Here is a 56376-nt window from a genome sequence, read left to right on the forward strand (position 1 = left end):
AAGGCCGGAGACAGGGTTGTCAATCTGGCGTTGACTTTTGGCACGCTGTTGAGTTCTCAAGGAACGGACGCTTCCTTTGTACTCACCCTCTCGGGTTTTCCTCCGGGCGCTTCCCTTCGGTCCTGCTGTGTTTCTGTGTTTCTGTCTTGCGTTTCCGACTCTATCAGATCTTTTCGATCCGATTTCCTCGGAGTTTCACTCCGCTTTCCAGAATTCCGCTTTTCGCGGTTTCCTTTCCGGCGAGATGGAACACTACCAGTCTTTTCTCGACCCTCTGACCACTCATCGGCCGGTGCTCTGCGGACATGCAGAAGCGGATCGAAGATAAGGTTGAGTTGGTAGATGCTGCCGGGAAGAAGGACGCTCGTAGGCGTCGGTCATCCCCAGGCAGGAGTACGACAGTACATGGGTGCCAGGGTGCGGCGCAAATCGTTTGCCCGGTGCCCCTACGTCCGCCAACCGGTACCTCTCGTGCGGAACCGGGACTTTTTATGACTTACGCTTCTGAACAGTACGCCGTCCAGGACAGATTGTGACGGCGACCATGAATCTCCGCCCCCTGGGAGGCTTGCCATGACCAGTGTGACGTCCCCTCTTGAAGGACGCGCCATCGGGCTCTCCGCTGTTCCTGACCCGGTGTTCTCCGGTGCGATGGTCGGCCCCGGCACCGCCATCGACCCCGTCCGCGAGCCCTCCGAGGCCGTCGCTCCCGTCAGCGGCATCGTCGTGTCCCTGCACCCGCACGCCTTCGTGGTCGTGGACGAGGAGGGCCACGGTGTACTGACGCACCTGGGCATCGACACCGTCCAGCTCAACGGTGAGGGCTTCGAGCTGCTCGTGAACAAGGGCGACACCGTCCAGCGCGGCCAGTCCGTGGTCCGCTGGAACCCGGCCGCGGTCGAGGCCGCGGGCAAGTCGCCGGTGTGCCCGGTCGTCGCGCTCGAGGCCAGCGCCGAATCGCTGTCGGACGTCGCCGAGAGCGGCGACCTCAAGGCCGGCGAGGCTCTCTTCAGCTGGAAGTGACGGAACACCGTCACTGACGGCCGGCAGTAAAACCATCGCGGCGGCTCGGTCCGCCGCACAATCGGAGACGGGTGAAATGGAGACAACGCTTCGGGGCGTCGGCGTGAGCCACGGTGTGGCGATCGGCGAAGTTCGGCACATGGGGACGGCGGTGCTGGAGCCGCCGGCCAAGCAGATCCCGCCGGAGGAGGCCGAACGCGAGCAGGGGCGCGCCCGTCAGGCCGTCGAAGCTGTCGCGGCCGACCTGATCGCCCGCGGCAATCTGGCCGGGGGCGAGGCGCAGGGGGTTCTCGAGGCGCAGGCCATGATCGCTCAGGACCCCGAGCTCATCGCCGATGTCGACCGTCGTATCACCGTCGGCAGCACCGCCGAGCGAGGGATCTACGACGCGTTCTCGCACTACCGCGAACTCCTCGCCGGTGCGGGCGAGTACATGGCGGGTCGGGTCGCGGACCTCGACGACGTGCGCAACCGCATCGTCGCCCGCCTGCTGGGCGTTCCGATGCCCGGTGTGCCGGACAGCGACAAGCCGTACGTGCTCATCGCCCGTGACCTGGCGCCCGCCGACACCGCGCTCCTCGACCCCGCGCTCGTCCTCGGTTTTGTGACCGAGGAAGGCGGGCCGACCAGTCACAGCGCGATCCTGGCCCGCGCTCTCGGCGTGCCCGCTGTCGTGGCGCTCCCCGGTGCCGGCGAGCTGGCAGAGGGCACGGTCGTGGCCGTCGACGGCAGCACCGGCGAGATCTTCGTGGACCCGACCGCGGAGAAGCGGGCCGCCTTGGAGGCTTCGGCCGCCGAGCGCAAGGCCGCGCTGTCCGCCTCGACCGGTCCGGGTGCCACCTCGGACGGGCACAAGGTGCCGCTGCTCGCCAACATCGGCGGGCCCGCGGACGTCCCGGCCGCCGTCGAGGCGGGTGCCGAGGGTCTCGGTCTCTTCCGCACCGAGTTCCTCTTCCTCGACGACAGCAAGCAGGCTCCCTCCGAGGAGAAGCAGGTCGAGGCGTACCGCCAGGTGCTCGAGGCGTTCCCCGAGGGCCGTGTCGTCGTGCGGGTACTGGACGCCGGCGCCGACAAGCCGCTGGACTTCCTGACCCCCGCCGATGAGCCCAACCCCGCGCTGGGCGTGCGTGGCCTGCGGACGCTCCTCGACCACCCCGAGGTGCTCCGTACGCAGCTGACCGCGCTGGCCAAGGCCGTGGAAGGGCTGCCGGTCTACCTCGAGGTCATGGCCCCGATGGTGGCCGACCGGGCCGACGCCAAGGCGTTCGCCGATGCCTGTCGTGCGGCCGGCCTGCAGGCCAAGTTCGGTGCGATGGTCGAGATTCCGTCCGCCGCACTGCGGGCTCGGTCCGTGCTGCAGGAGGTCGAGTTCCTGTCGCTGGGCACCAACGACCTGGCCCAGTACACGTTCGCGGCCGACCGTCAGGTGGGTGCCGTGTCGCGTCTGCAGGACCCTTGGCAGCCCGCACTGCTCGACCTGGTCGCGCTCTCCGCCGACGCGGCGAGGGCCGAGGGCAAGAGCTGTGGCGTATGCGGTGAGGCCGCGTCCGACCCGCTGCTGGCCTGTGTGCTGACCGGTCTGGGTGTCACCTCCCTCTCCATGGGTGCCGCGTCCATCCCGTACGTCCGTGCGGCGCTCGGCAAGCACACGCTGGCCCAGTGCGAGCGTGCGGCTGCCGCCGCCCGTGCCTCGGACTCCGCCGATGAGGCGCGTGCGGCCGCGCAGGCCGTGCTCTCCGGCGAGTAGTAGTCGCTCGGCAAGACCGTCCCTGAGGGCGCTCCACCTGTGGGTGGGGCGCTCTCAGGCCTTTTCGACCAGGGCCGCGCGCCGGGTCAGTGGCGGTGCCGGGTCTCCGGGGCGGGGTCCTCCACTTCGGGTGCGGTGCAGTAGTCGACGCCCGGCTCCGGTGCTGTCAGGTCGCCCGAGGCGGCGTCGGTGCAGTAGGCGTCGAAGACCTGGGACGCGGTCAGCTGGTGGAGCCGCTCGTCCTTCAGGCGCCAGCCGTAGACGCGGTCGCTGCCGTCCGCGGTGGTGCGGACGACCAGGGCGCACGGCTTGTCGATGACGATGGCCAGCGCCAGCAGGGTCGTGAGCTCCATCGCCGCGGTCTCCTCGATGCGGACGGTGCCGACGGTGTCGGCGTCGATGTGGAGCACCGCCAGCAGCATCTGCGCTCCGGTGGGGACACTGCACACCCAGTGGTGGAGCCCTGCCCCGATGGTGTCGATCGCCCGGGCCACCAGGTACGAGGCGCGTGCGAAGGCGGCCCGGCCGATGTCCTGCCCGCATACCGCGCAGGGGCCGGTGTGGGCGAGCACGGAGGAGGCGTACTCCCAGGTCGCCTGGCGGACGGCCTCCTCGACGAGGTCCGGGACGAGGTCGGCCAGGGGCTGTCCTTCGTACGGGATCGAGGGGCCGGTCGAGGCCAGCTCCGCCGTGAACCGGGTGCGGCTGATGGGGGTGTCGGGTTCGAGGCCCGTGTCCGCGCAGAACTCGGCGTACTCCTCCGGGTCGAAGAGCGCGACGGTGGTGTGGCCCCCGGCCGCGGCAAGGGATTTGAGGAGTTCTTCCACTTGCCGCAGGTACGCCGTGTGGTCGTCGAAGGTGAAGCTGCGGTAGCGCCCCATCTCCCTGAAGTCCTGCTCGTCGGCCAACAGGCCGATGGTGCCCGCGACTTCGCGGCGCAGGATGTGCCGTGCGCCGGTCGTCCGGCCGTGCTGGGTGCCCGTCATGATTCCCCCTGAGTGCGCTCGTCGATCAATGCTCACTCAGAGTAATCGCCGGTACTGACAACGGCGTCGGGGCCGGTTCGCCCGGCCGGTCGACGCCAGGCTCTCAGCCCCGTTTGCGGGCGATCTCCTCGTAGAACCGGAGCAGTTCGAGGTTGTCGATGGAGCCGGGGTTGACCGCTTTCTCCAGCGGTGTTCCCTGGAGCAGGCGCTTCACGGGGACTTCGATGCGCTTCCCGGTGAGGGTGTGCGGGACGCCGGGGGCCTCGATGATCTCGTCGGGGACGTGGCGCGGGGAGAGTTCTTCGCGGATGGTCCGCTTGATGCGGTCGCGCAGGTCGTCGTCGAGCGTGGCGCCGGGGGCGAGGTGTACGAACAGGGGCATCCAGTAGCCGCCGTCGGGCTCCTCGATGCCGAGGACGAGGGACTCGCGGATCTCGGGGAGACGCTCCACCGCTTCGTAGATGTCGGCGGAGCCCATGCGGACGCCCTGCCGGTTGAGGGTGGAGTCGGAGCGGCCGTGGATGACGACGGAGCCGCGGGAGGTGACGGTGATCCAGTCGCCGTGACGCCAGACTCCGGGGTAGGTGTCGAAGTAACTGTCGTGGTAGCGGCTTCCGTCGGGGTCGTTCCAGAAGTGGATCGGCATGGACGGCATGGGGTTGGTGACGACCAGTTCGCCGACTTCGTCGGTGAGCGGGTTGCCCAGAGGGTCCCAGGCCTGCAGGTCCGTGCCGAGCCCGGGGGCCTGGAGCTCGCCGATGTACACGGGCAGGGTGGGCGCGGCTCCGGCGAAGCAGGAGCAGACGTCGGTGCCGCCGCTGACCGAGGCGATCCACAGATCGGGGCGGACCTCGTCGTGGAGCCAGCGGAAGCCGTCCGGCGGGAGCGGAGAGCCTGTCGTGGCCACACATTTCACTCGGGACAGGTCGTGGTCGTGGGAGGGGCGCACGCCGGCTTTGCGGCAGGCCATGACGTACGCGGCGGAGGTCCCGTAGAGGGTCGCTCCGGTGCGTTCGGCGATGGACCACTGCGCACCGGTGCCGGGATACCCGGGGCTGCCGTCGTACGTGACGATGGTGGTGCCGGTGAGAAGGCCGGAGACGAGGAAGTTCCACATCATCCAGCCGGTGGACGTGTACCAGAAGAAGCGGTCGTCGGGGCCGAGGTCGCAGTGCAGGCCGAGCTGTTTGAGGTGTTCGACGAGGATGCCGCCCTGCGACTGGACGATGGCCTTGGGCAGGCCGGTCGTGCCCGAGGAGTAGAGCACCCACAGGGGGTGGTCGAAAGGCACCTCTTCGTAGACGGGCGGTACGTCGGCGAAGGTGAGGGCCGACCATTCCAGGGCGCCTTGTGGGGCTTCGGTGCCCAGGAGAGGGATGTGCACGACGGCGCGCAAGGAGGGCAGTTCGGCGCGGAGCTGCGTCACGGTGTCGCGGCGGTCGTGCTCCTTGCCTCCGTAGCGGTAGCCGTCGACGGTGAACAGGACGACCGGCTCGACCTGCTGGAAGCGGTCGAGGACGCTGCGGGCTCCGAAGTCGGGGGCGCACGACGTCCAGACGGCGCCGACGGCCGCGGTGGCGAGGAGGGCGACGACGGCTTCGGGGATGTTGGGCAGGTAGCCGCTGACGCGGTCTCCCGGGCGCACTCCGAGCGTGCGCAGTTCCGCGGCGAGCGAGCCGACCTGCTTGCGGAGCTGAGCCCAGGTGACGGGGCGCGGCTCGTGCGTCTCGTCGACGTGCAGGATGGCGGGGGTGTCCGCGCGCGCGGGGTCGTCGGCTGTGCGGAGTGCGTGCGCCGCGTAGTTCACGGTGGCTCCGGGGAACCACTCGGCGCCGGGCATCGAGCGGCTGCCCAGTACGCGCGCGTAGGGGTGGGTGAAGCGCACGTCGAACCAGTCGGTGACGGCTTTCCAGAATGTGTCGAGTTCAGTGACCGACCAGCGGTGCAGTGCCTCGTAGCCGCCCTCCGCGGGTGCTCCGTACTGGGCGGAGGCCCAGGCCTGGAACCGGGTGACCTGCGCTGCGGCGATCTGCTGCGGGGTGGGCTGCCAGAGCGGCGACGGGTTCGCTGTGGTCATGGTGCGGCTCCTGGGAAGTACGCGGTGCGGGCGTTCTCGGCGCGCACGGGCCGGGGTGTGCGCGTGACGCGGCTGACAGGACGATGCCACGTGATCGACTGCTGCACCAGGGTGTGCCCCACACAGTCCCTCTCGTGAAGATGTGCCGCGGCCACGGGTGAACGGCAGTTGAACGCGGCACCCGTGCGGGGCGCCGAGTGGCAGGCTGAGCAGCATGGACGGTCGGGACCTGGTGCGCTCGGTGAAAGCGGTCTCTTCGGTGGGGCCGGCCCAGGGGCTGCGCGCTGCGCGGGCTTCGTGGCGGCGCCGTCGGGCGGACGCGGTGGGGCTCTCGCGCCGGGGTCCTGAGCGGGCGCGGGTGCCGGGGAGCATGGTCGGGGTGGAGCCGGGGCCCGGTGGCGGGGTGGTGCGTTTCGACCGGTCGCGTCTGCGGGTCACGGTCACGGGGAGCGGTGCTGTCTTCTGGGGGTGGGACGGGGCGGAGTCGACGCCGTCCTACGGTGTGGCCGACGGGTGCCCTGAGGCGGATCCGCGGGCTGTTCTGGAGCCGGACAAGGACGGCGGCTGGCGGGTGGTGTCCGAGCGGGCGACCGTGATGGTGTCACGGCACGGTGCGGTCGAGGTGCGCACGCCGGGCGGTGTGCTGTTACGGCGTGACCTGCCGCCGCGGTGGTGGGAGCCCGCGGGCGGCGGCGAGGCGCGGTGGGCGCAGCGGTCGGAGGTGGCGGCGGACGCGCGGTTCTTCGGGCTCGGGGGGCGGGCGTCGGGACCGCGGTTGCGCGACGGTACGTACTCCCTGTGGAACGCCGACCGAGGCGGTTCCGCCGGTTCGGCCGACGCTCCGCTGTCGATCACGATGCCGGTGCTGGTGGTGGTCGCGGACGCGGGTACGCATCTGGTGTTCCACGACAACACGTGGGGCGGCGCGGTGAGTCTGCGGGAGGGGCGCGAGGGGGCGGGGTCGGGGCATGACGGGCCCGGGATGTGTGAGGTGCGCATGGAGGGCGGCCCGTTGCGCTGCTGGGTCGTGGTGGGTGCTCCCGCGCGCGTGTTGCAGACGTGGGCGCAGTTGACGGGTGCCGCGGCCGTGCCGCCGTCGTGGGCGTTGGGTCACCACCACGGGCGCGGCAGTGATGGTGCGGAGGGGGTTCGCCGGGTTGTCTCGGGCCACCAGGAGTGCTCGTTGCCGCTGGAAGCCGTGCATGTGGACATCGACCGTCGTGCGCCGCGGCGGGCCGGTACGGACGGCGCTGGGGGCTCTCCGTCGGTGCTCCAGCTCGCCGAGGAGCTGCGCAGGGAGGGTGTCCGGCTGGTGTCCGTCGTCGATCCGGCGGTCAGGGCCGAGCGCGGCGACGCGGTGTTCGAGGGCGGGCGAGTCATCGACGCCTTCGTGCAGGATGCGGCGGGCCGAGTGGTGCGCGGGGCGGCGGGGCCGGGCGAGACGGCGTATCCGGATTTCACGGCGAAGGCTGTGCGCAAGTGGTGGGGCGGCCTGTACGAGGAGCGGTTGGCGCAGGGGTGCTCCGGTTTCTGGCACGGCGTGAGCGGACCGGCGTCCTTCGACCCGTGGGGTGGCCCCGCATTGCCTCGCTCTGCGCGGCACGCTCTGGAGGGGCGTGGGGGCGACCATCGCGAGGCGCACAACGTGTACGCCTTGTGCATGGCGCGGTCCGGTTATGAGGCGTTGCGGGAACTGCGGCCGCGGGAGCGGCCGTTCGTGCTGTCGCGTGCCGGCTGGGTGGGGATGCAGCGTTATGGCGGGACGTGGTCGGAGGACGTGGGGCCGGGGTGGGCCGGGTTGCGCGCTTCGCTGTCCTACGTGATGGGGCTCGGTCTGTGCGGGGTTCCGTACTCGGGGCCGGACGTGGGCGGGCTCGACGGGATGTCGTCCGCGGAGCTCTACGTGCGCCGGCTCCAACTGGGCGCCTATTTGCCGCTGCTGCGCACGCGTTCCGTCGCGGGGGCGGGCCGACGGGGGCCGTGGGCCTTGGGTGACGAGGTGGTGGGGCACGCGCGCGTGGTGCTGGACGAGCGTCGGCGTCTCTTCCCGTACTTCATGACCCTCGCTCACCTTGCTCGGCGTACGGGCGCCCCGTATGTGCGCCCTTTGTGGTGGGCGGCTCCGGAGGAGCGTGCTCTGCGTGACTGCGAGGACGCCTTCTTGTTGGGCGACTGTCTGTTGGTGGCTCCTGTGCTGGAGCCAGGGGTGGAGCGCAGGACCGTTCGGCTGCCTCCGGGGCGGTGGTACGACACCGTGACGGGCGCGGTGTTGGACGGTCCGGCGACGGTGTGGGTCGATGCTCCGTTGTCGCGGATCCCGGTGCTGGCCCGGGCCGGCTCGGTGGTTCCCGTACGCGGTGAGGGCGGCGGGATCGAGTTGGAGGTGTGGGCGCCGGAGGCGGGCCGTACGGGCGGTGGTGTGGTGGTGCCGGACGCGGGCGACGGGTGGGAGGAGCCCGGGGCCGAGCGGTACCGGGTGCGTTGGGACAAGGGGCGGGTCGTCGTGGAGGAGGAGGGCGGGCGCGGCGGTGGTGGGCCGCCGCGCCCGGTACGCGTGCGTGGCCTCTGAGCGTCCTTGTGCGGGCGCCCGGGGTGCACGCCGGGGTCACATGTAGCGGCCCTCGAACCATGCTTTGACGGCCAGTGTGTGGAGTGGGAAGGCGAGTTCGGCGGGGCGACGCAGGAGGTGCCAGCCGTCCGTCTCGTCCGTCGGGACGCTGACGGGCAGCTGCGCGGCCGAGCGCTCGGGCAGCCGTCCGAACAGCAGGAGGTGGCCGTCCGGGGCGCTGAGGGCGTCCACGAGACGTACGTCGCGGGCAGCCGCGTCGATGCCTGTCTCCTCCTGGAGTTCGCGGACGACCGCCTGCCGCCAGTCCTCCCCGTCGTCGATGAAGCCGCCGGGCAGCGCCGGCTCCCCGCGCGCGGGTGCGATGGCCCGGGTGATCACGACCAGGGCCGTGCCGGTGGCGTCGTACACGGGCTGCAGGGCGATCGCGACGGGCAGCGGATTGCGGTAGGCGACGGTGGCGCAGGCCGGGCAGGTGCGCGGCCAGCCGTGCACCTCGGTCCCGTAGGCGGTTCCACAGCTTGAACAGTGGGAATCCGGAACGGGTTTGACCATGGGGGTGGTTGATGCGAGCACGGCGCGGACTGTATCCGATCATCCGTGCACGGTCTTCCCCGGAGGGGTCGGGAGCTGGTAGATGCAGGGGCCATGACTCGAATCGTCTCCGCTCTACGGAAACTCGCGGCCATGTCGGCCGCCGCGCTCCTCGGCGTGGCCGTGGCTCCCGCGACCGCTCACGCGACACCCGACCCGAAGGCGCCCAAGGACTTCGTGGCGCTCAGCGACGTCGATCCGACGATCATCCAGGAGATCCGCTACTACACGGAGCACGATTTCGTGGGCGAGCGGATCGACGGCTACAAGAAGCCGATGTGCATCCTGACGAAACCCGCCGCGAAGGCCCTCCACAAGGCGCAGCTCGGGCTTCTGAAGAGGGGCTACTCCCTCAAGGTGTACGACTGTTACCGGCCGCAGCGGGCCGTCGACCACTTCGTACGATGGGCCAAGGATCTCGACGACCAGAAGATGAAGGCCGAGTTCTATCCGCAGGTCGACAAGACGCGCTTGTTCGCGGACGGTTACATCGCGGAGAAGTCAGGGCACAGCCGCGGCTCCACGGTCGACCTCACCATCGTCGAGCTGCCGGCCCGCCCCACGCGCCCGTACGTGCCTGGGGAGCGGCTCACGGCCTGTTACGGGCCCAAGAAGGACCGCTTCCCGGACAACTCCGTGGACATGGGGACCGGGTTCGACTGCTTCGACACGCTGGCGCACACGGATGATCCCCGTATCCAGGGCGTGCAGCGGAGCAATCGGGATCTGCTGCGGGGCGCCCTCTCCGCGCAGGGGTTCGTCAACTTGCCGGAGGAGTGGTGGCACTTCACGTACAAGCCCGAGCTCTTCCCCGACACCTACTTCGACTTCCCGGTCTCCAGGAGGTCGCTCACGGGCCGGTGACGGGGGCGCGATCGGGGCCACCCCCGTGGGTCCCGGTCGCGCCCTCGCCGTCTAGTCGGACGCACAGGAGGCACCCACGGTTCTCCCACGGTTCGGTGGGACCGCTGACGCCGGACGGTCACCCATGACACACTTCTGATGGTCCGTCAGATCTGCTGCCAGGGAGGGCTCGTGCCTCGTTCGCGTACACCCGTCGTGTCCGACTGGTTCGCCGGGGAAGGAGATGACTTCCGCCTGCTGGGGACGCGTTGCTCGGTGTGCGCGTCGGTGTTCTTCCCGCGCGAGGACACACTGTGCCGCAACCCCGGTTGCGCGGGCGACGAGCTGATCGAGGTGCCGCTGTCGCGGCGGGGGCGGATCTGGTCGTACACCGATGCCCGGTACCGGCCGCCGCAGCCGTACGAGTCGGACCGGAAACTTCCGTGGCGGCCCTACACGTTGATCGCTGTGGAGCTGGTGGCAGAGCGACTCGTGGTGCTCGGCCAGGGGGCTCCCGGGGTGTCCGTGACCGACCTGGACGTCGGCATGGAGGTGGAGGTGGTATCGGGCGTGCTGAGCGAGGACGGGGACGACGAGACCGGCACGGCCTGGACGACGTGGCACTGGCGGCCGACGGGGGTGGCGGCGTGACGGGGGACGTGGCGGTGCTCGGTGCGGGCATGCACCCCTGGGGCAAATGGGGGCGCAGCTTCGTCGAGTACGGGACGGCGGCGGCGCGGGAGGCGCTCGCCGACGCGGGCGTGGAGTGGCGGCACGTGGGCTCCGTGGTCGGCGCGGACACCGTGCGCGGCGGGTACCCGGGGTATGTGGCGGGGGCGACGTTCGCGAGGGCGCTCGGCTGGCAGGGTGCCCGGGTCACCAGTGTGTACGCGGCCTGTGCGTCGGGCGCCCAGGCCATCGACGCGGCGCGGGCGCAGATCCTTTCGGGGCTGGCGGACGTCGTGCTCGTGGTGGGCGCCGACGCGGCGCCCAAGGGCTTCTTCCGGCCCGCGGGCGGGGATCGCCCCGACGACCCCGACTGGCTGCGTTTCCGCGTGCTGGGGGCGACGAATCCGACGTACTTCGGCCTCTACGCACGTCGTCGGATGGCGTTGCACGGCGACACCCTGGAGGATTTCGCCCAGGTCAAAGTGAAGAACGCGGCGTCCGGGGCGCTCAACCCACGCGCGCGGTACCGCACAGCGGTGACGGCCGACGAGGTCGCCCGTTCCGCCGTCGTGGCCGACCCGCTGCGGCTGCTCGACATCTGCGCGACGTCGGACGGCGGCGCGGCGCTCGTGCTGTCCAGCATGGAGTTCGCGCGGCGGCACGGGGCGGCGGACCCGGTCCGGGTCCGGGCGGTCTCCACGGTGACGCCCACGTATCCGAACACCGTGCTCGACCTTCCCGACATCGCCACCGACTCGGCGGCGGGCGTAGAGCCGCAGGGGCCGGTCTTCCGGGCGGCGATCGCCCGCGCCGCCTACGAAGAGGCCGGGATCGGTCCTGAGGATCTGTCGCTCGCGGAGGTGTACGACCTCTCCACCGCGCTGGAGCTGCAGTGGTACGAGGACCTCGGGCTGTGCGGCGCCGGCGAGGGGGCCAAGCTGCTCCGGGACGGTGCGACCGCGCCCGGTGGCCGCATACCCGTGAACGCCAGCGGGGGGCTCGCCTCCTTCGGTGAGGCGGTTCCGGCGCAGGCGATCGCCCAGGTCTGCGAGCTGACGTGGCAACTGCGCGGCACGGCGGGCGCACGCCAGGTGGCCGGGGCCCGGGTCGGGATCACCGCCAACCAGGGGTTGTTCGGACACGGTTCCTCGGTCGTCGTGCTGCGCTGATCGCGCGCCGGCCACCGGCTGCCGCCCGGGCCGCTCCCGCGGCTCAAATGCCGTGCGGGAGAGGGCACTTGAAGCACGTCTCGCCACCGGACAACCGTTGCGGTCCGCGACCTTGACGCTCCAGTACGCCCGGTGAACACTTCCGGGTGTCAACCGGCATCGCCGCATGTCGGCCCACCGTCCACTCGGGTCCTTGCCTGCCCTGGGGGCGCTTCCTGCCGGGTGGCAGGCCGGGCCGCTCCCCCACGATCGGCGGCTGTGCGGGCACGCTCGGCGCGGATGCCGGGCGGGGCACGGGACGCCCCGCCACCGGTGGAAGCCGCCGGAACCAGCCATGGGATACGCACCCTGCACGGAGGACCGGGGCGACCGCCCCGGGCGAGGGCCTAGGAGCCGCCATGAGCAACGGAGACATCTTTATCGGTGAGGTCATCGGCACCGGCATTCTGATCCTGTTCGGCGCGGGCGTCTGCGCCGCCGTCACCCTCAAACACTCCAAGGCGAGGGCCTCCGGGTGGATCGTCATCGCGTTCGGCTGGGGCTTCGGCGTCCTCGCCGGGGCGTACACCGCCGCGCCGCTGTCGGGCGGTCACCTCAACCCCGCCGTCACCATCGGCATCGCCGTGGACACCGGTAAGTGGGACAAGGTCTGGGTCTACCTGTGCGGCCAGATGGTCGGGGCGATGCTGGGCGCCGTCCTCGCGTACCTGGTCTACCTCGCGCAGTTCAACGCCAATGTGAGCGCCGGCGCACGGAGTGCGAAGGGCACGGAGAGCGGCGCGGGCGCGAAGGGCGCATCGGGCACGGAGGCGACCGAAGCGGCCGTGGTCGTCGTGGACGAGGAGGGCCCGACGCCGACGCTGGGGATCTTCTCGACGATCCCCGAGATCCGGAACCCGGTCGCCAACCTGCTCACCGAGATCATCGCGACGATCGGTCTGGTCCTGCCCGTCCTCGCCTTCGGCCTGACCAAGGGGCTGGGCGAGTCGGGCACACAGGTGCTGGTCGTGGCCCTGGTGGTGGTGGGGATCGGTCTGTCGCTCGGCGGGCCCACGGGCTACGCGATCAACCCCGCCCGCGACCTCGGCCCGCGCATCGTGCACCAGTTCCTGCCGATCCCCAACAAGGGCACCTCCGACTGGGGTTACGCCCTCGTCCCGGTCGTCGGGCCGCTCATCGGCGGCGTACTCGCGGGGCTCATCTACAACGCAGCGTTCTGATCCGTTCCCGACACCTCCCTCCCGAACGACCGTCTTCTCACGAAGGGGTAGCCATGCCCGACAACTCCGTGAAGTACGTCGCCGCCATCGATCAGGGCACCACATCGAGCCGCTGCATCATCTTCGACCACGCAGGTGAGATCGTCGCCGTCGACCAGCGCGAGCACCGTCAGATCTTCCCGAAGCCCGGCTGGGTGGAGCACGACGCCACCGAGATCTGGTCCAAGGTCCAGGCGGTGGTCGCCGGCGCGATCGCCAAGGCGGGCTTGCGCGCCGACCAGCTCAGCGCGCTCGGCATCACCAACCAGCGCGAGACGACGGTCCTGTGGGACCGGGCGACCGGCAAACCCGTGCACAACGCGATCGTGTGGCAGGACACGCGGACCTCGGCCCTGTGCCACGAGTTGGGCGGCCCGGACGGACAGGACCGGTTCCGCGAGCAGACGGGGCTGCCGCTGGCCAGCTACTTCTCCGGGCCGAAGGCCGCCTGGCTGCTCGACAACGTGCCGGGGCTGCGGGCGCGCGCGGAGCGCGGCGAGATCGCCTTCGGCACGATCGACTCGTGGCTGATCTGGAACCTGACCGGCGGCACCGACGGCGGCGTCCACGTCACGGACGTCACCAACGCCGGGCGCACCATGCTGATGAACCTGGAGACCCTCCAGTGGGACACGTCGATCCTGTCGGTGATGAACGTGCCGGAGGCGGTCCTCCCCGAGATCCGTTCGTCCGCCGAGGTGTACGGCACGGCGGTGGGCCAGCTCTCCGGGGTGCCCGTCGCCTCCGCGCTCGGCGATCAGCAGGCGGCCGTCTTCGGGCAGGCCTGTTACGACACGGGCACGGCGAAGAACACGTACGGGACGGGCAGCTTCCTGCTGCTCAATACCGGCAACCGGCCGGTGCCCTCGAAGCACGGGCTGCTCACCACCATGGGGTACAAGATCGGCTCCGAGGCGCCCGTGTACTGCCTGGAGGGGGCCATCGCGATCACCGGTGCGCTGGTGCAGTGGTTCCGTGACCAACTCGGGATCATCAAGACCGCCGACGAGATCGAGACGCTGGCGGCGAGCGTCGACGACAACGGCGGAGCGTACATCGTGCCGGCGTTCTCCGGCCTGTTCGCGCCGTACTGGCGTTCCGACGCACGCGGGGTCGTCACGGGTCTGACCCGGTACGTCACCAAGGGGCATCTGGCCCGGGCCGTCCTGGAGGCGACGAGCTGGCAGACCCGGGAGGTCGTCGACGCCATGTACCAGGACTCCGGGGTGCGGATCACGTCCCTGAAGGTCGACGGAGGCATGACGAAGAACAACCTCCTGATGCAGCATCAGGCGGACGTGCTCGACGTGCCCGTCATCCGGCCCAGGGTCTCCGAGACGACGTGCCTGGGCGCCGCGTACGCCGCCGGGCTCGCGACGGGCGTGTGGAACGACCTGGACGAGCTCAAGGCCCACTGGCAGCGGGACGTCGAGTGGACGCCGTCGATGGACGCGCGGACCCGGGACCGCGAGTACCACAACTGGCGCAAGGCGGTGGAGAAGAGCCTCGGCTGGCACGAGGAGGAGGGCGCCGGGGCCTGAGCGCTCCTGGTGTGCGGCGGCACGCGCGCGTAGCGGCGAAGAACGGGCTACGCGCGTGTGCCGCGCCGTCCCGGCCGGTACGGGTCAGGTCACCGCGGGCTGGCGGTGCCGAGCGGCGGTCGCCGCGGCGTGCTCGACCACGCTGATGAGGACGTTCTTCACGGAGTCCTTCTCCCGTGCGTCGCAGAGCACGACGGGCACCCCGGAGTCCAGGTCGAGCGCCTGCCGCACCAGGTCAGCGGGGTAACGGGACGCCCCGTCGAAGCAGTTGACGCCGACCACGAAGGGGATGGAACGCCGCTCGAAGTAGTCGACGGCGGCGAAGCAGTCCTCCAGGCGGCGGGTGTCCGCGAGGACGACGGCGCCGAGAGCCCCGGTGGCGAGCTCGTCCCACAGGAACCAGAAGCGGTCCTGTCCCGGGGTGCCGAAGAGGTACAGGATCAGGTCCTTGCGGACCGTGATGCGGCCGAAGTCCATGGCCACCGTGGTGGTGTGCTTGCCCTCGACACCCTGGGTGTCGTCCACCGGCCGGCCCGCCTCGCTCAGCAGCTCCTCCGTGCGTAAGGGCCTGATCTCGCTGACCGCGCCGACGAGCGTGGTCTTGCCCACGCCGAAGCCGCCGGCCACCAGGATCTTGAGCGTGACGGGCTCGACGGCGCCCTTGCCACGCTCGGAACGCCCGAAGATCATGGGTTGTCTCTCCTGCCTCACTCATGTCGCTGTGTGCTGTGCAAGGTCGATTCAGAGGGCTCTGAGGCCGTCGATGACGTCCCGCAGAATGCCCTCGTCAGGCAGTTCGGCGGGGGGTACGGGACGGCTCACGTGGACCAGTTCGTCGTCGACGAGATCGCCTATGAGGACGCGTACCACGCCTACCGGCAGGTCGAGTTCCGCGGCGAGTTCGGCGACCGACTGCGGGGTGTCCTGGCACAGCCCGACGATGTCGACGTGCTCCGGCGACAGGGTCTGGTCGGCCACCGGGTCGTCGTCGCGGGACTCCGCGACGACGACCGCGATCAGGTCGAGGCGATGCTGGGCCGCGCTGGTGGTGCGGCCGCGTGTCATGGCGTACGGCCGTACGACGGGCCCGGCCTCGTCGTCGAACCAGTGGTCCGTCTCCTGCGTCCCCTCACCGTCTGCGCTCATCTCGTCCCACTACCCCCCGGCGGGCTGATCCGTGCGCGGAGCCGTCCCCAGATGTGCGCCCACCCGCTTGACCAGCAGAGTCATCTCGTAGGCGACGAGGCCGACATCGGAGTCCGCGTCGGACAGGACAGCGAGGCAGCTGCCGTCCCCGGCCGCGGTGACGAAGAGGAACGCCTCGTCGAGTTCGACGACGGTCTGCCGGACGCCGCCCGCGTCGAAGTGGCGCCCGACCCCCTTGGCGAGGCTGTGGAACCCGGAGGCGACGGCGGCGAGATGCTCGCTGTCCTCCCGGCCGAGGTCCTTGGAGACCCCCGTCGGCAGTCCGTCCCCGGAGAGCACGAGCGCCTTGCGGATGCCGGCGACGCGTTCGACCAGGTCGTCGAGGAGCCAGTTGAGCTCCCTGGAACCACCGTTCGTGGTGTGCGCGGTGGCCTTCGGTGCGGTCATCGACCGTCCCCTTCAGAAGTCGTTCCCTGTGCGTTGCCGTCGGCGCCGTCGGCGCTCTCGGCGTTCTCCTCGCGGCCGCGCCGCCAGCCACGCTGGAGCGAGGCCATCCGGTCGCGTACCTCGTCGGCGTCCCGGTCGGCGGGCGGTGCGGAGACTGTCTCGTCGCGGGCCTTCGCGCGGTCGCCGCGCAGGTCGGGCCCGTCCTTCAACTGTGGTGCCAGATTGGCCTGTCGGACGCGCTTGGGCAGGCCCCCCGAGGTGGCTTCCGGCTGCTCGGCGACGGGCGGCTCGACCGCTCGCGCGCGCCTGCGGGGAAGCTCCGCCAGGGAGGCCGGCGGGGTGGCGCGCAGTTCGTCGGCGCCGTCGCGGTCGTGCCGCTCCCCCGGCTGCCCGGCGTCCCGGTCGAGCGCGCCGGGGCGGGTGCGCGTGACGGGCCTGCCGTGCGAGCTGACGAGCTTGGGGGCGCGGCGACGCGGCAGCGGCACCAGGCCCTCGGGTACTCCGTCGCGCTCCCCGGCCCGGTCGCCGTCGGTGGGCTCGCCGGCCTGCTGGTGCTGCTCGCCGGGGGCGCCGGCGACGGGGCGGCGGGGGCGGAACAGGGCGCCGCGTTCGCTGTCCTCGTCGCCCAGAGCGCCCGGGAAGGGCGTCATGTCGGACGTGGACAGCGGTGCTTCGAGCTCGATGGGGCCGTCCAGCACGGAGGCCGGCAGGCCGGGCAGGCCGTCGGAGGTGCCGAGGGTGGGCGGGGTCGGGCGGTGCGCCGCGTCCGGCCGGTCGAGGCGGAACCCGGCGCCCTCGGTGTCGGGTGCGTCGGTGAGCAGCGCGTCCGGGATGAAGACGACCGCGGTCGTGCCGCCGTACGGGGACGGTTGCAGGGAGACGCGGACGTTCTGCCGCTGGGCGAGGCGGCTGATGACGAAGAGGCCGAGGCGGTCGGTGTCGGAGAGTTCGAACTCGGAGGTCTCGGCGAGCCGCAGGTTGGCGTCGAGGAGTGCGTCGGCGGCCATGCCGAGGCCGCGGTCGTGGATCTCCAGCGTGAAGCCGTTGGCGACGCGTTCGCCGAGGACCTGGACGGCGGTGTGCGGCGGCGAGAACACCGTGGCGTTCTCCAGGAGTTCGGCCACCAGGTGGGTGAGGTCGGCGACGGCCGGCCCGGTCACCGCGATCCGCGGCAGGCGGCGCACCTCGATGCGCTCGTAGTCCTCGACCTCGGCGACGGAGGCCCGCACGATGTCCATGAGCTGCACGGGCTTGCGCCACTGCCGGGACGGGGCGGATCCGGAGAGGATCACGAGGCCCTCCGCGTGGCGGCGCATGCGGGTGGTCAGGTGGTCGAGGCGGAACAGGTCGGCGAGTTCGTCGGTGTCGTCGGTCCTGCGCTCCATGGCGTCGAGCAGGGTCAGCTGTTTGTGCAGGAGGACCTGGCTGCGGCGGGCGAGGTTGACGAAGACCTCGGAGACGCCGCGGCGCAATTCGGCCTGTTTGACCGCGGCTTCGACGGCGGAGCGTTGCAGCGTGTTGAGCGCCTGGCCGACCTGCCCGATCTCGTCCTTGCCGTATTCGAGGCGCGGGGCCTCGGTCTCCACGTCGACCTCCTCGCCCGCGGCGAGGCGCCGCATGACGCCCGGCAGCCGCACACCGGACGCCTCGTGGGCCTCCAGGCGCAGCCGCCGCAGGTCACGGACGAGGCCGCGGCCGATCCGGACCGACATGAACAGGGAGACGAGCAGGGCGAGGAGGCCGAGCACCCCGGCGACCCCGGCCCGGAGGAACACCTGGAGGGCGATGGGGCGGGCCCGGTCCTGGTAGCGCTCGGCGGCCGCGGTGTCGCGGTCCACGAGCTCGTCGAGGACCGGCCGCGCGGCCTTGTCCCAGCTGTCGGCGGTGACGCCCCTGGGAGCGCCGGGCGCACCGTTCACGACGGCGTTCTCGGCGGCGCGCAGCGGGTTGGTGTCGGGGCTGCGCCAGTAGCGCTGGAAGCGGGCGCGTTCGTCGGCGGGCAGCAGCGCGAGATGGGTGTCGTACAGGAGGGTGCGCTGGGCGATGAGGTCGGAGACCTGGCGCAGTTCCTCCTGGGTGAGCCGCTTGGTGACGAGGCCGGAGCCGACCAGCGCGTCTTCTTGGGAGAGGAGTTCGCGGGCCTTGATGACGCCGACGACGGCGCGGCCCTGGCGTTCCACCTGGGAGTCGTCGAGAGCGGTGAGGCCGAGGAGGAAGTCGTCCGTCGGTTCGATCAGGCGGGTGTAGAAGTCCAGGGCCTGGGCCCGGGTGACGGTTCCCTCGTCGACGTTCCTGCGCAGCGACTCGATGCCCTCGAAGCCTTCGACGGCGGCGTCCAGGGCGCCGCGCGCGTCACCGTTCAGGTCGGAGCGGAGCTCCGTGTCGGTGGCTTTCTGCCTGATCCGGGACATCTGCTCGTCGGCGGCGGAGCGGCGGGTCCGCAGGGCGGACTGGGCGTCCGAGGCGCGTGGGTCGGCGAGATAGACGAGGGTCTGCCGTCGCTCCTCCTGCAGTGCGCGGCCGGCGTCGACCAGCGGGTAGCCGATCGCGTCGGCGGCCTGGCCCGCCGAGAGCAGCTGCATGGCCGCGCGTCCCGTGATCACCGAGGCGAACGCCCAGATGGCCGTCAGCGACAGGAGCGGCACCAGCAGCAACGCCACGATCTTCCGGCGGATGGACTTCCCGCGAAAGCGCATGGCCTCCCCCAGATCGGCCCCGTGTGGTCAGGGGCACGCATGTGCGTCAACAAACGGCGTGAGCCTACTACTGAGACAGCGGCAACTCGAAGGCCTGTCCGGATGCTGTCCGGCGCCGTCTCGGTGGGGGAGTCCGGAGTTGTCCGGGCATTGCGGGAGATTGCATCCCGGGATTCCGGTGGTGGCCGATGTGCACAATCGGACGATGCCACGGGGCAGTTGGCTGGAAAACTTCGCTTCCGGTGCGTACATCAGGGCAGTTGTCCGAATTCGGGAATCTTTAGGGGCTGTCGTTCGTCTTCCCCACAGGATGTACGTGGGGGCACGGCGTGAGCACCGAGGGCTTGCGTGAAGCGGAGCAAACCGGGCAGTCACTGTGCAGGCTGGTGCGGGGCATCGGACCGGGGCCTGGGAGCGGTGGGGAGTGGCGTGATGACGGAGATGGCGGAGCGGCGTGAGCTGTGGGTCGAGGAGCCGGCGAAGGGGCGCCGCATGCCCGATCCGGTGCGTACGGCGGCGGTGCGGGCCGTCCTCATCACGGCGGTCACCTTGATACAGGCGGTGGTCGCCTTTCTGTGCACGCTCGCCGATTCCTGGCTGGCGTTCCCCATGGTGCTCAGCAGCGTGGCCAGCACGGTGGTGGCGACGTGGGGCGTGCTCGACGTGTGGGTGACGCGCCAGGTGTGGAACCAGCGGCACGGGGTCGTCTCCGTCCCGGCCAGCACCGCCCGCCGGCTCCGCAAGGAGCGCCGCCGCTCCCGCCGCGCCGCGCGACAGGCGCCGGGGAGCATACGCGGACGCGGCGGGGCGGGTCAGCTGACGCATACGTGAGGCGCTCGCGTACGGCATCTTCGTGAGGCGCTCGCGTACGGCGTCTTCGTGAGGCGCTCGCGTGCGGCTCAGGTGCCCTGCGCGGCGGGATCGGCGGGGCGTTTGAACATGCGGGTCGCCGTGATCTCGCCGTGCACCGTCTCCCCGTCAGGATCCTGCTGCGGCAGACCGGGGCGCAGATGCTCCTCCACGCTGATGTACTTCAGTCCGGCGCGGAGGTCCGCGTCATTGCGCAGCCGGATCACGAGGGGGAACTCGGCGAGCGCCGTCGTGTCGAACAGACCGGTGGTGTAGAGGAGTTGGACGCCGAGGGCGTCGGAGACGGCGCGCTGGAGCTCCAGGAGGTACGTGGCGTTGGCGCGGCCGATGGGGTTGTCGAGGAAGAGCGTGCCCGCGTGACGGTGCTTGTCGCGGCCCCGGTCGTTCGAGCGCAGCGCGGCCATCGTGCAGTACAGGGCGATGGCCGCGGTGAGCAGCTGGCCGCCGGAGAACACGTCGCCCATCTGCCCGACGGGCACCCGCTCGGCGCGCAGCACCGCGTCCGGCTTGAGGATCTCGACGGCGACGCCCTTGGGCTCCAGGGCGGCGGCGACGCCGCGCAGCAGCAATGACATGCCGTCGCGCCGCAGGTCGGAGTTCTTCTTCACGGCCGCGCGGGTCGCCTCGTCGATGACCTCGCCGAGCCGCTCGGTGAGCGTGGTCTGGTCGGGCTCCTCGAAGCGGATCCGCAGGAACTCCTGCCCCGACCACTCGCCGAGCCCCTCGGGGAGGCGGGAGAGGCGCTGGGCGGAGCGGAGCGTGGCGAGCGAGGACTCGACGAGGCCGCGCAGCCGGTCCACGATCGAGTCCCGGTTCCGCTCCAGCTGCGCCAACTCATCGGTGAGGACCCGCAGTCGGGGGGCGAACGCGTCCGCCCAGCGCTGTGCGTGCTCCGGCAGTGCCGACGCGGGCAGCTCGCGGATCTGCTGCCGCGCGGGGGTGCGCACCTGCTCGTAGCGGGTGGAGTTCGCGTGCCGTACGAGGATGTCGCTCGCCTCGCGGACGGCGGCCTCGGCGGCGGACAGGTCGGCGGCGCAGCCACGCAGGGAGCGGCGGGTCTCGGCCGCCGCCGTGCGGGCCTCCTCCAGGGTGCCCGGATAGGGCTCCGGCTCCTCCTGCTCCTCACCGTCGGTGTGGTCGCGCAGCAGGTCGCGCAGGAGTGCGGCGGTCTCCTCGAAGCCGCCGGTCCCGTCCTCGGCGGCCCGGTGGGCGTCGAGGAGCTCTCCGTGGGCGGCGCGGGCGGAGCTCAACGCCTCGGTGCGCGCGGCCAGTTCGGTGGTGCGGGTCCGCAGCAGCGCGCTCGCCCGCTCGACGTCCGCGGGGATGAGCTCCTCGGGCAGCTCGGTGTGGACCGTGCCGTCCTCGGGCGCGAGCCGCTCGGCCTCGCCGCGCAACCGGCCGAGCTGCTCGCTCGCCGTGGAGGCACGGGTCTCCAGCAGCTGGACCAGCTCCTCGGCGCGGGCGGCCGCGGCCTGCCGGGAGGGGCCGTCGGCCCCGTCGGACGATTCGAGGAGGGTGGCGGCGCGGGTACGCACCTTGTTGCTGAGCCGGCCCAGCTCGGTGAGCGCGGCCGACTCGTCGCTCTCGGCGCGGGCCTGCTCGGCCCGCAGGTCGGCGCCGACGCCGACCTTCTCGTACAGCTGTGACGCGGCGCGGTAGGCCTCCCGCAGGGCGGGCAGCGACGCGGCGGGCGCCTCCCCCTCGGGTACGTCGTCGGGGGCGCCGGCGATCTCGGCGCGCTCGGCGCGCAGTGCGCGGGCGGTGCGGCGGGTGTCGTCGGCGGAGCGCTGGGCGGAGCGCCGGTCCTCGTCGGCGGCGCGGGCACGCTCCAGACAGGACTGGGCGCGGGCCTCCGACTCGACGGCCTCGTCGGCCAGCTCCCGCACCTTGGCCTGCCAGGCGGCGCGCTCGCGCAGGCGGTAGGCGAGACCGGCGAGCGCGTCGGCGGCGCGGCGGGCGCGCTGGGCGGCCTCCTGCCGCTCGTCGCGCACGCGGGTCGCCTCGGCGGCCGCCTCGTCCGCCTCCGCGCGCACGGTGCGGGCCTCGCCCAGCTCGGCCTCGGCCTCCTCGGCGAACGTACTGGCTTCTTGCGCGGCGCCGGCGAGCTCGGTGAGGCGGCCCGCGGGGCAGCCGGAGCGCCAGGAGCTGAGCCGGGAGGCCAGTTCGCGGTCCTTGGCGAGTCGTCCGGCGAGGGTACGGATGTCCTCGTCGCGGCGGGCGGCGCGGGCGCGCAGGGCCTGGCGCTCCTCGTCCGCGGCGTGCTCATCGTGCATGGCCGGGTTCGGCGGCACGAGAAAGACGCCGCTGCCGCCCTCGTCGGACGTGTTCTCGGCCGGGGTCGGCGCGAGCAGGGCGGCGGCGGTACCGACGGCCACGGCGGAGCGGGGCAACAGCGCGGCGCCCGCCAGGATCTCCCGGGCCCGCACGTGGGAGGCCGGGTCGGTGATGATGACGCCGTCGACCAGCTCGGAGCGGGCGGCGAGCACGCGCGCGTGGTCGACGGGGTCGACGGACTGGGCGAGGTAGCGCCAGCCGGGCAGGGCGGGGATGCCGTGCTCGCCGAGGTACTCGACGGTGGCCAGCACGTCCGGGCCGGGCGGCAGCAGGCCACCGTCTCCGAGGGCGCCGAGGATACGGGAGTCGTCGGCGGCTGCCGTGCGCAGCTCGAACAGCTGCCGCTCGGCGGAGGCGACGGAGTCGTCGAGGAGGGTCTTGAGGTCGTCGGCCGCGCGGTCGAGGTCCTCGGCACCGAGGGGGGCGTCGGTGCCGTCGGCGGCGGCGAGCCCGCCCAAGGGGCCGTCCACGCCCAGCAGTTCGGCGAGCCGCTCCTGCGCGGCCAGGGACGCGGCGGCCCGCTCCTCCGCCCGGTAGGCGTGCTCCGCCGCGCTCGCGGCGTCGGCGGCGCGGGCCGCGGTCAGCTCGGCGCGGGCTTCGACGGCGGCGGCTTCGCGGGCGTGCTCGGTGGCGCTGCGGGCGGCCTCGCGGGCGGTGTCCCAGGCGGCGACGGTCGTCTTCTCGGCGTCGCTGGCGGCGAGCGCGGCGCGGGCCGGGTCGGCGTCGGGCGCGCTGTCGTCGAGCCAGCCGGCGCGGACGGCCTCCGCGGTCTCCTGCTCGACCTCGGTGAGGCGCTGGCGCAGGTGGCCGAGTTCGCTGCGGGCGCGCTGGGCCTCGGTGGCGGCGGCGGTCGCGTCGCGGTGCGCGGTCTCGCCGGCCTCCTGGAGGACCGCGGAGCGCTCCTCCTCCTCGTTCGCGTGGCTCTCGGCCTTCTCCGCGGCGCCGTGCAGGGCCCGGACCAGCTCGGAGGCGGCCTTGGCGCGGGCGGCGAGCGCGGGGGCGGCGTCGCGCTCGGCCTCGCGGATGGCGGCGGCCACGCGCGCGGAGCGGTCGGACGCGGCGCGGTGGCGCAGCACGGCCTCGGCGGCCTGCCAGGCGGAGTGCAGGGTACGGGCGTCGGCCAGCTCGCGCTTCTGCGCCGCTGCGGCCTTCTCGGCGCCCGCGAGGGCCAGCGAGGCGTGCCGGTAGGCCAGTTCGGCGGCGATGAGGGCGCTGCGCTCACGGGCGGACTCGGCCTCGGTGACGGTGTGCGCGGCGGCGGTGACCTGCTGGGCGAGCTCCCCGGCGCGGCCGCGCTCGACGCCGGCCCGGGCAAAGAGGCGACGGGCGAGCGTGCGGGTGCGGCGCTCGGCGGCGGTGTGGATGTCACGCGCGCGTGCCCGCGTGTCGGCGGCTTCGACGATGCGGGTGAGCAGATCCACGGAGCCGGCGGTGAAGTCGCGCTCGGCCATCAGCTCGGCGCGCCGTCCCAGCTTGTTCCCGAACCCGCTGACGAGGTCGGCGAGGCCGTCCGTGTCGCGGGTGTCGGTCACGGCGCGCAGCAGCAGGTCGGTGAAGTCGGAGTCCTTCTTGACGGCGAAGAGGCCGGCGGCCTCGCCCTCGTCGGCGTTCATCTCCCGCTGGTAGCGGAAGAGTTCGGGGTCGAGGCCGAGGTCGCCCAGGTGCTCGTTCCACCGGTCGTGGGTCTCTTCCCAGTGCACTTCGAGGTGCGGGTACGCCTTGCCCGCCTCGGTCAGCGCGTCCCGGAAGCCCTTCATGGTGCGGCGCCGTCCCTGCGCGCCGGAGGCGCCCTCGACGAGGGGCCGCACCGCCGTGGACTCGGCGACAGGCAGCGAGTCGAGGCTCAGTCCGGGGCCGGGCCGGAACGAGTACCAGGCTTCCGCGAACTTCCGCGGGTCGTTGGAGACCTGGCGTCCGCGCCACTCGCTGGCCTTGCCGACGACCACGCACTCGCCGGTGAGCGTGTGCTGCCACTCCAGGGCGACGTGCCCGCAGTCGTCGGCGAGCAGGAACTTGCGCAGCACACCGGAGCTGGCACCGCCCAGCGTGTTGCGGTGGCCGGGCAGCATCACGGAGAAGATCAGCTTGAGCAGGACCGACTTGCCGCCGCCGTTCTCCAGGAAGAGCACACCGGCCGGCGCCGGGCGGCGCGGCGGGCCGACGGGCTCGTCCTCGAAGAACTCCGCCTGGGTGGGCGCGGGGTCGGGCACGGGCTCGCCGACGCCCCGCAGGTCGAGCACGGTGTCGGCGTAGCGCGCACCGGCCGGCCCGATGGAGTAGAGGCGAACCCGGGACAGCTCGTACATGGCGGACTCTCGTGGTAGGTACGGACGGTGAGAAGGCGGTCAGGAGTGGAAGGGCAGGCCCGCGTCGGCGACGAGCTCGGCCGCGTCCTCGTCCATCGGCGGCACCAGGCTGGCGGATCCGTCGCTCACGGGCACCACGCCCAGCTCCAGGAGCTCGGCCATGGCCGCGGTGCCTGCCATGTCGCGGACCTGCAGCTGGTAGCGGGCCGTGGTGCGGTACGTGCCGCCTCCGTCGTCGCCGGTTCTCTGCAGGAATCCCGAGTCCGTGAGGAAGGCGACGGCCTTGCCGACGATGCCGGTCGTCGAACCGGCGAGACGCCGGGCGTCCTTGGTCGCTCCGGTGGAGCTGCGGCGCGCCCAGATCCGCCAGGCCGCTTCGAGGCCCGGGGCGTCGGTGGCCGGGTCGGTGTTCTCGCCCTGCTCGTCGGCCCGCTCCTCGATCTTGCGGCACGCCTGGCGGACGAAGCCGTCCACGCCGTTGACGCTGACGCGGCCGATGTAGCCGTCGTCGGCGAGGTCCTCGGGGCGGGGGAAGGCGAGCGCGGCGACCGCGAGGTGCGCGAGGCCGTGCAGGAACCGGTCCGCGGAGTCGGCTGCGGTACGGCGTGCGTAGTCGCCCATGCGGACGGCGAACACGGAGTCCTCCGCGGCGGTCACGGCCATCCCCGCGCGCGCGGAGACCTCCAGGACGACGAGGCCGAGGCCGGTGGCGACGGCGTCGGCGAGCCGGGCGAACGCCGGGTCCTCGCGGTAGCGGCGCAGCAGTTCGCCGTACTCCTGGTCGCGGGAGGGTCCCAGCTTGGGTTGCAGGCCGAAGGAGACGAGCCGGGCCGCGTCGGCGGCGTCGGCCGGGGTGACCGGCGCAGGAGTCCTCACCGAGCCGGGGACCACGGCCTCGGGCTCGCCCCACTCGGCGTGCTCTTCGGGGTGCTCGGTCACGGGCGGTACTCCTTGATCGTTTTCCGGTGCGTCACGCGGCCTCCGTCCGGTCGGCGGCCATGCCGGCCGCGTCGAGGAGCGCCGTGCCCACGATGAGGTCGGCGCCGCCGAACTCCGGGTCGTCCAACTCGGTGCCGTCGTCCACGGCGAACAGCAGCTTCCCCTCGCCCTGGCGGTAGGCGGTGCCGACGGGCGGGCTCGCCGCGTGGACCGCCAACAGGGCGACCAGGTAGGGCAGTTCGCTGTCGCGCCGACGCGCTTCGGCCAGCAGTCCCGAGAGGCGGCGCGGCGCGTCCGCGGGCAGGTCGAGCAGTTCCTTGGCGCTCGCGAGCTGCTCCTCGCTGAACCGGCTGTCATCGGGGGTGGCGACGAGGTCGGGCTCGGGCATCTCGGCGCCGAGGTGCTCCCGCTCCTGCGGCGGGGTCAGCAGTATGTCGACAAGGTCGCCGATCCGTACGGAGACGGGGGTACGCAGTCCGGTGCCGCGCGCGAAGAACGCGTCGGTCACCTTGCGGGCGCTCTCCACCGGCAGCGGGAGCAGGGGCGCGACGAGCTGTCCGTACAGGTCGAGGCCCGCGCGCGCGGAGGGCGCGGCGAACGCCTGCCGGTCCTGCTCGGCGCGGAACAGCGGTCCCGCTTCGAGGAGGCGGGACTGCAACTGCGTATGGCGGCGGATGCAGTCCTTGACGATGTCGACGAGCTCGGCGGCGCGGCGCTTCTGCTCCGGGTCCTCGGACTCGTCCCGAGCCTTGCGGATGTTGGTCAGGATCGCGTTCTCGTGGCGGTAGCGGTCGGCCACGTGGTCGAGCGCCTCGGCGATCATGTCCGGCACGGCCCGCAGCCAGTCGACGGCGCGGACATTGCGCCGGGTCGCGTCCAGCGCCTTGCGCAGCGTCTCCGAGTACTGCACGGTCCGGTACCGGGCCTGCTCGGCGGCGAGTTGCGCGTCCGCGAGCCGGCCGCGGCTGATCAGCACCTCGAGCTTCACCTCTGCGGCGATCTGCGCGCTCGTGACGTCGGTGTCGAGGGCGCCGACGAGTACGTTGACGGCCTCGTCGGTCGTGCGGAGGTAGACAGTGCCCTCGTAGCCGGGGACTTCCTCGATCAGCTTGAAGTCGTAGTCGCGGCGCACATAGGAGCCGTCCGTCGCGAACGTGCCGTACACGGCGCGGAAGCCGCGGTCCACGGTGCCGACGTTGATCAAGTTCTCCAGGACCCAGCGGGCGACGCGCTCGTGCTCGGCGGCCGGCCGCTGCGGGGCCTGCGCGGCGATGCGCGGCACGAGACGGGCCACTATCTGCTCGTGGTCGGCGCCCGTGTCGAAGTCCATGTTCAGGGTGACGAGGTCGATCGCGGAGAGCGCCACCTCGGCCATGCCGTACGTCGAGTACTCGCCCGCCAGATTGGCCTTGCGCACATCCAGATCGTGCAGCGGCGCGGTACAGGCGAGCGCGCGAAGCCGCCGCGCGAGCCCCTCGTCGGCGGCCGGCCCGGGTGCGGGGCGCGGCCCCGCGCTGAGCTGGGGCGGAACGGATTCCGTGGTGGCAGGCGAAGTCACGGAGCACAGACTAGGCGCTGGGTCTGACAACGGTCGAAACGACGCAGATGCGACGGTGGCCCCGGGCGGCTACCGGTCCGCCGGGACTCGCTGCCCGTACACCTCGACAAGGCCGTCGCGGGAGTCGTCGAGGTACTCGGCGAGCAGCGTCTCGGCGGCGTCCCTGCGCCCCTCCCGGAGCGTCTCCACTATCCGCAGATTACGCGCGAGGTACGGCTCGTGGAGCCCGCGCGGATCGTCCACGACGTGGAAGGCGAGCCGCAGTTCGGCCAGGACGCTGCGCATGAGCTCGTCGGTGCGCTCGCTGCGCGCGAGGGCGACGAGCTCGCGGTGGAAGTGGATGTTGGCGGTCGAGACGCCCTTCCACTCGCGGGCCTCGGCGGCGCGCTGCCCGTCGGCGACGGCGGCCGCGATCCGGTCGAGGGCGTACGGGGGTTCGCCGAGGGAGCGTACGACGGCACACTCGATCATGCGCCGGATCCGGTAGATGTCCTCGACGTCGTCGACGCTCAGGACGCGGACGAACACGCCGCGATTCAGCCGGTGTTCGAGCAGCCGCTCATGGGTGAGCAGCCGGAACGCCTCGCGCAGGGTGTTGCGCGAGACGCCGAGGGCGCCTCCGATGCTGTCCTCCGACAGGCGCGTGCCGGGCGGGAAGAAGCCGTCCGCGATCCGGCTCCTGAGGATGTCCGCGACGCGCTCGGCGGTGCTGGTGCGTCCCAGCAGCGCGCGGTCGTCGGCGAGTGCGTTCGGTTCTTCCGTGGCCACGGCCGAATTCAAGCGCAGATGCAGGAACGAAACAACATGGGTATCGAGGGATCGTTCAACGATCCGGACCCTCGGGCGTCGGGCCGGCCTCCCGGCCGCGTCATCCGGTCACAATGCCGTCGCGTCCGGTCCGATCCTGGCGCGGACAGCGGTCTGCACCTCGGCCTCCTCGGCGGGGTCGGCGGCGAGTCTGCGCAGTTGGTCGACGACGCGGGCGTCACCGGTCTCGGCGTGCCGGGCCGCGACCTCGCGGGTGGATTCCTCGCAGTCCCAGAGGCACTCGACCGCGAACCCGGCGGCGAAGGAGGGGTCGGTGGCGGCGAGGGCGCGGGCGGCGCGTCCGCGCAGATGGGACGAGGCGGTCTCGCGGTAGACGTGGCGCAGTACGGGGGCGGCGCAGGCGATGCCGAGCCGCCCCGCCCCGTCGACGAGGGGCCACAGCGTGGGGGCGTCGGGCCCGTCACCGCGCACCGCTTCGCGCAGGGCCCAGAGCACCAGTTCGCTGTCGGTGACGGCGCCCCGGCAGGCGAGCATACGGCCGGCGGCGGCGCCGAGGGCGTCGGGTCGGCGGGCCCAGCGGCGGGCACGCTCCACCGCGGCGAGGCTGCGCATGCGCTCGAAGGAGTCGAGCGCGGCGTCCACCACCACGCGCGCGGGTGACTCCACCGCGGCCTCGACGAGGTCGAGCACGTCGGGGTCGTGGGCGTCGGCGAGGTAGCGCAGCGCGGTGCAGCGGGCTCCGTCGGTGCCGTCCTGCGCGGCCCGCACGATCCGGGCGCGGTCCTCGGGTCCCGCGACCGCCGTCAGGCAGCGCGCGGCGGGCACGTACAGGACGGCTCCTCGCTCGAAGCCTTCCTGCGCCCAGTCGAAGACGGCCTGCACGCTCCACCCGGGGCGCGGGCCCGCGGGCGTCATCTGCCGTTGCCAGCGGTCGAACGACCCGGCTTCCTGTGCGGCACGCACGCGTGCTCCCACCAGGGGCCGCGGATCCTCGGCCCACAGCCGCCAGGGCCGCGGTTCGAAGGCGTCACGGACGGCGGCGACGAGGTCGGCCCCGTCCCGCGCGGAGAACCGGGCGAGGACCGGCTCGGCGAGGGCGCGCAGTCCCGCGTCGTCGTCGCGCAGGGCGAGCTCGTCCAGGGCCCAGGCCCAGTTGCCGCCGAAGGCCGCGTACCTGCGGAGCAGTTCGAGCGCGTCCCGCCTGCCGTAGGAGGCGAGGTGGCCGAGGACCGCGAGCGCGAGCCCGGTGCGGGACTCGTCGGTGTCGACGAGGTCGTCGGGGTCGAAGAGGTGCCGCTCGATCTCCCCGAGCTCGCCGTGGAGGTCGAGGTAGAGGCGGGCGTAGTACAGCGAGCGGTTCTCCACCTGCCAGTCGCGGCGGGGGTCGCTCAGCACACAGTGGTCGAGGGCCGCGAGCGCCTCGGCCCGCGGTGCCGTCAGCGCGTGCAGCGTGCCGTCGCCGCGACCCCTCTGCAACAGGCCGAGCAGCGTACCGCTGGGCGCTATGACCGGTTCGAACATGGGAAACAGCCTCACATCAAGCGTCGACGCAACCGGGAACCCGCACCTACCTGGCCACGCGACAACACGTCGGAGCGCCCGCCGTCTCTTGCTTGCTGTAGACCATCTCTCTGCCTCTCGTCCAAGGCCCGATTACGGGCCGATCACAGCCCGCGCGGCTCGTGGGCACCACCTGCCCCACCGTCGCGTCCGTACATCACGCCGTCATCATGACCCAGCGGTTCTGCCCACCGCGACCACATTTCGCGTACCCCCGTTCTGCCTGGTCACCGCCGGTGCGTCAGGAAGCTCCGAAGAGCTCGACCAGCTCCGTCCTGCCGAACATCCGGGCTGTGTCGACGGCCGAAGGCGTCCCCGCGGACGGATCCGCGCCCCCGTCGAGCAGCGCCCGGATCACGCCTTCCTCGCCCTTGAAGACGGCGCCCGCGAGAGGGGTCTGCCCCTTGTCGTTGGCTCGGTTGGCGTCGGCGCCACGCGTCAGCAGGGCGCGCACCGCTTCGGGGTGCCCGTGGTAGGCGGCCAGCATGACAAGCGTGTCGCCACGGTCGTTCGTGAGGTCGGCGGGGACACCCGCGTCCACGTACCCCACGAGCGCCTCGCTCTCGCCCCTGCGGGCCAGGTCGAAGATCTTGGTGGCCAGCTCCACGACCTCCGGGTCGGGGGCTTCGCTCATCGGCGGACCGCCTTTCGTATCCGTGCTGGTACAGCCGTGCGGCCGTACGAGTGAATCGACAGAGTACTGCCCACCGGAGTACATGAGCGGACCCCGCCGAGGCAAAGATCACCACCAGCACGATGGTCGTCCGGCTCGACGTCACAGGTGGTCCAGCGCACCGAACGCCCGCCGATCGGGTGAAATCAGAGCGATGCCACCCATTTGCACCTTTTGTCGTATGGATACATGCTGTGAGCCTGGAAGAACTCATGGTGACTGTCCCCTCACCCAGGAGAACCTCATGATCCTGTCCATCTCGGGCGTCGTGCTGCTCGGCATCATCGTCTTCTTGTTCTTCCGCAAGGACGGCCTCAAGGCCTCGCACGCACTGGTCTGCGCCCTTCTCGGCTTCTACCTTGCGGGCACGGCCATCGCCCCGAGCATCAAGGCGGGCGGGGCGAGCCTCGCCAGCCTGCTCGGCGGGATCAAGTTCTGACGGCTCACCCACCCGCACACACCATCAGGAGACCGACGTGGCCAGGCGCCCCCTCCCCCGCATCCTGAGCAATGGCAGCGCCTCGATCGCCCGGAGCCGGGAAATGGCGCGGACGGCCGCCGACAGCGCCACCGACGTCCTGCACCCCCTCATCACGATCACTCGTGGACTGCGCCGGCTGGCGGCGGCCGGGCGGCGCAGGTGGGTGGATACCCCCAAGGACCGGCGCGGACCGCTCCTGTTCCTGGTGGGCGCCGTGGTCCTGGTCATGGTCTTCCTTCCGTACGGGGCCCTGCTGGCGTTCGTCTCCCTGATGGGCGCGGCCGCGTGGAAGGGACGCGACCCGAAGGAGCCGGAGGCGAGCGGCCCCGACGAGTCGCAGGTCCAGCGGCTGTCCTCGCTCTACGAAGCACTCGTCCCGTACTTCTCGGTGGCCGAGGACCCCAGCCCCCTGTACGCACACGGCGGCGACTGGGAGCAGGCGTTCGAGTCCTACGACTTCGACGGCGACGGCCGCGTCGAGAAGCTCTCGATCCGCTACCCCGCCTACTTCACCGACGGCGAGGCCGACTCCCGCGCCCGTATCGAGCAGCTGCTCAACGCCAAGCTGGGCCGGGGCCGCGAATACCACTTCGGATGGGACGAGGAGGGCAACCATCTGACCGTGTCGGTGCTCGACCCGCTGCCCACCGACATCGCCGCCCAGCGTTTCGTCACGTCACCGGGCGAGACCGTCCTCGGCTTCACCGACGAGACCGGCGTGCAGCGCACGCTCCCGGTCATGGACGGCGAGGAGCAGCGGGACGTGCCGCCGGTCGTGTGGCGCACCGGCATTCGCTCCACCGAGCCCCATCTGCTGATCGTCGGCCAGCCCGGCAGCGGTACGACCTCCCTCGTGCGCTCGATCGCGCTCCAGGCCCTGCTCCACGGTGACGTCCTGATCATCGAGGGCAGCGGGACCGGCGACTACGCCTGCCTGGTCGGGCGCTCCGGCGTGCTCTCCGTGGAGTCCGGGCTCGCGGGCGCCCTGGCCAGCCTGGAATGGGCCGCGCACGAGACCGAGCGGCGGCTGATCTCGGCGAACCGGGCGCGGCAAGCCGGGCACCCGGCGCCGGACGACATCAAGCGGCCGCTGTGGATCCTGCTCGACCGGCCCACCGCCCTGGGGCACCTGGCGGCGGCGGACGGGCGCGACGACCCGCAGACCCTGTTGCAGGTCCCCCTGCGGCACGGGCGGGCTGCTGGGGTGACGGTCGTCGTCGCGGAGCAGTTCGACACCCTCGACGCCCTCAGCGAGGCGGTCGGCCAGCACACCCGCGCGCGCGTGGTGCTCGGTCCGGCCGCGCCCGCCGAGCTCCAGAGCGTCCTCGGCGCTCTGCCCCGGACGACGCCGACCGCCGATGTCCCGCCCGGGCGCGGTTACGCCCGTATGGGCACCGGGCAGGTCCACCGCCTCCAGGTGCCGGCCACCCCCGACCCGCACGACGAGGCGACGAGCGAGGCGCAGCGGCAGGCGGTCATCGCCCTGCTGCCGGAGCGGATCACACCGGCCGACGCCACACACGCGGCCGGGGCGCCCGAGGAGGCCGCGCCCGTGGCTGCCGTACCTATGGATGCCGTCCCCGCCGACGCCGTGCCCGCCGCCCCCGCGGACCACGCAGCGGTGGAGACGGCCCCGGAGGAGACGGCAGCCGCGGCGCCCCGCGTGGAAGCGACGATTCCCGACGAGACGATGCCGGCGGAGACGATCTCCGAGGAAGCGCTCCCGAAGCCGGCCGAGGCGCTCGCGGAGCGGTAGCCCCTTCCGACGAGCCCGACGAGCCCACCCGACGGAGCGGGCGGGGCGGCTGTCAGGCGATCAGGGTGCGCGGCACGTCCCCGCCCGCGCCCTGTCCCTCGCCGACGAGGCGGGCCGCCGCGGCGAGCCGCGCCGCCGCCTCGTCCGCCACGGCGCCGCCCACGGTGAACGGCAGGCGCACATACCCCTCGAAGGCGCCGTCGACGCCGAACCGCGGCCCGGACGGCACCCGGACCCCCACCCGCTCGCCGACCTCGGCGAGCCGGGAGCCCGACAGGCCGCCCGCCTTCACCCACAGGGTCAGCCCGCCGTCAGGCACGTCGAACTGCCAGTCGGGCAGCTCCCGCCGCACCGCCGCGACCAGCGCGTCCCTGTTCTCCCGGGCCTGATCGCGGCGCAGTTGCACGGCCGCCTCCCAGCCGCCGGTGCTCAGCAGCCAGTTCACGGCCAGCTGTTCCAGCACCGGTGTGCCCAGGTCCGCGTAGGCGCGCGCGGCGACCAGGCTGCGGATCACGTCGGGGGCGGCCCGCACCCAGCCGATCCGCATCCCCGCCCAGAACGCCTTGCTCGCGGAGCCCACGGTGACCACCGTCGAGCCGCCGGGGTCGAAGGCGCAGACCCTGCGCGGCATGATGTGGTCCGGGTCGAAGTGCAGCTCCGTCATGGTCTCGTCGACGACGAGCACCGTGCCGGCCGAGCGCGCGGCGTCCACCAGCGAGCGGCGCTGCTCCTCGTCGGCGAGGGCCCCGGTCGGGTTGTGGAAGTCGGCGACGACATAGGCGAGCCGGGGCGCCGCGTCGCGCAGGACCTGCCGCCACCGGTCGAGGTCCCAGCCGGTCAGACCGTCGGCCATGGCGACAGGGACGAGCCGCAGGCTCGCCTCGCGCATCAGCTGGAGGATGTTGGCGTAACTGGGCGACTCGACAGCGACCCGTTCGCCGCGGCCCGCGAAGAGGTGGCAGATCGCGTCGATGGCACCCATCGCCCCGGTCGTCACCATGATCTGCTCGGGCATGGTCGGGATCCCGTGCGCGGTGTACCGCTCGGCGATCATCGAGCGCAGCGCGGGCAGGCCGGCCGGATAGTCGCCGTGCGTGTGCGCGTAGGGGGGCAACTCTTCGAGGGCGCCCTGGACGGCGCGGGTCAGCCAGGGTTCGGGGGCGGGCAGCGCGGCCGTGCCGAGGTCGATCATCGAGCCGAGCGATTCGGGCGGCAGGGGTTCGAGGCCGCGGGCGGGCAGCGGGTTGCCCGCGGGGACGGCCGTCCAACTGCCCGCCCCTCTGCGGGACTCCAGGAAACCCTCGCCGCGCAGGGCCTCGTAGGCGGCGGCGACCGTCGTACGGCTCACCGAGAGCGCCTGCGCCAGCTCGCGCTCGGCCGGGAGCCGGGCGGCGACCGGGACGCGGCCCTCCAGGACGAGCAGGCGGACGCCGTCGGCGAGGACGCGGTAGGCGGGCGGGCGGCGGGTGCCGGGCCCCGCAGGCCGTGACTGCTGCGAGGAGAGCAGCCGGGCCAGCTGGGCCGAGCCGATCGCCGAAGTCCACTGAGCCATGCAGATCAGTCCACCTTCCCGGAATTGGCCATGGTTGCCCGCTGTTTCAGAGCCACAGAGTGTCATGTATCAGGCCACTACCACCACAGGGGGCACTTCGTGTGCGCGTCACTGATGCCGATGTCCGTCCCGTCCGGCGACTCCGTCGCCCGACGGCTCGTCCAGCTCTATCTGGGCCTGGCGCTGTACGGCGCCAGCTCGGCGCTGCTCGTGGAGGCGGGGCTCGGCCTGGAGCCGTGGGGCGTCCTCCATCAGGGGCTCACGGAGCTGACCGGCATCTCCATCGGCGTCGTGTCGATCATCGTGGGCGCGATCGTGCTGCTCCTGTGGATCCCGCTGCGGCAGCGCCCCGGCCTCGGCACGGTCTCGAACGTCCTCGTCGTCGGGCTCGCGATGGACGGCACGCTGGCTCTCGTCCCGGACGTGCACGCCTACGGGGTGCGCGTCCCGCTGATGGTCGCCGCGATCGTGCTCAACGGGATCGCGACCGGCCTCTACATCGCGGCCAGGTTCGGCCCAGGACCGCGCGACGGGCTCATGACCGGGCTGCACGAGCGCACCGGCCGCTCGCTGCGTCTGATGCGCTCGGCCATCGAGATCGCGGTCGTCGCCACCGGCTTCCTGCTGGGCGGCACGATCGGCGTGGGCACGGTCCTGTACGCCCTGGCGATCGGACCGCTGGCCCAGTTCTTCCTGCGCGTCTGCGCCGTCCCCAGGACGTCCACGGATCCGACCGTGGTCGCCGGAGCGGCGCGGCGGCGGGCGATACTGCGTCGGTGACCGCGCACGTACGCCACCCCTACCTCGACCATCCCGGGCCGCTCGCCCTCGCCCATCGCGGCGGGGCGGCGGACGGCCTGGAGAACACCGTCGCCGCGTTCCGCCGCGCCGTGGGCCTCGGCTACCGCTACATCGAGACGGACGTGCACGCCACGGCCGACGGCAAGCTCGTCGCGTTCCACGACGCGACGCTCGACCGGGTCACGGACGGCAGCGGACCCATCGCCGGACTCCCCTGGGACGACGTGCGCCACGCGCGCGTGGCGGGCAGCGAGCCGGTGCCGCTCTTCGAGGAGTTGCTGGAGACCTTCCCCGACGTGCGCTGGAACGTCGATGTCAAGGCGGAAGCGGCACTGCTCCCCCTCCTCGGCCTGATCCGCCGCACGCGCGCGTGGGACCGCGTCTGTGTCGGCTCGTTCTCCGAGGCGCGCGTCGCCCGGGCCCAGGCCCTGGCGGGCCCGCGCCTCGCCACCTCGTACGGCACCACGGGGGTGCTCGGGCTCCGTCTGAGGTCGTACGGGCTGCCGGCCGCGCTGCGCCGCTCCGCCGTCTGCGCCCAGGTGCCCGTGGCCCGGTCCGGGATCCGGGTCGTCGACCGCCGTTTCGTCCGGGCCGCCCACGCGCGCGGGGTGCAGGTCCATGTCTGGACGGTCAACGACAGGGAGGAGATGGGACGGCTTCTCGACCTCGGCGTCGATGGCATAGTTTCCGATCACATCGAGACGCTGCGCGCTGTCCTCAAGGACAGGGGCATGTGGGTCTGAGGGTCGCCGCGCGGCGCCGGACCACGGGGAACGCGAGGGGACACGGGTGAGCACCGACACCGCGCGGGGGGCGGCGACCGGGGCGACCGCCCTCGCCGACCGCAAGCGCGAGCAGCGCGGCTGGTACTTCTACGACTGGGCCTGTTCGGTCTATTCGACGAGCGTCCTGACGGTCTTCCTGGGCCCCTACCTCACCTCGGTGGCGAAAGCGGCCGCCGACGCGGACGGCTTCGTGCACCCGCTCGGCGTGCCGGTCCGCGCGGGCTCCTTCTTCGCGTACACGGTCTCGCTCTCGGTGATCCTGTCGGTCTTCGTGATGCCGCTCGCGGGTGCGGCCGCCGACCGCTCGGGCCGCAAGAAGCCACTGCTCGCGGTGGCCGCCTACGTGGGCGCGGCGGCGACGGCGGGCATGTTCTTCCTGGAGGGCGAGCGTTATCTGCTCGGCGGCGCGCTCCTCGTGGTCGCGAACTCCGCGCTGGCCGTCTCGATGGTGCTCTACAACTCCTATCTGCCGCAGATCGCGCCCACGCAGGAGCGCGACGCGGTCTCCGCGCGCGGCTGGGCCTTCGGTTACGCGTCGGGCGCCCTCGTACTCCTGGCGAACCTGTGGCTGTACACGTCCCACGACACCTTCGGTGTCTCGGAGTCGACGGCGGTGCGGATCTGTCTGGCGTCGGCGGGTGTGTGGTGGGGTGCGTTCACCGTGGTGCCCCTACGCCGTCTGCGCGACCGGCGCTCGACACGCGCGCCGGATCGCACGGCTTCGGGCCGTACCGCGCCGGGCCTGCGCCACTTCGTGGCCACCGTGAAGGACATGCGCCGCTATCCGCTGACGCTCTCCTTCCTGCTCGCCTACCTCGTCTACAACGACGGCGTGCAGACGGTGATCTCCCAGGCGTCCGTGTACGGCTCCGAGGAGCTCGGGCTCGATCAGTCGACGCTCATCGTGGCGGTGCTGCTCGTGCAGGTCCTGGCGGTGGCCGGGGCGCTGGCGATGGGCCGGCTGGCCCGCGCGTACGGGGCCAGGCGCACGATCCTCGGCTCCCTCGTGGCCTGGACGCTGACGATCGGGGCGGGGTTCTTCCTGCCGCCGGGCGCACCGAAGTGGTTCTTCGCCCTGGCGGCGGGCATCGGCCTCGTCCTCGGGGGTACCCAGGCCCTGTCACGGTCACTGTTCTCGCATCTCGTGCCGGCCGGAAAGGAGGCGGAGTACTTCTCCGCGTACGAGATGAGCGACCGGGGCATGAGCTGGCTGGGGCCCCTGGTGTTCGGGCTCGCGTACCAGCTGACCGGGAGCTACCGGGACGCGATCGTCTCCCTGGTGGTGTTCTTCCTGGTCGGTTTTGTCCTGCTCGCGCGGGTTCCTGTGCGGCAGGCGGTGCGCGACGCGGGCAACGCCGTACCGGCCCGGATTTAGCGCCTGAGGGAAAAGGCCGGTAGTGTACGCGGTTGGCCTGCCAGGCGTACCGTTACTGCACGTCAAGAATGCCAGACGCTAGGTGACATCTTGTGTCAGATGTGACAAACCGGGCGTCGGTGGGTACAACAAGGGGCGGCCACGACGGCGACGCATGACCCGGAACGGGAATCTTTACCGCCGACCGGACGTTGACCGGATGACGACGACAGCGACACCTGTCCTGTGGGCGACAAGCCCGGGAGGCACGATTCATGAGTGAGCGAGCTCTTCGCGGTACACGCCTTGTAGTGACGAGCTATGAGACGGACCGCGGTATCGACTTGGCTCCGCGCCAGGCCGTGGAGTACGCATGCGAGAAGGGACATCGCTTTGAGATGCCCTTCTCGGTGGAGGCCGAAATTCCGGCGGAGTGGGAGTGCAAGGTCTGCGGGGCCCAGGCACTCCTCGTGGACGGTGACGGCCCTGAGGAGAAGAAGGCCAAGCCGGCCCGTACACATTGGGACATGCTGATGGAGCGGCGCACCCGTGAGGAGCTCGAAGAGGTCCTCGAGGAGCGTCTGGCAGTTCTGCGTTCGGGCGCGATGAACATCGCGGTCCACCCGAGGGACAGCCGCAAGTCGGCCTGACCCGACGGGGCTCGGCACAACGAGAGACGGCCGGGACCGGACACACACCGTGTGTCCGGTCCCGGCCGTTCTCTGTCCCAGCTGTTCCGTCTCCCCGCCCACTGCCGCCCCGTGCGCGGGGCGGCGCACGGAGGCAGGTTCACGAGGACATGCTCACGACGGCTTCACGAGGACATGCTCACGACGGCATGATCGGCGGGCGCGGGCCCGATCCGTCCCGGCGCCCGGCGGGGCCCTCGTCCTCCCGGACGACCTCGCCCTGGATCACGGTGCTCCCGTCCGGCTGATCCCTGCGCGCCTGCTGGAAAGCGGCGCCGAACGCGCCCTGGGTGGCCGTACTCATCCGCCGCTGGAAGGCGCGCTCCGTGGAGCGGCTCAGGGCCGCGCGGACCGGCGGGACGAGCAGCAACAGGCCGAAGGCGTCCGAGACGAGGCCGGGGATCATCAGCAGCAGCCCGGCCAGCATCAGCAGCCCGTTGCCCTGCGGGCGCTGCTCACCCGCCTCCACGGCGCCCGTCTGCTGACGCTGGAGCGTCTCGCTGAGGTTCTGGAAGGCGCGGCGCCCCGCCGCCTTGATCACGACGGCCCCGAGCACGAACCCGGCCACCAGGAGCAGGCAGAGCGTGAAGCCGCCGACCGCTCCGGCCACCACCGTGAGCAACCAGATCTCCAGGACCACCCACGCGGCGACACCGAGCGGCAGGAATGTGCGGAGGCGGGAGCGCCGGTCCTTCGTGGGCCGGTCGCGGGGCTGGGTGCCAGTGGTCATGTCCCCAGTGTGCCTGGGGACACGTCCAAGTGGCGTAAGCGGGGAATCAAGATCGTCCACGTGTGGCGGCGGATCCGGCCGGATCGGACCCGGGCGCCGCCGCGAGGCGCCGCCCGGACGCCACAGCAGCCCCTCAGGGGCCCTCAGGGCCGCCCAGAGCCGCTAAGGGCGTGACCCGAGCATCTTGCCCACCCGTTCACCCACGCCCCACGTGGTGACCCTCCACAGGGCTTCCACGACGATGTCCTTGCTCATCTTGGAGTCGCCCAGCTCGCGCTCGACGAACGTGATGGGGACCTCGACCACGTGGTAGCCGGCCTTCACGGCGCGCCGCGCCAGGTCGACCTGGAAGCAGTAGCCCTGCGAGGCGACATCGGCCAGGCCGAGCCCTTCGAGGGTCTCGCGGCGAAAGGCCCGGAAGCCGCCGGTGACGTCCCGCAGGGGGACGTCGAGCAGGAAGCGCGAGTACGTGGAGCCGCCGCGGGAGAGGAACTCGCGGGACTTGGGCCAGTTCACGACCCGCCCGCCGGGCACCCAGCGCGAGCCGAGCACGAGGTCCGCGCCCTTGAGCGCGGTGAGCAGCCGCGGGAGTTCCTCGGGCTGGTGGGAGCCGTCGGCGTCCATCTCGACGAGAACGCCGTAGCCGTGCTCCAGGCCCCAGGCGAAGCCGGCGAGGTACGCGGCGCCCAGACCTTCCTTGCCCGTGCGGTGCAGGACGTGGACCTGGTCGTCGGAGGCGGCCAGCTCGTCGGCGAGCTTGCCCGTGCCGTCGGGGCTGTTGTCGTCGGCGACCAGGATGTCGGCCGCGGGGACCGCCGCCCGTACGCGGCCGACGATGGACGTGATGTTCTCCGCCTCGTCATAGGTCGGAATGATCACCAAGGCCGTACCCAGAGGGCCGAACTCGCGTCCGCCGTCGTCGCTCACAGCTTCCCCTTAGAACTTCAGTACACAAGGGGACCACCATAGCGAGCACCGCAGATCAGACCGACACTGCGGATCGGGGCCGGACGTCCTTCGGGCCGACCTGGGGCCCGCTGGCTGCGGGTCGACCGAAAGCCGTTGTCTACTGAACGCCCGGGCCCCACCCGGGTCGCACCTCGCCGACCGGCCGGAACGTTCCGGCGCCCCGTGGCGCGGGCGCCGGACTGCGTTCTACGACTGCCTGGTTCGCCCGGTCGTGCGAAAGGTGGTGGACCCGGCCGAACCTACCCGCCGACCGCCGCGGTCTGTCAACAGCCGTTTGACCTGCGCCTCTTCATGAAGTCGCCTGGTCAGGGCAGAGGATGCGCAGGTCGCGTGGGACCGTCCGGGGCCGGGATCCGATGCGCGCCGCCCCGGTACATCACTCGTCCGGCCCTACGAAGACGGGCTGGCCGAACACCACCGTCCGCAGACAGACGGGGAGTTGGGCGCCGGGCGAGAGATCCGGCAGGCCGGGGGTGCCGGAGCGCGGGTCGGTCGACCAGCGGGCCACCCGGTCGTCCGGCGCCTGCACGACCAGTTCGTCGGTGCGCCAGACGGCGTAGTCGGCGGGGGCGCCGGGCACCAGGACCCCGGCGTCGTCGCGGCCGACGGCGCGCCAGCCCCCGCGCGTGTGGGCGGTGAAGGCCGCGCGTACGGAGACCCGGTGTTCGGGCGTGCGGTGGAAGGCGGCCGCCCGGATGGTGCCCCACGGGTCGAGCGGGGTGACCGGGCTGTCGGAGCCGAGGGCGAGCGGCACACCGGCGCGCAGCAGGGCCGCGAACGGGTTGAGCGTGCGCGCCCGTTCGGCGCCGAGGCGGTCGGCGTACATGCCGTCCTCGCCGCCCCACAGTGCGTCGAAGGCGGGCTGCACGGAGGCGGTGAGTCCGAACTCGGCGAAGGCGGCGACCGTTTCGGGGGTCATCATCTCGGCGTGTTCGACGCGGTGCCGGGCGGCGCGCACGCGCGCGAGGCCGGCCTTCTCCGCGGCCGCGCGCATCCCGTCGACGACGGCGGTGACGGCGGCGTCGCCGATCGCGTGGAAACCGGCCTGGAGGCCCGCCTCGGTGCACGCCACGACGTGCACGGCGATCTCCTCTGCCGTCAGGTAGGCGGCGCCGGTGTGCGAGGCATCCGTATAGGGCGCGTGCAGGCAGGCCGTGTGCGAGCCGAGGGCGCCGTCCACGAAGAGGTCGCCGGCGGCGCCGAGGGCGCCGAGGGCGCGGGCCCGCTCGATGTCGCGGTCGGCCCAGTAACCGGCGACGCGGGGGCCCGGCTCGGAGCGGGCGAGGTCGAGCAGCGCCGTGAAGTCCTCCTCGGAGGAGATGTCCGGGCCGCCGCACTCGTGGATCGAGCCGATGCCGAGGGACACGGCGTGCCGCAGTGCGGCGCGCTGGGCGTCGGTGCGCTGCTGGGGGCCGACCGCGCCGAGGGCGGCGGCGCGTACCGCGTGGTGGGCGTCGCGTGTCAGGGGCTCGTCCGGGGCGTATCCGGCCCGGTCCCTGACGCCGGGGACGAGGTCGAGCAGGGCGGTGCTCACGACGGCGGAGTGCACGTCGATGCGGGAGAGGTAGAGGGGCCGGCCGCCGGTGGCCTCGTCGAGTTCGGTGCGGGAGGGCGGGCGGTCGTCGGGCCAGCGGGCCGCGTCCCAGCCGTGGCCGAGCAGGACCCGGTCGGTGGGGCGGGCCGCGGCGTGCTCCCGTACGAGAGCGAGGGCCTCGGCGCGGGAGCGTGCGGCCGTGAGGTCGAGGCCGGTGAGGGCGAGGCCGGTCGATGTGGTGTGGACGTGGGCGTCGGTGAACGCCGGGGTGACCAGGGCGCCGTCGAGGTCGACGATCTCGTCCACGCCGTCCGCGAACGCGTCCGCCGCCCCTTCCGAACCGACCCAGGCGACGTGTCCCGCCTCCACCACCATGGCGGTGGCGAAGGGGTCCGCGGGGCTGTGGACCTCGCCGCGTCGGAGGAGAACGGTGCGGGGGCTGGGGGGCGTGCTCATGGGGGACAGTCTCCCGTGCCGGGTGCGGCGCGCGGGCGCCGGGGTCCCTTTTGTCGCCCCGCGCCCGGCCGCGGTGTACCGGCCGCCTCGCGCGCGCGGGGGGGGCGCGCCTAGGGCGTGTTTCGAAAGTCCCGTCGTCCGCCCGAAGGGCGGGCCCCGCGGCGTCTGGTGCGTGCGATCGCAAGGCGCCGGGGCGCCCTCATAGCGGAGCTATGCGGGCGTTCCGGCAACGCGGCGAGCGTGCGTGCCAGGCGTCGCGGGGCAGGCGGGACTTTCGAAACACGCCCTAGATGCGCGGCGGCCGCGCCTCGTAGGGCGTCGACAGGACGACGGTCGTGCGCGTCGAGACACCGGCCAGGGAGCGCACCCGTGCCAGCAGGTTCTCCAGTTCGTGCGGGGTCTCCACCCGCACCTTCAGGATGTAGTTCTCCTCGCCGGCCACGCTGTGGCACGCCTCGATCTCGGGGACGCCCGCGAGGCGTTCCGCGATGTCGTCGGGGGCGCTCGGGTCGAACGGCTTCACCGAGATGAACGCGGTGAGCGGCAGCCCCACCGCCTCGGGGTCGACGACCGCGGCGTACCCGCGGATCACCCCGCGCTGCTCGAGGCGGCGGACGCGCTGGTGCACGGCCGACGTGGACAGGCCCGTGGCCTTGCCCAGGTCGGTGTAGCTCATCCGCCCGTCCTTGACGAGCAGCTGCACGATCTGTCGGTCGAGCTCCTCCATGCGGCAGAACCTACAGGGCCCGTGATCGCCCGGGATAGCCGAGCGGCGCCGCCGTGGGGCCACGATGGGGGGAGAGCGGCCCCACGGCGGCCGTTACGTCTACCGCTCCCCCGGCATCCGCAACCGGCATGTGACGAACGCCACACGCTTCGGGCCGTGTCCTCGCGTGTGAAGCGGTTACCGCGCGGACGGGACGGGAAGTGCTTGCTGTGGTCGAGGCCGCGGCTCCTGGTCGGCCCACCCGAGGGGGAGAATCCCATGCAGAACGTGAAGCGTCCCGGACGCCCCGCGCGCCAGCGCAAGCAGACGATCGTCGAGTCCCAGCCGGAGGGTGTCGAACCCGACGTCTTCGACGACGACTTCGACGCGTACGACACCTTCGAGATGTACCGGGTGCTGTGCCCGGACTGCGCGCAGCCCATCGCGCTCCTGGCGGACGAGGACGTCCTGCCCGAGCACGCGCTGTGCGCCTCGCCCTGGAACCCGTTCGGACTCACCGTCTGTGCGGGCACCGGGCGCGCGGCCGCCGAGGCCCGCCCCGCCGACGAGGTGACGGGCGCTCAGGAGCAGGACACCGCCCTGCTGTTGACGCTGCCGCAGGGCCTCGACTGGCGCACCCAGCCCTTCTCGCACGTGGGCGGCCCCGGTTCGCGCCCCCTGCGGGTCCCGCTCCAGGGCGACAGCCAGGCCGCCTGACCTACCCGGGTCCGTCCCAGTACCTGCCCTGCACCATGGCCCGCAGGCTGCCGTGGTGCAGGATCAGAGTGTCCGGATCGGCGGGCACGGCGGCCTCGCCGAAGTGGACCTGGCGATAGGCGATGCGGAGCATCACGATGGCGTGCCGCAGCGCCGCGTACAGGGTGTAGAAGTCCATGTCGCGCGGTGTGTGGCCGGTGAGTTCGGCGTAGCGCGCCTCGACGCGGTCGCGGCGCAGGAAGTCGGGCAGGCCGCGCTGGCCGAAGCCCACGGTCAGGTCCTGGAAGAAGCGGTGCAGATAGACCGTCCAGCCGAGGTCCACCTCGCGCGGGGCGAGCGCCGCCATCTCCCAGTCGAGGACCGCGGCCGGGCGGAACCCGTCGTAGACGATGTTGCCGATACGGGCGTCGCCCCAGTTCAGGACGGTGTCGCCGGTGTCGTGCGGCCACAGTGCCGCCAGCCGCTCGAAGGCGCTCTCGATGAGGGGCGACGGCGGGAGGCCGGCCACCACCCAGGCGTAGTAGGCGCGTTGGGACGCGACGTGCCGGTGCAGCGGGCTGCCCTCGCCGGGCAGCGCGAGGAAGTCGGCCTCGGCCGCGGGCACCCCGTCGTGCAGCCGGGCCAGCAGACGAAGGGTCGCGTCCTCCAGTCGGGCGCGCTCCTCGTCCGTGGCCGCGTGCAGCCAGTTCCCCTCGTACGTGTAGGGCATGACGTCGGGCGGCACCCGGCCGGCGACCCGCTCCATCACGAAGAAGGGTGCGCCGAGCGGCCCCGCGTCCTCCTCCAGCCACAGCACGCGCGGCACCGGAAGACCGGTGCGCTCGGCGGCCAGCCGCATCGTGCGGTACTGGCGCGGCATGTCGTACACCGGGAAGACCGTGTACGCGGACGGATCCGCGGCCAGCCGTAACGCGCAGGCCCTGAGCGGGGGGTCGGGGTGGTCCAGGTTGAAGAGGAGGGTTTCGCTGGACATGCCGTTGGACGCGGGGACCGTGATGTTCACCGCCTTCGCGCCGGGCAGTCGGCGATCGAGCCAGGCGGTGAGGCGGCGGGCGATCTCCTCGGGTTCGCGGGTGGACGTGCGGGGGCGCGGTGCTGTCGCCATGGACCGACTCCCTTTCCGTACCGGGTGATCACGGGCGCGCGGGTGCCACCGAGGCGAGGCCGGTGAAGCCGCTCGGGTCGTGGCGGCCGAAGCTGCCGTGCTCGAAGATGCCGTGGCCGACCTGCCCGTCGAGGGTGAAGCGGGCGGCGTGGTCGATCACGCCGTAGGCGGCCAGGGGGTGCGCCGCGGGGTCGGACAGGTCGTAGGCGCGGCGGTCGGTCCAGCCGCGTCCGCGCCAGGTGCCGTGCTGCCAGTCGTCGGCCGGCGGATAGCCCGCGCCGACGGCCAGCGGCGAGGAGGTGAGAATCTCCACGCCGAGTTCGCGGGGTTCGTGGCCGGCCGGGTCGGTGAGGTGGATGACCGCGCTCCGCGGGTGGCGGGTCCCGGGGCGGTAGCTGATGTCGGCGCGGGGCCAGCCGAGTTGGCGGTCGCGGTGGCCCTCGCGGACCAGCGTCGCGTCGTTCAGGGTGCGGTAGCCGTCGGCGTCCTCCTGCACGACGACCATGAGGAAGCGGTCGTCGAAGCGGACCGGCGCCCAGATCCAGTGGAAACCCTCGGTGGGGTGGTCCTCGGCGAGCCGGCCGCCCTCCTCCCCGGGTACGGGCCGCACACCCCAGCTGCGGTCCCGGGTCCCGGTCCAGCCGCGCACCTCGACCTCGCGGCCCCCGATGCGCAGCCGGCCGTCGCACCGCCCGGCCTGCACGAACCGTTTGCTCTCCAGGGTGAGCCGGGCGCCGCGGCGCTGGGTGTGGTGCGGCTCCCACAGGGCCGGGAAGTCGGCGTGCCAGGTGATCTCGTACGAGAGCGCGCCGGGGTCGTCCGGGTCGGCGGCGCAGGTCAGGACGAATTCTTTCAGTGGGCGCTCGACCCGGATCCGCAGCGGGCCGACCTCCATCCGCATACGGGACTCGTCGGCGAGCGCGTCCGAGGCGCGGACGGCGTGCAGGATGGGGCCGGTGCGCAGGGTGGCGTACGCGTCGATCACACCGAGGTTGGGATAGACGCCGAGGCCGAGGATGAGCAGGAACTCGCCGCCAGGGTCGACGAGATGGAAGATGCACCGGTCGTAGGCGTTGCGGTCGCTCGTGGCGACGTGCTTCATCGACAGCGGCACCTGGTGCACCGGGTACTCGTCGAACGCGACGGGGCGGTCGTCCTCGGTCACGGCATCCCTCCCTGGACGTACGGCAGTTGGTGTCGGCCGGGAGGGCGCGGCTGCCCGGCAGCGGAGTTGACGGTACGTCAGCTCGCGTACGGGGGCCAGATGTTCGACCCGTCGGAGCCGCCCGCCCGGTGAGGGCGCGAACTGACACCCGATTACGCCCATCGGTGACCTGCGCCGTCTCTCGTACGTTGCTCTGGCATGACCCCGACGCAGACACCGGCTCCCGCACCCACCGGCCGTCGCAGGCGCGTCCTCGTTCCTGACCCGGCAGAATCGGTTCATCAGCCCCTTCAGGCCCGTCCGCCGCTCCCGGCGTTCCCGTCGCAGCAGGCGCACGCGCAGGACCCGCCCCTCTACCGGGCCCTGCTCGCCGCGTGGGCCGAGCGCGGCCGGACCCTGCCCGGGCAGCACGACCCCGAGTGGGTCCGGCTGATGGCGCCCATCGTGCGCACCGGGCAGTTCAGCGGGTTCGCGGACCCGCGAGGTGACGGGCGATGACCATGCGCCGGATCTGATCGGCGCCCTCGACGATCTGCAGCACCTTGGCCTCCCGCAGGTAGCACTCGACCGGGGAGTCGGTGGCGCAGCCGTAGCCGTAGCCGTAGCCGCCGAGGGCCTGCACGGCGTCCGTGGTCACCTTCATCGCCGCGCCGGCGCAGAACAGCTTCACCATGGCCGCCTGCCGGGAGAAGGGCAGGCCCGCGTCCCGCAGCCGGGCCGCCGACCGATACAGGGCGCGGACCGCCTGGATCCGGGTCGCCATGTCGGCGAGCACGAACCCGAGGCCCTGGAAAGCGGCGACAGCCGTCCGAACCGGGTGCGCCCCTTCGCGCACGTCACCGCCTCGTCGAGCGCCGCCCGCGCCTCGCCGATCGCGCGGGCCGCGATGGCGAGCCGGCCCAGGACGAGCGCCGGGAAATTGGTTCGGACCATTGACCACACTGGTCTAGTCCTCCTACTGTTCCGCTCAACGACTTAACGCGTTCATGTCAGCCAGGACGGACGCGTGGAGCCGGGCTCTTCCGCAGGTCCACAGCACCACTCCCCCCCATGTCCCCCTCCCCCACGAGGAGACACGATGCTCCGACCGCACCTCCCCCGCGCGCGCTTCAAGGCGCTCGCCGCTGCCGCGTGTTGCGCCGTTCTCGGCGCGGGACTGCTCGCCTCGGCGGGCAGCGCGGCAGCCGGGACGGACACCACCCCCCACGCGACGGCGGCCGGCTCGAAGGTCGTCGGCTACTTCACCGAGTGGGGTGTCTACGACCGGAACTACCACGTCAAGAACGTCGAGACGTCCGGCTCCGCCGACCGGCTCACGCACATCAACTACGCCTTCGGCAACGTCCAGGGCGGCAAGTGCGCGATGGGCGACTCCTACGCGGCGACCGACAAGGCGTACACCGCCGACCAGTCCGTGGACGGCGCCGCCGACACCTGGGACCAGCCGCTGCGCGGCAACTTCAACCAGCTGCTCAAGCTGAAGAAGCTGCACCCGAACCTCAAGATCCTCTGGTCCTTCGGCGGCTGGACCTGGTCCGGCGGGTTCACGGAGGCCGCGAAGAACCCGGCCGCTTTCGCCCAGTCCTGCTACGACCTGGTCGAGAACTCGAAGTGGGCCAATGTCTTCGACGGCATCGACATCGACTGGGAGTACCCCAACGCCTGCGGTCTGTCCTGCGACACCAGCGGGCGTGACGCGTACAAGAAACTGATGGCGGCGCTGCGGGCGAAGTTCGGCAGTGGCGCCCTGATCACCTCCGCCATCCCGGCCGACGCCTCCGCCGGCGGGAAGCTGGACGCCGCCGACTACGCGGGCGCCGCGCAGTACGTCAACTGGTACAACCCGATGACGTACGACTACTTCGGCGCGTGGGACGCCAAGGGGCCGACCGCCCCGCACTCGCCGCTGACGGCGTACAACGGGATCCCGAAGGCCGGGTACAACACCGACGCCACCATCGCCAAGCTCAAGGCGGCGGGTGTGCCCGCCTCGAAACTGCTGCTCGGCATCGGTTTCTACGGGCGCGGCTGGACCGGCGTCACCCAGGCGGCGCCCGGCGGCACGGCGACCGGCCCGGCCGCGGGCAAGTACGAGCAGGGCATCGACGACTACAAGGAGCTGAAGACCAGGTGCCCCGCCACGGGCACGGTCGGCGGCACCGCCTATGCCCACTGCGGCACCGACTGGTGGAGCTACGACACCCCGGCGACCATCGCGGGGAAGATGGACTACAAGAACCGGCAGGGCCTGGGCGGCACCTTCCTCTGGGAGCTGTCCGGTGACACGTCCGGCGGTGAACTGATCAAGGCTGTCCACTGACGGTCGCGAACAGACCGCGAGGGGCGGGGTCCGGTGTTCCGGACCCCGCCCCTCGCGTCGTTCACACCTCTCCCGCGGCGCCGCGGCAGACGCGTGGCTCAGGTCACATCAGACCGGTCTGTGTGACGAGCATCGCCAGCACCACCACCAAGGCCCAGCCCATGAGGTGCTCGAGGATCTTCGGGCCGTCCTCCTGCGGGCCGCCGGTGCGGGTGCGCGAGGCGGCGGGGGCCGGAATGGCTGCGGAGCTTGCGGTCATGGGAGTCTCACTCACTCGGTTCGCGGGCGTGGTCGTGATTCCCCCGGGCGCCGGGGGCCTCATGAGGCCCTGGGTCCCCCTCCGGCGCATGTACCACCTTGCCACCGGAATGTCGCTTTGCGACCGAGACCTTGGTCACGCACAACCGGCGCGGAACTCCGTGCGTCCCACACTGCGACGCGTTCCGTCCGACCGGAAGGTTCTCGATGCGCCCGTACCGAACGCCCCGCCGCAGAGCCCGTCTCGCCGTCGCCGTCACGATCACCCTGAGCGCCGCGCTGACCGGCCCGGCCACCCTCTCGCGGGCCGCCGACGACTCCCCCGCGCCGACGCCGGGCGCCGCGGGGCTCGGCGACCCGATGTTCCCGCTCGACGGCAACGGCGGTTACTCGGTCCGCCACTACACGCTCGACTTCGACTGGCAGGCGCCGCGGACCCCGTTCGCCGCCTCGACGACGATCAAGGCCACGGCGGAGCAGGCGCTCTCCCGCTTCGACCTGGACTTCGCGGGCAACGAACTGCGCTCGGTCACGGTGAACGGCCGCCCCGCGCAGGCCCTGCGGGACGGCGACGAACTGGTCGTCACCCCGAAGTCCCCGCTGCGCGACGGCAGTTCGTTCACGGTGAAGGTCGACTACACCGCCGACCCGACCCAGATACGCCACCGCGACGACGCCATCGAGGACTACGGCTGGATCCCCACCCCCGACGGCACGGTCCTGTACCCGCAGCCCAACGGCGCCAAGATGATCTTCCCCTCGGACGACCACCCCAGCCGGCGGGCCCCGGTCACCTTCCGCGTCACGACGCCGGGGGATCTGACGGCGGTGGCCAACGGGCGGCTCGTCGACCGGTCCGCACGCCCCGACGGCCGGATCCGCTGGACGTACGACTCCGAACAGCCGGTGGCGGCGCAACTCGTCCAACTGGCCATCGGCAGGTTCCGGTCGCTCGACAGCACGGGGCCGGGCGGGCTCCCGCTGCGCGATGTCGTGCCGGACGCGCTGGTGGCGCCGACCAAGGAGTACCGCGATCTGACGCCCACACAACTCACCTGGCTGCGCGAGCTGTTGGGGTCCTACCCCTTCAACCGGTACGGCGTCCTGGTCGGTGACACGGACCTCGGGGTGGCCCTGGAGACGCAGACGCTCTCGCTCCTGCCCAAGGCCGATCTGCTCGGCACGAGGGTCGACGCCGAACGCGACATGGTGCACGAGCTGACCCACCAGTGGTTCGGCGACAGCGTCGCCCTCGCCACCTGGTCCGACCTGTGGCTCAGCGAGGGCCATGCCCGCTTCTACGAGCGCCTCTACTCGCAGGAGCACGGGGGCGAGAGCTTCGAGGCCGCGATGAAGGTCGCCTACGAGAGCCACGACCAGTGGCGGTACCAGTACGGGGCCCCCGCCGAACCCACCGAGCCGAACCTCTTCAAGCGCATGCGCTACGACGGTTCGGCGCTGGTCCTGTACGCGCTGCGCGAGCAGGTCGGCGCGCAGACGTTCCAGCGGATCGAGCGGGCCTGGCTCACGAAGTACCGCGGCGAAGCGGCGTCGACGGCCGACTACACCTCACTGGCCTCGAAGGTCGCCGGTCACGACCTGGCGGGCTTCCTGCGCCCCTGGCTGTACGGCGCGCGGACCCCGCCCATGCCCGGTCACCCGGACTGGGTGGTGGCCCCGGTCGTCACCGGCTGACCCTCGCGGTCCGCCCTCCCGGTCAGCGCACGCCCACCGCCGCCAGTGCCTTGCGCTGCGCGGCGGTCGGGTGCGCCGGGAAGTACAGGTAGCAGACGCCGCCGGTGCCGGAGACGACGTTGCCGGAGGCGTTGTGGCGCTTGGTGCGGAGCCAGATCGTCTCCCACTCGGCCCTCTTGTAGACGCGGCGCACCGCCGGGTCGCTCGGCGACGCGGGGTCGTTGGCGATCACGTCGCCCTCCGCGGTGAAGCCGATGACCGTCATGAGGTGCCCGGAGGTGCCGTAGCCCGCGCCGGTCAGCTCCTCCTTGAGGAACGACTGGGACGTTATGGCCGGGATCCCGGCCGCGATCAGGGTCTCCAGGTCGGTCAGGGAGGAGAGGCGGGTGACGACGCCCTGCATGTCCTTGTACGTCGCCGCGTACGCCGCGTTGAACGGCCAGTTGCCGCAGCCCTCGTACTGATAGTCGTAGGTGAACCGGGCCGCGTGGCAGACCTGGGGGTCGGCGTAGGACGGATCGACCCAGGCCAGCTGGGCCGCGGTGGGCTTGCGGCCCCAGTACTCGATGATCATTTGCGAGGAGGTGGGGCTGCACCACGCCTCGCCGCCGTTGTCGTACTCGGGGTACTGGCCGGTGTGGATGTTCTGCGAGTAGCGCGGGACCTTCAGCTCCTTGGCGAGGCCGGGGGCGGACGCCGGGACGGTGAAGCGGTCCGGCACGTCCGAGCCCATCGCGCCGAGGCGCCAGACCGTCGGCGCGGCCTTCGAGCCGGGAGTGCGCAGCAGCGTCAGACGCAGGCTGTACGAGACCAGCCGCAGACCCGAGGCCGCGTCGTCGATGGAGAACGTGTCCGTCCAGATGCTCGACCTGCCGTCGCTCTGGTCGTCCACGGAGGTGCGACGGATGTCGGCGTCCTTGTCGTCACCGGCCGTCCAGCGGCCCATCACGTACCAGGGCGTCCGCTTCCCGTCGCTGTACGTGCCCTGGAGGTCGACCTGGATCCAGGTGCCCTTCGGGGTGTGCGCGTTCCAGGAGGCGATGACCTCGGTGGCGGGGACGCTCAGCCGGTGGACCGGTGAGGTCCACTGGGCGTACTCCCACTCGGCCGTCCGGCCGAGGTGCGGATCGGTGTACGTCCTCGTGCCGGCCGCCTTGGCGAGCGTCACGCCGGGGCGGGCGCCCGCGACGACGCGGGTCCCCTTGCCGGCGCCCGAGCGCCAGTCGGCGGCGGTCGTCCAGGTGTGGTTGTCCACGGTGCGGGCGGGGGCTTTCGTCCGAGGGGCCGCGAGGGCCCCTGTGGTCTGCGGGGTTCCCGCCGCGGCCGCCGTGGCCGTGGTGGCGGCGAGCGCGACGCCCGCGGCGGCGGCGAGCACGGTTCTGCGGGACGGACCGGAGTCCGGAACGGGTCGGGTCATCGGGATGATCCCCCAGTCGAGGAGGTCGGGCGGACGGGGCCGGGTGCGGGCTCGGTGGAACAGTGCGCCAACTATGGCCGCAGCGGCGGGATTTCCACCAGCGTTTCGCGCCCTGTCAGGCTCAGCAATATTGGTCTCCACCACTGGAATGACCTGCGGCGGCGTCCCTGAAACCCCATCGGGCCCCACGTACCCTTGCCGCCGTGAGCTATCTGCGTGTGCCCCTGGACCAGTACGCCGACCGGGTCCGCCGGCTGCCGGTCTCCTGCGGCCCCGTGCGCCTCGTCGGCATCGACGGGCACGCCGGGTCCGGGAAGTCGACCTTCGCGGCGCGGCTGGCCGAGGCGCTCGGCGGGGCGCCCGTGCTGCACCTCGACGACATCGCGAGCCACCACTCCCTCTTCGGCTGGCAGGACCGGCTGCGCGAGCAGGTGCTCACGCCGCTCTCCCGCGGCGACACGGCGCACTACGAGAGGTACGACTGGCACGCCCGCCGCTTCGACGCCGTACGGGTGCTGCCGCCCGCGGACGTGGTCCTGGTCGAGGGGGTGGGCGCGGGGCGGCGCGCCCTGCGGCCCCGGCTGGCGAGGCTGCTGTGGATGGACCTGCCGGGTGGGACGTCGTGGGCGCGCGGGCGGGCCCGGGACGGTGCGGCGCAGGCCGGCTTCTGGGACGGCTGGATCCCGGCGGAGCGCGAGCACTTCGCGCGGGACCCGTCCAGGCCCTTCGCCGACGAATTGGTGCGGGAGGGACCGCTGGGGTACGAGATGCGCGAGGGGCCCGGTGTGACCCCGCAGACCCGGCGCTCCGTCACGCACGGTGAGGAACCGCCAGCGGTGCGCTGAACCCCTCCGAACGGCCTTTCGCCAGTTTCCCCGAGACCCTCAACTCTGCTTGACCGAGGGGCCGTACAGGACTTACGTTCTCAATGTGCGGACTTTCGGGACCGCCCGAAGACGCGAAGCCCCCGGTTGTTCCCCCGTGATCGGGGGCTTCGTTCTGCCCGCAATGCCCTTTCCCGGGCGCTCCGGAGCGCGCGCCGTTCACCCTGGGTCACCACGCGCCACCGCGCCCACCTGCGCGGAATCCCGGGCCCTGGGCCCTCTTTGCGCCGATCCGGCGCTTCCGCGCCCTACGGCCGACCAGCCCTGCGCGGGTACGATGATGCCCTCGGTGCGGCCTACGGACGGCTTGCTGTCCGCATCGTGGCAACTCCCGTCCATGACAGAGCGGTTCATCGGGGGCACGGCTTGTGGGGGACGTGATGGACTTCGGCACCGGTGCGCCGACGGGCCCGGCCGACCTCGCCTGGCTGCGGGGCGTCGACGCGTACACGATGGGTGCGTATCCGCAGGCGGAGGAGGAGTTCCGCGCCGCCGTGCGGATGGACCCGGGGATGGCCGACGGCTGGCTCGGACTGCACGCACTGCGCATCGACACGACGACGGCGCTGCTGCGGATGTTCCGGCACCGCGACCGGTTCGGGGAGCAGCGCACGCGCCACCGCCGCACACTCAACTCCTGGTACTGGCTGGGCTGGTGGGTGCAGCCGGTCCTTGAACATCCGCGCGACCTCCTGCTGGCGCACGCCTCGCACTGGCTCGACGGGCGCCATGTGCCGGAGCTGGACCGGGCGCTCGCGACCCTGCCGACGGCCGACGCGGATCCGCAGGTGCGCTTCCTGCACGCGTGCCGGGCGTACCTCGTCAAGGACTGGGACCAGCTGGTCCGGCAGACGGAGTCGCTGATGGACGATCCGATGCTCGGCATCGAGGCCGGGCTCTTCGGGGGCATGGCGCGGGTGCGCCTGGAGATGTACGGGCAGGCGGAGCCGCTGCTCTCCTCGGCCCTGATGCGCTGTCGCAGCGAGCAGCCGCAGCGCAAGGAGCTGCGGTACTGGCTGGCCAGGGCGCACGAGGGCACGGGCCGTTCGGCGGCGGCGATGCCGCTGTACCGGGCGGTGCACCGGGTGGACCCGGCGTTCATGGACACCTCGGCGCGGCTCGCGGCGATCGCCGAGGGCGACGGGTACGACTTCGCGGACGGCCCGGACCTGGCCCCGCTGACCCTGACGGGCTATCAGGACGGCCTGGACGCCGGGGAGTCGGCCGATCCGCTGTACGCGAGCGACGGGCGGGACCTGAAGGTCACCGAGCCCGATCTGCCGCCGCCGGGCGGCGTCGGCGCGGAGGACCCCGACATGGTGCGGGAGAAGGCCGTGGTGCCGGTCCAGGCGCCGCTGCCCGCGGGGCCGACCGATCCGGTGCTCCTGGAGGAGGCGCTCTCCGAGCTGGAGCTCATGGTGGGCCTCGAACCGGTGAAGCGGCAGGTCAAGGCGCTCTCCGCGCAGTTGAACATGGCACGGTTGCGGGCCGGTCAGGGGCTGCCCGTCCAGCCGCCCAAACGCCACTTCGTCTTCTCGGGTCCTTCGGGTACGGGCAAGACGACGGTCGCCCGGATCCTCGGCCGTGTCTTCTACGCTCTCGGACTGCTCGGCGGCGACCATCTCGTGGAGGCGCAGCGCGCGGATCTGGTCGGTGAGTACCTGGGCCAGACCGCGGTGAAGGCGAACGAGCTGATCGACTCCGCGCTCGGCGGGGTGCTCTTCGTCGACGAGGCGTACGCGCTGTCCAACTCCGGGTACGGCAAGGGCGACGCGTACGGCGACGAGGCGCTCCAGGTGCTGCTGAAGCGGGCCGAGGACAACCGGGACCATCTGGTGGTGATCCTGGCCGGCTACCCGGAGGGCATGGACCGGCTGCTCGCGGCCAACCCCGGGCTTTCGTCGCGCTTCACGTCGCGGGTCGACTTCCCCTCGTACCGCCCGCTGGAGCTCACCTCGATCGGCGAGGTGCTGGCGGCGGAGAACGGGGACGCGTGGGACGAGGAGGCGCTGGACGAGCTCCGCTCCATCGCCGCGCACGTGGTGGAGCAGGGCTGGATCGACGAGCTGGGCAACGGGCGGTTCCTGCGGACGCTGTACGAGAAGTCGTGCGCCTACCGGGATCTGCGGCTGACGGGATATCTGTCGGAGCCGTCCCGGGACGATCTGGCGACGCTGCGGCTGCCCGACCTGATGCAGGCATACGGGGAGGTCCTGTCCGGCAGGGGGCCGCAGGACCCGACCGCGCTGTGAGAGCCGGGCCGGGGCCTGCCGCCTGATCCGGTGAAGGCGACCCTAGGTGAGCGCCTCCTGCTTCCTGCGGGCCTCCGGGACCTGCGGTTCGTCCCGGTGGGCCGGGTCGCGGACCTCGCCCACCAGGAGTTCCAGGACGTCCTCCAGCGCGACCAGGCCGAGGACACGGCCCGCCGCGTCCGCCACCTGGGCCAGGTGCGTGGCGGCCCGGCGCATCACCGTGAGGGCGTCGTCCAGGGGGAGTTCGGCGCGCAGCGTCGTCATGGGCCGCCAGACGTGCTGCGGGACGGCGCGGTCCGTCTCGGGTCCGTCGATCAGGTCGAGGACGTCCTTCACGTGCAGGTAGCCCATGAAGGCGCCGCCGTCCGCGCAGAGCGGGAACCGGGAGTAGCCCGTGCGGGCCGTCAGCGCGATGATCTCCGCCGGGGTGACCGAGGGGCCGACCGTGACCAGGTCCGAGCGGTTCAGGAGGACGTCGGTGACCGGGCGGGAGCCCAGCTCGAGGGCGTCCTCCAGGCGCTCCTGCTCCTCCGGGCCGAGGAGACCGGCCTGCCCGGAGTCCTCGACCAGGCGGTTGAGCTGCTCGCTGGTGAAGACGGCCTCGACCTCGTCCTTGGGCTCGACCCTGAACAGCTTCAGGACCAGCCGGGCGCAGGCCCCGAGGGCGATGGTGACCGGCTTGCAGAGCCGGGCGAAGGCGACGAGCCCGGGGCTGAACCAGAGCGCGGTCTTCTCCGGCGCCGCCATCGCGAGGTTCTTCGGCACCATCTCGCCGATGACGAGGTGGAGGGAGACCACCGCCGCCAGGGCGATCACATAGCCGAGCGGGTGGATCACGCCGTGCGGCACGTGGACCGCCTCGAAGAGGGGCTCCAGCAGCTGCGCCACCGTCGGCTCGGCCACCGCGCCGAGCGTCAGCGAGCAGACGGTGATGCCGAACTGGGCCGCCGCCATCATCTGCGGCAGGTGTTCCAGGCCGTACAGGACCTGCCGGGCCCGCTTGCCGGGGAGGGGTTCGATCTGGCTGCGGCGCACCGAGACCAGGGCGAACTCCGCACCGACGAAGAAGCCGTTGGCCAGCACCAGCAGAACGGCGAAGAGGAGTTGCAGGGCGCTCATCGGGCCGCCTCCAGGACGGGCTTGGCGGCTTCGGTGGTGCGTACGATGCGGACGCGCTCGGCCCGGTAGTGGCCGACCTGGCGCACGGCCAGGCGCCAGCCGGGCAGCTCCGCCCGGTCGCCGGGGGCGGGGATGCGGCCGAGGAGGTCGGCGACCAGGCCGGCCACCGTCTCGTAGGGGCCCTCGGGTACGTCGAGTCCTATGCGGCGCAGGATGTCGACGCGACAGCTGCCGTCGGCGTCCCAGGCGGGCCGGCCGTCCTCGGGCGGGGCCGCCGCCAGTTCGGGCAGGTCGAGCCGGTCGTGCTCGTCGCGGACCTCGCCGACGAGCTCCTCCACGATGTCCTCCAGGGTGACGACCCCGGCCGTGCCGCCGTACTCGTCGACGACGACGGCGATGGGCTGCTCGCTGCGCAGGCGCGCGAGGAGCGGCTGGACGGGGAGGGTCTCCGGGACCAGGAGCGGGGCCTGCGCGATCCGGACGACGGGGGTGCGCAGCCGCTCGTGCGCGGACATCGTCAGGGCGTCCTTGAGGTGGACCATGCCGATGACCTCGTCGATCCGCTCCCGGTACACGGGGAAGCGGGACAGGCCGGTGGCGCGGGTCAGGTTGACCACGTCCTCGGCGGTCGCGGAGGCCTGGAGCGCGCTGACCTTCACGCGGGGCGTCATGACGTGCTGCGCGGTCAGTTCACCGAGGGAGAGGGTACGGACGAACAGGTCGGCCGTGTCCTGCTCCAGGGTTCCGGCCTGCGCGGAGTGGCGGGCGAGCGAGACCAGTTCGCCCGGGGTGCGGGCGGAGGCCAGCTCGTCGGCCGGCTCGACGCCGAGCGCCCGCACGAGGCGGTTCGCGACCGTGTTGAGCAGGGCGATGACCGGGCGGAAGAGGCGGGCGAAGGCGTGCTGGGGGCCCGCCACGAAACGGGCGACCTGGAGCGGCCTGGAGACCGCCCAGTTCTTCGGGACCAGTTCGCCGACCACCATCTGGACGGCGGCCGCGAGCAGCATGCCCACGACGACCGACACTCCCCTGGCGGCGCCCTCGGGGATGCCGACGGCGGTGAAGGGGCCGTGCAGCAGTTCGGCGAGGGCCGGTTCGGCGAGCATGCCGACGACCAGGGAGGTGATGGTGATGCCGAGCTGGGTGCCGGAGAGCTGGAAGGACAGTTCCTTGAGGGCGGCCACGACGGTGCGGGCGCGCTTGTCGCCGGCGTCCGCCGCTTGCTGGGCGTCCTGGCGTTCGACGGTGACGAGCCCGAATTCGGCCGCCACGAAGAATCCGTTGGCGAGGATCAGGAGGAAGGCTGCCGCGAGGAGCAGCAACGGGATGGTCATGCCGCGCTCTCCACGGACGTGCGCGCGAGGGGCGCGTCAGGCCGGGAGGGGGCGGCGCAGATACTGCCGGACGATCCGTCCATCGCTGGAGGGAGTCACTCCTTGGTTAGCAGGAACCCCCGGGCCGCCCGTCCGGGCGCGTCAGGGGCGGGGCGGCTCACGGCGCACGCCCCGCCCCCAGATTAATCAGGTCCGGGGCCGGGGCGTCAGGGGCCGGGGCCCTGAGTCAGCCCTGAACCGGGCTTCGGGCCTCGGCCAGGGCGCGCAGCGCCTTCGCGTCGCGGACGGCGCTCTGCCGGGCGATGCCGGGCTGGATGCCCATGGCGGCCAGGCTGGTGCCGTCGGTCAGGTTCAGGAAGACCCAGGGGTCGCCGGGGCGCAGGTTGACCTGGACGATCTCCGCCCAGGCCAGGCGGCGGCCGCGGGCGATGTTGACGACGGTGACGCCGTCCTCGTCGGCGACGACCTTGGGCCGCGCGAGCAGCCCGAGGACGGCCCAGAACAGGGCGGCGGTGAAGATGAAGCT

46 protein-coding genes and 1 pseudogene (1 of these 47 only partly in view) are annotated in these 56376 nt (G+C 72.2%); 21 read left to right on the forward strand and 26 right to left on the reverse strand.

The genetic code is table 11. The features are described 5' to 3' along the window. Positions 1-573: 573 nt before the first annotated feature. On the forward strand, positions 574-1023 hold the full coding sequence (locus ACZ45E_RS20950) for a PTS sugar transporter subunit IIA (protein WP_468222606.1): 450 nt from the start codon (positions 574-576) through the stop codon (positions 1021-1023). Positions 1024-1099: 76 nt separating this feature from the next. After that, on the forward strand, positions 1100-2770 hold the full coding sequence (gene ptsP, locus ACZ45E_RS20955; RefSeq protein WP_468222608.1) for a phosphoenolpyruvate--protein phosphotransferase: 1671 nt from the start codon (positions 1100-1102) through the stop codon (positions 2768-2770). Positions 2771-2856: 86 nt separating this feature from the next. On the opposite strand, the gene ACZ45E_RS20960 is transcribed toward ptsP, so the two are convergent. Continuing rightward, positions 2857-3756, reverse strand: coding sequence for a hypothetical protein (locus tag ACZ45E_RS20960; protein WP_468222610.1), 900 nt, complete (start codon positions 3754-3756; stop codon positions 2857-2859). A gap of 103 nt (positions 3757-3859) precedes the next feature. Beyond that, on the reverse strand, positions 3860-5833 hold the full coding sequence (locus tag ACZ45E_RS20965) for an acetoacetate--CoA ligase (protein ID WP_468222612.1): 1974 nt from the start codon (positions 5831-5833) through the stop codon (positions 3860-3862). A 214-nt stretch (positions 5834-6047) separates the two neighbouring features. On the opposite strand from ACZ45E_RS20965, the gene ACZ45E_RS20970 reads away from it, so the two are divergent. After that, positions 6048-8402 (forward strand): glycoside hydrolase family 31 protein, encoded by a 2355-nt coding sequence (locus ACZ45E_RS20970; RefSeq protein WP_468222614.1) that lies wholly within the window; start codon positions 6048-6050, stop codon positions 8400-8402. A 36-nt stretch (positions 8403-8438) separates the two neighbouring features. Here the strand turns inward: ACZ45E_RS20970 and ACZ45E_RS20975 are convergent, their stop codons facing one another. Further along, on the reverse strand, positions 8439-8954 hold the full coding sequence (locus ACZ45E_RS20975) for an NUDIX domain-containing protein (protein WP_468223083.1): 516 nt from the start codon (positions 8952-8954) through the stop codon (positions 8439-8441). A gap of 93 nt (positions 8955-9047) precedes the next feature. Here ACZ45E_RS20975 and ACZ45E_RS20980 point away from each other — a divergent pair, with 93 nt between their 5' ends. The 5 genes from ACZ45E_RS20980 to glpK all read left to right on the forward strand — a co-directional run bounded on the left by ACZ45E_RS20980 (position 9048) and on the right by glpK (position 14474). Continuing rightward, positions 9048-9857: a M15 family metallopeptidase gene (locus tag ACZ45E_RS20980; RefSeq protein ID WP_468222616.1), complete on the forward strand. Its 810-nt coding sequence runs from the start codon at positions 9048-9050 to the stop codon at positions 9855-9857. A 138-nt stretch (positions 9858-9995) separates the two neighbouring features. Beyond that, positions 9996-10487 (forward strand): Zn-ribbon domain-containing OB-fold protein, encoded by a 492-nt coding sequence (locus ACZ45E_RS20985; RefSeq protein ID WP_468222617.1) that lies wholly within the window; start codon positions 9996-9998, stop codon positions 10485-10487. Continuing rightward, a complete protein-coding gene (locus ACZ45E_RS20990; RefSeq protein ID WP_468222619.1) occupies positions 10484-11674 on the forward strand; it encodes a lipid-transfer protein in 1191 nt (396 codons plus the stop codon). The genes ACZ45E_RS20985 and ACZ45E_RS20990 overlap by 4 nt, the downstream gene beginning before the upstream one ends. 398 nt (positions 11675-12072) lie before the next feature. Further along, positions 12073-12894, forward strand: coding sequence for an MIP/aquaporin family protein (locus ACZ45E_RS20995; protein WP_468222620.1), 822 nt, complete (start codon positions 12073-12075; stop codon positions 12892-12894). Positions 12895-12947: 53 nt separating this feature from the next. After that, complete coding sequence (gene glpK / locus ACZ45E_RS21000; protein ID WP_468222622.1) at positions 12948-14474, forward strand: glycerol kinase GlpK; 1527 nt, start codon at positions 12948-12950, stop codon at positions 14472-14474. Positions 14475-14558: 84 nt separating this feature from the next. On the opposite strand, the gene ACZ45E_RS21005 is transcribed toward glpK, so the two are convergent. The 4 genes from ACZ45E_RS21005 to ACZ45E_RS21020 are packed head-to-tail and all read right to left on the reverse strand — an operon-like array spanning position 14559 to position 18763. After that, positions 14559-15164, reverse strand: coding sequence for a GTP-binding protein (locus ACZ45E_RS21005; RefSeq protein ID WP_468222624.1), 606 nt, complete (start codon positions 15162-15164; stop codon positions 14559-14561). 51 nt (positions 15165-15215) lie between these two features. Next, entirely contained in the window at positions 15216-15620 is a 405-nt protein-coding gene (locus ACZ45E_RS21010; protein ID WP_468222626.1) for a DUF742 domain-containing protein, read from the reverse strand. A gap of 9 nt (positions 15621-15629) precedes the next feature. After that, positions 15630-16067 (reverse strand): roadblock/LC7 domain-containing protein, encoded by a 438-nt coding sequence (locus ACZ45E_RS21015; protein ID WP_468222627.1) that lies wholly within the window; start codon positions 16065-16067, stop codon positions 15630-15632. Next, positions 16064-18763, reverse strand: coding sequence for a nitrate- and nitrite sensing domain-containing protein (locus ACZ45E_RS21020; RefSeq protein ID WP_468222629.1), 2700 nt, complete (start codon positions 18761-18763; stop codon positions 16064-16066). Before ACZ45E_RS21020 ends, ACZ45E_RS21015 begins: the two co-directional genes overlap by 4 nt. A 432-nt stretch (positions 18764-19195) precedes the next feature. On the opposite strand from ACZ45E_RS21020, the gene ACZ45E_RS21025 reads away from it, so the two are divergent. After that, positions 19196-19594: a hypothetical protein gene (locus ACZ45E_RS21025; RefSeq protein ID WP_468222631.1), complete on the forward strand. Its 399-nt coding sequence runs from the start codon at positions 19196-19198 to the stop codon at positions 19592-19594. A gap of 68 nt (positions 19595-19662) precedes the next feature. On the opposite strand, the gene ACZ45E_RS21030 is transcribed toward ACZ45E_RS21025, so the two are convergent. From ACZ45E_RS21030 to ACZ45E_RS21055, 6 genes are all read right to left on the reverse strand, one after another. Next, complete coding sequence (locus ACZ45E_RS21030; protein WP_468222633.1) at positions 19663-24273, reverse strand: hypothetical protein; 4611 nt, start codon at positions 24271-24273, stop codon at positions 19663-19665. A 39-nt stretch (positions 24274-24312) separates the two neighbouring features. Beyond that, on the reverse strand, positions 24313-25212 hold the full coding sequence (locus tag ACZ45E_RS21035) for a hypothetical protein (RefSeq protein ID WP_468222635.1): 900 nt from the start codon (positions 25210-25212) through the stop codon (positions 24313-24315). Between the two features lie 31 nt (positions 25213-25243). Then, the gene (locus ACZ45E_RS21040) at positions 25244-26770 is read right to left on the reverse strand and encodes a hypothetical protein (protein ID WP_468222636.1); all 1527 of its coding nucleotides are present in this window, start codon (positions 26768-26770) and stop codon (positions 25244-25246) included. 69 nt (positions 26771-26839) lie between these two features. Beyond that, a complete protein-coding gene (locus ACZ45E_RS21045) occupies positions 26840-27538 on the reverse strand; it encodes a GntR family transcriptional regulator (RefSeq protein ID WP_468222638.1) in 699 nt (232 codons plus the stop codon). 108 nt (positions 27539-27646) lie between these two features. Then, the gene (locus ACZ45E_RS21050; protein WP_468222640.1) at positions 27647-29059 is read right to left on the reverse strand and encodes a HEAT repeat domain-containing protein; all 1413 of its coding nucleotides are present in this window, start codon (positions 29057-29059) and stop codon (positions 27647-27649) included. Between the two features lie 280 nt (positions 29060-29339). Continuing rightward, positions 29340-29732 (reverse strand): ankyrin repeat domain-containing protein, encoded by a 393-nt coding sequence (locus ACZ45E_RS21055; RefSeq protein WP_468222642.1) that lies wholly within the window; start codon positions 29730-29732, stop codon positions 29340-29342. A gap of 283 nt (positions 29733-30015) precedes the next feature. Between ACZ45E_RS21055 and ACZ45E_RS21060 the strand changes: the two genes are divergently transcribed. Then, the gene (locus ACZ45E_RS21060; protein ID WP_324767692.1) at positions 30016-30210 is read left to right on the forward strand and encodes a hypothetical protein; all 195 of its coding nucleotides are present in this window, start codon (positions 30016-30018) and stop codon (positions 30208-30210) included. 37 nt (positions 30211-30247) lie between these two features. Next, on the forward strand, positions 30248-32008 hold the full coding sequence (locus ACZ45E_RS21065) for a hypothetical protein (RefSeq protein WP_468222644.1): 1761 nt from the start codon (positions 30248-30250) through the stop codon (positions 32006-32008). Between the two features lie 52 nt (positions 32009-32060). Here ACZ45E_RS21065 and ACZ45E_RS21070 read toward each other — a convergent pair whose 3' ends face one another. Beyond that, on the reverse strand, positions 32061-33560 hold the full coding sequence (locus ACZ45E_RS21070; RefSeq protein ID WP_468222646.1) for an SCO1417 family PLP biosynthesis transcription factor: 1500 nt from the start codon (positions 33558-33560) through the stop codon (positions 32061-32063). Between the two features lie 120 nt (positions 33561-33680). Between ACZ45E_RS21070 and yczE the strand changes: the two genes are divergently transcribed. From yczE to ACZ45E_RS21090, 4 genes are all read left to right on the forward strand, one after another. Then, on the forward strand, positions 33681-34340 hold the full coding sequence (gene yczE, locus ACZ45E_RS21075; protein WP_468222648.1) for a membrane protein YczE: 660 nt from the start codon (positions 33681-33683) through the stop codon (positions 34338-34340). Then, entirely contained in the window at positions 34337-35104 is a 768-nt protein-coding gene (locus ACZ45E_RS21080; RefSeq protein ID WP_468222650.1) for a glycerophosphodiester phosphodiesterase, read from the forward strand. Before yczE ends, ACZ45E_RS21080 begins: the two co-directional genes overlap by 4 nt. 46 nt (positions 35105-35150) lie before the next feature. Beyond that, positions 35151-36521: an MFS transporter gene (locus ACZ45E_RS21085; protein WP_468222651.1), complete on the forward strand. Its 1371-nt coding sequence runs from the start codon at positions 35151-35153 to the stop codon at positions 36519-36521. Positions 36522-36775: 254 nt separating this feature from the next. Continuing rightward, positions 36776-37150 (forward strand): RNA polymerase-binding protein RbpA, encoded by a 375-nt coding sequence (locus ACZ45E_RS21090; RefSeq protein ID WP_081223278.1) that lies wholly within the window; start codon positions 36776-36778, stop codon positions 37148-37150. Positions 37151-37328: 178 nt separating this feature from the next. On the opposite strand, the gene fxsA is transcribed toward ACZ45E_RS21090, so the two are convergent. The 4 genes from fxsA to ACZ45E_RS21110 all read right to left on the reverse strand — a co-directional run bounded on the left by fxsA (position 37329) and on the right by ACZ45E_RS21110 (position 41605). Continuing rightward, positions 37329-37919: an FxsA family membrane protein gene (fxsA, locus tag ACZ45E_RS21095; RefSeq protein WP_468222652.1), complete on the reverse strand. Its 591-nt coding sequence runs from the start codon at positions 37917-37919 to the stop codon at positions 37329-37331. A 162-nt stretch (positions 37920-38081) separates the two neighbouring features. Continuing rightward, positions 38082-38846: a polyprenol monophosphomannose synthase gene (locus ACZ45E_RS21100; RefSeq protein WP_468222653.1), complete on the reverse strand. Its 765-nt coding sequence runs from the start codon at positions 38844-38846 to the stop codon at positions 38082-38084. A 418-nt stretch (positions 38847-39264) separates the two neighbouring features. After that, positions 39265-40878 (reverse strand): amidohydrolase, encoded by a 1614-nt coding sequence (locus tag ACZ45E_RS21105; protein ID WP_468222655.1) that lies wholly within the window; start codon positions 40876-40878, stop codon positions 39265-39267. Between the two features lie 286 nt (positions 40879-41164). Beyond that, positions 41165-41605, reverse strand: a complete 441-nt coding sequence (locus ACZ45E_RS21110) for an Lrp/AsnC family transcriptional regulator (protein ID WP_324767677.1) — start codon at positions 41603-41605, stop codon at positions 41165-41167. Between the two features lie 258 nt (positions 41606-41863). Here ACZ45E_RS21110 and ACZ45E_RS21115 point away from each other — a divergent pair, with 258 nt between their 5' ends. Continuing rightward, positions 41864-42301, forward strand: coding sequence for a hypothetical protein (locus ACZ45E_RS21115; RefSeq protein WP_468222657.1), 438 nt, complete (start codon positions 41864-41866; stop codon positions 42299-42301). Between the two features lies 1 nt (position 42302). Here the strand turns inward: ACZ45E_RS21115 and ACZ45E_RS21120 are convergent, their stop codons facing one another. Next, entirely contained in the window at positions 42303-43406 is a 1104-nt protein-coding gene (locus tag ACZ45E_RS21120) for a phosphotransferase family protein (protein WP_468222658.1), read from the reverse strand. Between the two features lie 28 nt (positions 43407-43434). Then, positions 43435-44571, reverse strand: a complete 1137-nt coding sequence (locus tag ACZ45E_RS21125; RefSeq protein ID WP_468222659.1) for an Rv3169 family protein — start codon at positions 44569-44571, stop codon at positions 43435-43437. A 198-nt stretch (positions 44572-44769) separates the two neighbouring features. Here ACZ45E_RS21125 and ACZ45E_RS21130 point away from each other — a divergent pair, with 198 nt between their 5' ends. Further along, positions 44770-45069 (forward strand): hypothetical protein, encoded by a 300-nt coding sequence (locus tag ACZ45E_RS21130; protein ID WP_468222661.1) that lies wholly within the window; start codon positions 44770-44772, stop codon positions 45067-45069. Here ACZ45E_RS21130 and ACZ45E_RS21135 read toward each other — a convergent pair. Further along, positions 45032-45483: pseudogene (locus ACZ45E_RS21135) on the reverse strand (acyl-CoA dehydrogenase family protein); the annotation flags it as partial. The gene ACZ45E_RS21130 and the pseudogene ACZ45E_RS21135 overlap by 38 nt on opposite strands. Positions 45484-45649: 166 nt before the next feature. On the opposite strand from ACZ45E_RS21135, the gene ACZ45E_RS21140 reads away from it, so the two are divergent. Next, a complete protein-coding gene (locus ACZ45E_RS21140; RefSeq protein ID WP_468222662.1) occupies positions 45650-46891 on the forward strand; it encodes a glycoside hydrolase family 18 protein in 1242 nt (413 codons plus the stop codon). A gap of 103 nt (positions 46892-46994) precedes the next feature. On the opposite strand, the gene ACZ45E_RS21145 is transcribed toward ACZ45E_RS21140, so the two are convergent. Further along, positions 46995-47150, reverse strand: a complete 156-nt coding sequence (locus tag ACZ45E_RS21145) for an SCO1431 family membrane protein (protein ID WP_468222663.1) — start codon at positions 47148-47150, stop codon at positions 46995-46997. A 206-nt stretch (positions 47151-47356) separates the two neighbouring features. Here ACZ45E_RS21145 and ACZ45E_RS21150 point away from each other — a divergent pair, with 206 nt between their 5' ends. Then, a complete protein-coding gene (locus ACZ45E_RS21150; protein ID WP_468222665.1) occupies positions 47357-48844 on the forward strand; it encodes a M1 family metallopeptidase in 1488 nt (495 codons plus the stop codon). Between the two features lie 22 nt (positions 48845-48866). On the opposite strand, the gene ACZ45E_RS21155 is transcribed toward ACZ45E_RS21150, so the two are convergent. Beyond that, positions 48867-50261 (reverse strand): peptidase C39 family protein, encoded by a 1395-nt coding sequence (locus tag ACZ45E_RS21155; protein ID WP_468222666.1) that lies wholly within the window; start codon positions 50259-50261, stop codon positions 48867-48869. A 203-nt stretch (positions 50262-50464) separates the two neighbouring features. Here ACZ45E_RS21155 and ACZ45E_RS21160 point away from each other — a divergent pair, with 203 nt between their 5' ends. Next, a complete protein-coding gene (locus tag ACZ45E_RS21160; protein WP_468222668.1) occupies positions 50465-51106 on the forward strand; it encodes a uridine kinase family protein in 642 nt (213 codons plus the stop codon). A gap of 419 nt (positions 51107-51525) precedes the next feature. After that, positions 51526-53397 carry an AAA family ATPase gene (locus ACZ45E_RS21165; protein ID WP_468222669.1) on the forward strand — a complete coding sequence of 624 codons (1872 nt, stop codon included), beginning with the start codon at positions 51526-51528 and terminating at the stop codon, positions 53395-53397. A gap of 42 nt (positions 53398-53439) precedes the next feature. On the opposite strand, the gene ACZ45E_RS21170 is transcribed toward ACZ45E_RS21165, so the two are convergent. From ACZ45E_RS21170 to ACZ45E_RS21180, 3 genes are all read right to left on the reverse strand, one after another. Beyond that, positions 53440-54516 carry a hemolysin family protein gene (locus tag ACZ45E_RS21170; RefSeq protein ID WP_468222670.1) on the reverse strand — a complete coding sequence of 359 codons (1077 nt, stop codon included), beginning with the start codon at positions 54514-54516 and terminating at the stop codon, positions 53440-53442. Further along, on the reverse strand, positions 54513-55850 hold the full coding sequence (locus ACZ45E_RS21175) for a hemolysin family protein (RefSeq protein ID WP_468222671.1): 1338 nt from the start codon (positions 55848-55850) through the stop codon (positions 54513-54515). The genes ACZ45E_RS21170 and ACZ45E_RS21175 overlap by 4 nt, the downstream gene beginning before the upstream one ends. Positions 55851-56076: 226 nt before the next feature. After that, positions 56077-56376: the 3' portion of a PH domain-containing protein gene (locus ACZ45E_RS21180; protein WP_468222672.1), read on the reverse strand. Its footprint extends 141 nt past the window's final position; 300 of the gene's 441 nt are visible here — the last part of the coding sequence; the start codon falls outside the window, past its right edge — the gene reads right to left on this strand; it ends in the stop codon at positions 56077-56079.

It is taken from the genome of Streptomyces sp. NPDC030991, from assembly GCF_055571235.1.

Bases quoted from the DNA above. Each gene is read 5' to 3' on its own strand.
- ACZ45E_RS20975 (WP_468223083.1), bottom strand. From the start codon at position 8,954: ATGGTCAAACCCGTTCCGGATTCCCACTGTTCAAGCTGTGGAACCGCC.
- ACZ45E_RS20950 (WP_468222606.1), top strand. From the start codon at position 574: ATGACCAGTGTGACGTCCCCTCTTGAAGGACGCGCCATCGGGCTCTCC.
- ACZ45E_RS21020 (WP_468222629.1), bottom strand. From the start codon at position 18,763: ATGCGCTTTCGCGGGAAGTCCATCCGCCGGAAGATCGTGGCGTTGCTG.
- ACZ45E_RS21105 (WP_468222655.1), bottom strand. From the start codon at position 40,878: ATGAGCACGCCCCCCAGCCCCCGCACCGTTCTCCTCCGACGCGGCGAG.
- ACZ45E_RS21120 (WP_468222658.1), bottom strand. From the start codon at position 43,406: ATGGCGACAGCACCGCGCCCCCGCACGTCCACCCGCGAACCCGAGGAG.
- ACZ45E_RS21030 (WP_468222633.1), bottom strand. From the start codon at position 24,273: ATGTACGAGCTGTCCCGGGTTCGCCTCTACTCCATCGGGCCGGCCGGT.
- ACZ45E_RS21155 (WP_468222666.1), bottom strand. From the start codon at position 50,261: ATGACCCGACCCGTTCCGGACTCCGGTCCGTCCCGCAGAACCGTGCTC.
- ACZ45E_RS21115 (WP_468222657.1), top strand. From the start codon at position 41,864: ATGCAGAACGTGAAGCGTCCCGGACGCCCCGCGCGCCAGCGCAAGCAG.
- ACZ45E_RS21165 (WP_468222669.1), top strand. From the start codon at position 51,526: ATGGACTTCGGCACCGGTGCGCCGACGGGCCCGGCCGACCTCGCCTGG.
- ACZ45E_RS21110 (WP_324767677.1), bottom strand. From the start codon at position 41,605: ATGGAGGAGCTCGACCGACAGATCGTGCAGCTGCTCGTCAAGGACGGG.
- ACZ45E_RS20980 (WP_468222616.1), top strand. From the start codon at position 9,048: ATGACTCGAATCGTCTCCGCTCTACGGAAACTCGCGGCCATGTCGGCC.
- ACZ45E_RS21055 (WP_468222642.1), bottom strand. From the start codon at position 29,732: ATGAGCGAAGCCCCCGACCCGGAGGTCGTGGAGCTGGCCACCAAGATC.
- ACZ45E_RS21140 (WP_468222662.1), top strand. From the start codon at position 45,650: ATGCTCCGACCGCACCTCCCCCGCGCGCGCTTCAAGGCGCTCGCCGCT.
- ACZ45E_RS21005 (WP_468222624.1), bottom strand. From the start codon at position 15,164: ATGATCTTCGGGCGTTCCGAGCGTGGCAAGGGCGCCGTCGAGCCCGTC.
- ACZ45E_RS20985 (WP_468222617.1), top strand. From the start codon at position 9,996: ATGGTCCGTCAGATCTGCTGCCAGGGAGGGCTCGTGCCTCGTTCGCGT.
- ACZ45E_RS21025 (WP_468222631.1), top strand. From the start codon at position 19,196: ATGACGGAGATGGCGGAGCGGCGTGAGCTGTGGGTCGAGGAGCCGGCG.
- fxsA (WP_468222652.1), bottom strand. From the start codon at position 37,919: ATGACCACTGGCACCCAGCCCCGCGACCGGCCCACGAAGGACCGGCGC.
- ACZ45E_RS21145 (WP_468222663.1), bottom strand. From the start codon at position 47,150: ATGACCGCAAGCTCCGCAGCCATTCCGGCCCCCGCCGCCTCGCGCACC.
- ACZ45E_RS21070 (WP_468222646.1), bottom strand. From the start codon at position 33,560: ATGGCTCAGTGGACTTCGGCGATCGGCTCGGCCCAGCTGGCCCGGCTG.
- ACZ45E_RS21015 (WP_468222627.1), bottom strand. From the start codon at position 16,067: ATGACCGCACCGAAGGCCACCGCGCACACCACGAACGGTGGTTCCAGG.
- ACZ45E_RS21060 (WP_324767692.1), top strand. From the start codon at position 30,016: ATGATCCTGTCCATCTCGGGCGTCGTGCTGCTCGGCATCATCGTCTTC.
- glpK (WP_468222622.1), top strand. From the start codon at position 12,948: ATGCCCGACAACTCCGTGAAGTACGTCGCCGCCATCGATCAGGGCACC.
- ACZ45E_RS20970 (WP_468222614.1), top strand. From the start codon at position 6,048: ATGGACGGTCGGGACCTGGTGCGCTCGGTGAAAGCGGTCTCTTCGGTG.
- ACZ45E_RS20965 (WP_468222612.1), bottom strand. From the start codon at position 5,833: ATGACCACAGCGAACCCGTCGCCGCTCTGGCAGCCCACCCCGCAGCAG.
- ACZ45E_RS20960 (WP_468222610.1), bottom strand. From the start codon at position 3,756: ATGACGGGCACCCAGCACGGCCGGACGACCGGCGCACGGCACATCCTG.
- ACZ45E_RS21150 (WP_468222665.1), top strand. From the start codon at position 47,357: ATGCGCCCGTACCGAACGCCCCGCCGCAGAGCCCGTCTCGCCGTCGCC.
- ACZ45E_RS21010 (WP_468222626.1), bottom strand. From the start codon at position 15,620: ATGAGCGCAGACGGTGAGGGGACGCAGGAGACGGACCACTGGTTCGAC.
- yczE (WP_468222648.1), top strand. From the start codon at position 33,681: ATGTCCGTCCCGTCCGGCGACTCCGTCGCCCGACGGCTCGTCCAGCTC.
- ACZ45E_RS21050 (WP_468222640.1), bottom strand. From the start codon at position 29,059: ATGTTCGAACCGGTCATAGCGCCCAGCGGTACGCTGCTCGGCCTGTTG.
- ACZ45E_RS21175 (WP_468222671.1), bottom strand. From the start codon at position 55,850: ATGACCATCCCGTTGCTGCTCCTCGCGGCAGCCTTCCTCCTGATCCTC.
- ACZ45E_RS21090 (WP_081223278.1), top strand. From the start codon at position 36,776: ATGAGTGAGCGAGCTCTTCGCGGTACACGCCTTGTAGTGACGAGCTAT.
- ACZ45E_RS20995 (WP_468222620.1), top strand. From the start codon at position 12,073: ATGAGCAACGGAGACATCTTTATCGGTGAGGTCATCGGCACCGGCATT.
- ptsP (WP_468222608.1), top strand. From the start codon at position 1,100: ATGGAGACAACGCTTCGGGGCGTCGGCGTGAGCCACGGTGTGGCGATC.
- ACZ45E_RS21130 (WP_468222661.1), top strand. From the start codon at position 44,770: ATGACCCCGACGCAGACACCGGCTCCCGCACCCACCGGCCGTCGCAGG.
- ACZ45E_RS21170 (WP_468222670.1), bottom strand. From the start codon at position 54,516: ATGAGCGCCCTGCAACTCCTCTTCGCCGTTCTGCTGGTGCTGGCCAAC.